The organism is Actinomadura livida (assembly GCF_014648675.1).
Classification (GTDB): Bacteria; Actinomycetota; Actinomycetes; order Streptosporangiales; family Streptosporangiaceae; genus Spirillospora; species Spirillospora livida.
Genome location: NZ_BMRO01000006.1, coordinates 310,439 through 364,614, shown reverse-complemented (window position 1 = coordinate 364,614; position 54,176 = coordinate 310,439). Strand labels below are relative to the sequence as shown.

General features: G+C 69.3%; 31 protein-coding genes and 1 tRNA gene (1 of these 32 cut by a window edge). 18 read left to right on the top strand and 14 right to left on the bottom strand.

From position 1 onward, the window contains the following. Positions 1-243, bottom strand: a 243-nt coding sequence (locus IEZ03_RS37970; RefSeq protein ID WP_229808336.1) for an SDR family NAD(P)-dependent oxidoreductase, incomplete at its 3' end; no start/stop codon positions are given. Positions 244-351: 108 nt separating this feature from the next. Here IEZ03_RS37970 and IEZ03_RS16760 point away from each other — a divergent pair. Both IEZ03_RS16760 and sthA read left to right on the top strand, forming a co-directional pair. Next, the gene (locus IEZ03_RS16760; RefSeq protein ID WP_132049570.1) at positions 352-945 is read left to right on the top strand and encodes a TetR/AcrR family transcriptional regulator; all 594 of its coding nucleotides are present in this window, start codon (positions 352-354) and stop codon (positions 943-945) included. A 64-nt stretch (positions 946-1,009) separates the two neighbouring features. After that, complete coding sequence (gene sthA, locus IEZ03_RS16755; protein ID WP_184883484.1) at positions 1,010-2,413, top strand: Si-specific NAD(P)(+) transhydrogenase; 1,404 nt, start codon at positions 1,010-1,012, stop codon at positions 2,411-2,413. A gap of 1 nt (position 2,414) precedes the next feature. On the opposite strand, the gene IEZ03_RS16750 is transcribed toward sthA, so the two are convergent. Continuing rightward, the gene (locus IEZ03_RS16750) at positions 2,415-2,828 is read right to left on the bottom strand and encodes an SsgA family sporulation/cell division regulator (protein WP_132049566.1); all 414 of its coding nucleotides are present in this window, start codon (positions 2,826-2,828) and stop codon (positions 2,415-2,417) included. A 276-nt stretch (positions 2,829-3,104) separates the two neighbouring features. Here IEZ03_RS16750 and IEZ03_RS16745 point away from each other — a divergent pair, with 276 nt between their 5' ends. Further along, positions 3,105-3,530 (top strand): TIGR02611 family protein, encoded by a 426-nt coding sequence (locus IEZ03_RS16745; protein WP_229808335.1) that lies wholly within the window; start codon positions 3,105-3,107, stop codon positions 3,528-3,530. Between the two features lie 68 nt (positions 3,531-3,598). Continuing rightward, positions 3,599-3,670 (top strand) — tRNA-Val (locus tag IEZ03_RS16740). Positions 3,671-3,857: 187 nt separating this feature from the next. On the opposite strand, the gene IEZ03_RS16735 is transcribed toward IEZ03_RS16740, so the two are convergent. From IEZ03_RS16735 to IEZ03_RS16720, 4 genes are all read right to left on the bottom strand, one after another. Beyond that, on the bottom strand, positions 3,858-5,279 hold the full coding sequence (locus IEZ03_RS16735; protein WP_184883486.1) for a tyrosine-type recombinase/integrase: 1,422 nt from the start codon (positions 5,277-5,279) through the stop codon (positions 3,858-3,860). 28 nt (positions 5,280-5,307) lie between these two features. Then, positions 5,308-5,559, bottom strand: a complete 252-nt coding sequence (locus IEZ03_RS16730; protein ID WP_184883488.1) for a helix-turn-helix domain-containing protein — start codon at positions 5,557-5,559, stop codon at positions 5,308-5,310. Positions 5,560-7,790: 2,231 nt separating this feature from the next. Then, on the bottom strand, positions 7,791-8,621 hold the full coding sequence (locus IEZ03_RS16725; RefSeq protein WP_131979178.1) for a hypothetical protein: 831 nt from the start codon (positions 8,619-8,621) through the stop codon (positions 7,791-7,793). Between the two features lie 99 nt (positions 8,622-8,720). Beyond that, positions 8,721-9,119, bottom strand: a complete 399-nt coding sequence (locus tag IEZ03_RS16720; protein ID WP_131979175.1) for a NucA/NucB deoxyribonuclease domain-containing protein — start codon at positions 9,117-9,119, stop codon at positions 8,721-8,723. 72 nt (positions 9,120-9,191) lie between these two features. Between IEZ03_RS16720 and IEZ03_RS16715 the strand changes: the two genes are divergently transcribed. From IEZ03_RS16715 to pglX, 3 genes are all read left to right on the top strand, one after another. Further along, positions 9,192-9,701: a hypothetical protein gene (locus IEZ03_RS16715; protein ID WP_189241209.1), complete on the top strand. Its 510-nt coding sequence runs from the start codon at positions 9,192-9,194 to the stop codon at positions 9,699-9,701. A gap of 170 nt (positions 9,702-9,871) precedes the next feature. Further along, positions 9,872-14,299, top strand: a complete 4,428-nt coding sequence (gene pglW, locus IEZ03_RS16710; RefSeq protein WP_184883491.1) for a BREX system serine/threonine kinase PglW — start codon at positions 9,872-9,874, stop codon at positions 14,297-14,299. 65 nt (positions 14,300-14,364) lie between these two features. Further along, positions 14,365-18,015, top strand: coding sequence for a BREX-2 system adenine-specific DNA-methyltransferase PglX (pglX, locus tag IEZ03_RS16705; RefSeq protein WP_229808334.1), 3,651 nt, complete (start codon positions 14,365-14,367; stop codon positions 18,013-18,015). 70 nt (positions 18,016-18,085) lie between these two features. On the opposite strand, the gene IEZ03_RS16700 is transcribed toward pglX, so the two are convergent. From IEZ03_RS16700 to IEZ03_RS16690, 3 genes are read right to left on the bottom strand one after another with little or no spacing between them, the layout of a single operon-like run. Then, positions 18,086-18,661, bottom strand: a complete 576-nt coding sequence (locus tag IEZ03_RS16700; protein WP_184883495.1) for a hypothetical protein — start codon at positions 18,659-18,661, stop codon at positions 18,086-18,088. Further along, positions 18,655-18,912, bottom strand: a complete 258-nt coding sequence (locus IEZ03_RS16695) for a hypothetical protein (protein WP_184883497.1) — start codon at positions 18,910-18,912, stop codon at positions 18,655-18,657. Before IEZ03_RS16695 ends, IEZ03_RS16700 begins: the two co-directional genes overlap by 7 nt. A 2-nt stretch (positions 18,913-18,914) precedes the next feature. Beyond that, complete coding sequence (locus IEZ03_RS16690) at positions 18,915-19,067, bottom strand: hypothetical protein (RefSeq protein ID WP_184883499.1); 153 nt, start codon at positions 19,065-19,067, stop codon at positions 18,915-18,917. Between IEZ03_RS16690 and IEZ03_RS16685 the strand changes: the two genes are divergently transcribed. From IEZ03_RS16685 to IEZ03_RS16675, 3 genes are read left to right on the top strand one after another with little or no spacing between them, the layout of a single operon-like run. Continuing rightward, the gene (locus IEZ03_RS16685) at positions 19,066-19,893 is read left to right on the top strand and encodes a helix-turn-helix domain-containing protein (protein ID WP_184883501.1); all 828 of its coding nucleotides are present in this window, start codon (positions 19,066-19,068) and stop codon (positions 19,891-19,893) included. The genes IEZ03_RS16690 and IEZ03_RS16685 overlap by 2 nt on opposite strands. Beyond that, positions 19,890-20,060, top strand: coding sequence for a DUF397 domain-containing protein (locus IEZ03_RS38850; protein WP_184883503.1), 171 nt, complete (start codon positions 19,890-19,892; stop codon positions 20,058-20,060). The genes IEZ03_RS16685 and IEZ03_RS38850 overlap by 4 nt, the downstream gene beginning before the upstream one ends. Continuing rightward, a complete protein-coding gene (locus IEZ03_RS16675) occupies positions 20,057-20,257 on the top strand; it encodes a DUF397 domain-containing protein (protein WP_184883505.1) in 201 nt (66 codons plus the stop codon). The genes IEZ03_RS38850 and IEZ03_RS16675 overlap by 4 nt, the downstream gene beginning before the upstream one ends. Positions 20,258-20,547: 290 nt before the next feature. Here the strand turns inward: IEZ03_RS16675 and IEZ03_RS16670 are convergent, their stop codons facing one another. Together IEZ03_RS16670 and IEZ03_RS16665 are read right to left on the bottom strand one after the other, a co-directional pair. Further along, positions 20,548-21,531, bottom strand: coding sequence for a phosphotransferase family protein (locus IEZ03_RS16670; RefSeq protein ID WP_184883507.1), 984 nt, complete (start codon positions 21,529-21,531; stop codon positions 20,548-20,550). Continuing rightward, positions 21,528-23,942, bottom strand: coding sequence for an aminoglycoside phosphotransferase family protein (locus IEZ03_RS16665; RefSeq protein ID WP_184883509.1), 2,415 nt, complete (start codon positions 23,940-23,942; stop codon positions 21,528-21,530). Before IEZ03_RS16665 ends, IEZ03_RS16670 begins: the two co-directional genes overlap by 4 nt. A gap of 621 nt (positions 23,943-24,563) precedes the next feature. Between IEZ03_RS16665 and IEZ03_RS16660 the strand changes: the two genes are divergently transcribed. Further along, positions 24,564-25,346: an FkbM family methyltransferase gene (locus tag IEZ03_RS16660; protein ID WP_184883512.1), complete on the top strand. Its 783-nt coding sequence runs from the start codon at positions 24,564-24,566 to the stop codon at positions 25,344-25,346. Here IEZ03_RS16660 and IEZ03_RS16655 read toward each other — a convergent pair. After that, a complete protein-coding gene (locus tag IEZ03_RS16655) occupies positions 25,294-28,740 on the bottom strand; it encodes a phosphotransferase (protein WP_184883514.1) in 3,447 nt (1,148 codons plus the stop codon). The two genes, IEZ03_RS16660 and IEZ03_RS16655, sit on opposite strands and share 53 nt — an antisense overlap. 289 nt (positions 28,741-29,029) lie before the next feature. Between IEZ03_RS16655 and IEZ03_RS16650 the strand changes: the two genes are divergently transcribed. Genes IEZ03_RS16650 through IEZ03_RS16635 form a run of 4 tightly spaced genes read left to right on the top strand, consistent with a single transcriptional unit; the run spans position 29,030 to position 39,115 of the window. Next, on the top strand, positions 29,030-32,878 hold the full coding sequence (locus tag IEZ03_RS16650) for a DUF6079 family protein (protein ID WP_184883516.1): 3,849 nt from the start codon (positions 29,030-29,032) through the stop codon (positions 32,876-32,878). Next, positions 32,875-35,673 (top strand): BREX-2 system phosphatase PglZ, encoded by a 2,799-nt coding sequence (pglZ, locus tag IEZ03_RS16645; protein WP_184883517.1) that lies wholly within the window; start codon positions 32,875-32,877, stop codon positions 35,671-35,673. Before IEZ03_RS16650 ends, pglZ begins: the two co-directional genes overlap by 4 nt. Beyond that, positions 35,670-37,031: a BREX system ATP-binding protein BrxD gene (brxD, locus tag IEZ03_RS16640; protein WP_184883519.1), complete on the top strand. Its 1,362-nt coding sequence runs from the start codon at positions 35,670-35,672 to the stop codon at positions 37,029-37,031. Before pglZ ends, brxD begins: the two co-directional genes overlap by 4 nt. Continuing rightward, on the top strand, positions 37,028-39,115 hold the full coding sequence (locus IEZ03_RS16635; RefSeq protein ID WP_184883521.1) for a DEAD/DEAH box helicase: 2,088 nt from the start codon (positions 37,028-37,030) through the stop codon (positions 39,113-39,115). Before brxD ends, IEZ03_RS16635 begins: the two co-directional genes overlap by 4 nt. Positions 39,116-39,236: 121 nt before the next feature. Here IEZ03_RS16635 and IEZ03_RS16630 read toward each other — a convergent pair whose 3' ends face one another. Continuing rightward, positions 39,237-39,860, bottom strand: coding sequence for a VOC family protein (locus IEZ03_RS16630; protein ID WP_131979481.1), 624 nt, complete (start codon positions 39,858-39,860; stop codon positions 39,237-39,239). Positions 39,861-39,897: 37 nt separating this feature from the next. Continuing rightward, complete coding sequence (locus tag IEZ03_RS16625; RefSeq protein WP_184883523.1) at positions 39,898-40,254, bottom strand: VOC family protein; 357 nt, start codon at positions 40,252-40,254, stop codon at positions 39,898-39,900. Positions 40,255-40,411: 157 nt separating this feature from the next. Between IEZ03_RS16625 and IEZ03_RS16620 the strand changes: the two genes are divergently transcribed. The 3 genes from IEZ03_RS16620 to IEZ03_RS38575 form a co-directional block, all read left to right on the top strand. Next, positions 40,412-43,201 (top strand): ATP-binding protein, encoded by a 2,790-nt coding sequence (locus IEZ03_RS16620; RefSeq protein WP_184883525.1) that lies wholly within the window; start codon positions 40,412-40,414, stop codon positions 43,199-43,201. Positions 43,202-45,197: 1,996 nt separating this feature from the next. Then, the gene (locus IEZ03_RS16615; RefSeq protein ID WP_184883527.1) at positions 45,198-48,710 is read left to right on the top strand and encodes a LamG domain-containing protein; all 3,513 of its coding nucleotides are present in this window, start codon (positions 45,198-45,200) and stop codon (positions 48,708-48,710) included. Between the two features lie 135 nt (positions 48,711-48,845). Continuing rightward, positions 48,846-54,176, top strand: partial view of a polymorphic toxin-type HINT domain-containing protein gene (locus IEZ03_RS38575; protein WP_184883529.1) — the 5' portion only. 1,578 nt of this gene lie beyond the right edge of the window; 5,331 of the gene's 6,909 nt are visible here — the first part of the coding sequence; the start codon lies at positions 48,846-48,848; the stop codon falls past the right edge of the window.

Here is a 54,176-nt window from a genome sequence, read left to right as displayed (position 1 = left end):
GGGGTCGGCGGCGTCCGCGGCGATCGCCAGACCGCGGCCGCCCGCCGCCTCGACGCCGCGGACGACCTCGGCGGCCCGGTCCGCGGCCCGCACGTAGGTGACGGCCACGTCGGCGCCGTCCCGGGCGAGCGTCAGCGCGATCTCCGCGCCGATGCCGCGCCCGCCGCCGGTGACCAGCGCGGCGCGGCCCGTGAGCGCGCCGCGGTCCGCGGCGGGCGCGCCCGCCGTCGATTGAAGCGTCATCCCGACTCCCAGTTAACCGGAGAATTTTCCACTTATGTCGGAGATTATCCGGAGAGTGCTCCGGATACAACTCCGATAGGCTGGGCTGCCGTGCCGAGAGGGGGCGGGATGCGGGAACTGCCGGTCGCGGGCCGTCCCCCGGCCGAGCGCGCCGACGCCGCGCACAACCGCCGCCGCATCCTGCGCGCCGCCGCCGAGATGATCGCCGCCCGCGGCCCCGAGGCCGTCACGATGGACGAGGTCGCCCGCGCCGCCGGCGTGGGCGTCGGCACCGTCTACCGGCGGTTCGGCGACCGGGCCCGGCTCGTCTACGCCGTGATCGACGACCGCGAGCGCGAGTTCCAGAGCGCCTTCATCAAGGGCCCGCCGCCGCTCGGCCCCGGCGCCGACCCCCGCGACCGCCTCCGCGCCTTCCTGCGCGCCCTCGCCGACCGCACCGAGGAGCAGGCGGACCTGCTGCTGATGGCCGAGTCCGACCCGCCCGAGGCCCGCTTCAGGGACGGCTCGTACCGGCTCTACCACCGGCACGTGGCGATGCTCCTCGGCCAGATCCGCCCGGACGCCGACACCGCCTACCTCGCCGACGCCCTCCTCGCGCCCCTCGCGGCGAACCTGTTCCTCCACCAGCGGCGCACGCGCGGCATGGGGCTCGACCGCGTCAAGGCCGGCCTGGAGACGCTCGCCGAGGGGCTGACCCGCTGATCAAACGGGGATTTATCCCTGCAAGGCCTTATCTGGACGGTGCCGGTCCCGTCAGACTGGGCTCGTGAACGACTTCGATCTCCTCGTCCTCGGCTCGGGCCCCGGCGGGCAGCGCGCGGCGATCGCCGCCGCCAAGCTGGGCCGCAAGGTCGCCATCGCCGACCGCCGCGACATGCTCGGCGGCGTCTGCATCAACACCGGGACGATCCCGTCCAAGACGCTCCGCGAGGCCGTCCTCTACCTGACCGGCCTGAACCAGCGCGAGCTGTACGGCCAGAGCTACCGGGTCAAGGACGACATCACGGTCGCCGACCTCGGCATGCGGACCCAGCACGTCATCGGCCGCGAGATCGACACCGTCCGCAGCCAGCTCGCCCGCAACCGCGTCACGGTGCTGCCCGGCCGCGGCCGGTTCCTGGAGCCGAACACCGTCGGGATCACCAGCGCCGGCGACCGCGAGCACAAGGTCACCGCGGAACGCGTCGTGATCGCCACCGGCACCCGGCCGGCCCGCCCCGACACCGTCGACTTCGACGACCGGACGATCATCGACTCCGACGGCATCATCAACATGGACCGCATCCCCGAGACGATGGTCGTCGTCGGCGCCGGCGTCATCGGCATCGAGTACGCCTCGATGTTCGCCGCCCTCGGCACCAAGGTCACCGTCGTGGAGCGCCGGGAGCGCATGCTCGACTTCTGCGACCTGGAGATCGTGGAGGCCCTGAAGTACCACCTGCGCGACCTGGCCGTCACGTTCCGGTTCCGGGAGAGCGTCGCGTCCGTCGAGCGGATGCCCAAGGGCACGATCACCGTCCTGGAGAGCGGCAAGCGCATCCCCGCCGACACCGTCATGTACTCCGCCGGCAGGCACGGCATGACCGACGACCTGTGCCTGGACGCCGCCGGCCTGTCCGCCGACCACCGCGGGCGCATCAAGGTGGACGCCGACTTCCGCACCGAGGTCCCGCACATCTACGCCGTCGGCGACGTGATCGGCTTCCCGTCCCTCGCCGCGACGTCCATGGAGCAGGGCCGCCTCGCCGCCCACCACGCCTGCGGCGAGCCCGTATCGGCGATGCACGAGACCCAGCCCATCGGCATCTACACGATCCCCGAGATCAGCTTCGTGGGCCTCACCGAGGACGCGCTCACCGAGGCCAAGATCCCCTTCGAGGTGGGCGTCTCCCGCTACCGCGAACTCGCCCGCGGCCAGATCATCGGCGACTCCTACGGGATGCTGAAACTCCTCGTCTCACCCGACGACCGCCGCCTCCTGGGCGTCCACGTCTTCGGCACGGGCGCCACGGAGCTCGTCCACATCGGGCAGACGGTCATGGGCTGCGGCGGCACCGTCGACTACCTGGTCAACGCGGTCTTCAACTACCCCACCCTGGCCGAGTCCTACAAGGTCGCCGCCCTGGACGCGACGAACAAGATGCGCCACATCGCGCGGCTGACCGAGTGACCTACGACGGCCAGAGCAGGTTCTCCAGCTCGGCGTCGATGTCGATGAACTCGGTCTCCTCACCCGCGGGCACCGCCTGGTAGGTCCGGTGCAGGAAGTCCGCGAGCGCCGGCAGCGGCACCTCGAACAACGCGTCCCCGAACGGGGACGAGAGCGCGATGTGGAGCGTGCCGTCGTCGGCGCCGGGCCAGACCTCCACGTCGCCCTCCCCGACCCTGCGCACGATGCCGACCGTCAGGAGCTCCCGAGCGAAGATCCACTCCACCGGCTCGTCATCGCCCACGTAGAACGCCATGCGGATCGCGTACGGGTCGTCGGCCGCGTACTCCAGCCCGGCGAGCAGGGGCACGGTCGTGCGGTCGGGGACGACGAGACGAAGGCCCAGCTCTGCTGAGACGGTGGTGCTGCTGTTCATGGCCATTCCCTCTAACGTCGGTCCCGCTGCCTCGCGGGGAGGCCGGTGGTGCTTCTCCCTGTACCCGGACATCCCCGCGATCTATGACGCCTAACTGCCTGATCTCGGCCGAACATTCCTGCGTCCCCGGCGAGTGTGATCCATCTCACCGTAGCAAAACGGCCGTCTGACCTGCGCAAAAGCGGATCTTTCCCGCACGGTGCCACCGTCACGTGGGAGGATCGGCACGGTAATCTAACGTCCCGGGCGGCCGATCCACTGGCTTGGGGTAAAACCGTGACGATCAAACAGGAAAAAGAAGCCCGTCCGGAGGCGCGGGGGCGTCACCACAGGTTCCGCGAGCGGATCCGGCGCAACCCCCTCCTGAACACCGCCTGGCGCGCGGGCGTCTTCACCATCGGCTCCGCCGTCCTCATCGGCGGCCTGATCATGATGGTCACCCCCGGCCCCGGCCTCGTCGGCATCGTCGTCGGCCTGGCGATCCTCTCCACCGAGTTCGCCTGGGCCCAGCGCGCCCTCCACCGCGCCAAGGCCGCCGCCGACCGCGCAAAGGAACAGGCCTTCGACCCCCGCCGGCGCCGCCGCAACCTCATCCTCGGCACGGTGACCACCATCCTCGTGGCCGCCGCCGCGACCGCCTACCTCGCCATCTACGGCCTCAAGGTCCCCTGGCACATAGAGGACCCAGCCTTCTGGACCTGACCGCGACGATGCACGCGCAACCCCCAACATGCGCTAGAGTTTCCGACGTCGGGCCCCCGGGCCCGCCCGGGCGATTAGCTCAGTGGGAGAGCGCTTCGTTCACACCGAAGAGGTCACTGGTTCGAACCCAGTATCGCCCACCCTTACTACACAGGCCCTCCCGCACATCGGCGGCTGGGCCTGAGTGATCAACTGGGAGGATTCTGGGAGATCATCTCCCTCCCACCCGAACGAGGTCACCGGAGGCCTCCCGGTCACTGTCACAGTCCGTAGTCGCGGAAACGGGGATGGACGGCGACCACCCACCCCCGTATCGATGCTTCCGTTCTAAGCGCTGGCGAGGTGCCCGCGGGCAGTGCCCTTCGCCTGGGCGGCCTCCAGCAGCCGGTTCAGTAATGGCACCGGCGAGGCGGCTCCGAAGCGGAGCCGCTGTGCCAGCGATTGCTCCCACCGCCGCTGGAGCTTGGCCTTGAGTTCGTCCCGCATACCGTCGGAGATGTGGGAGTACACGCCCCGGATGCCCGGGACCGTATGCCCGAGCCGCTCGGCTTGAAGCACTTCCGGAATGCCGTCTTCGAGCATCCAGGTCTTGTGGCTGTGCCGCAGCCCGTGCGGGGTGAGCCCTTCGACCAGCGGCAGCCAGACCGCGGGTGAGGCGTCCTCGTCCACAACGCGGATTCCCTTACCGCGAGGCGGGACGAATGGCTGCCCGGCCACGGCGTCGGGCCAGGGTGGGATCGGCACCCCAGGCCATCCGGTCGCTTCGACCAGGATGCGCTTGCCGGCCTGCCGGGTTCCGCCGGGGTAGCGTCCGTCGCCCGCCGGCTGGAAGATGCGGCGGGCGTAGTTGGACCGCCGATGGTGCCCGCCGTCGGGGCTGAGGAACAGGAACTGCCCGCGACCCCCGCACTCAGGCGTCCGCCCTTGGCAGGCGCAGCGGCCCCGTGTCCGCGTGCTCTGGTCGGACACCAGGGCCGCCAGGAAAGGCGGCAGGTCCACCGGCCGGTGCGAGTCGTCCTTGGGCGGCACCATCTCCAGCCGCCCGGCCAACTCACGCAACTGCCAGTCGATCTGGATGCGGTCCAGTCGGCACGCGGGCCGCTCCAGCCCGTGAACCTCGCCCCAACGCATGCCGGTGTAGGCGGCGAGGACGATCAGGACGAAGTCGTCATCGCGTCCCGATAGCAACGCGCACCGCTCGGCGAGCAGCAGTGCCTGCAGGGATGTAGCCCACACTTTCTCCGGCCCGCGCACCGCGATGGTCCGCCGGGTTCGCTTACGTCCGCGCCCCCGCCGCTTCACCGCGACGTTGGACGCGACCATGCCCCGTTCTTTGGCATCGCCCAGGATCGTGCCCAGCAGTGATCGGGCGTCGGCCGCCGTGCGGTGGGAGAACCCGTTGGTGCGGGTGCGCTTCTCCCAGGCGACGACCTCCTCGGGACTGGTGAAGGTGCTGACCGGCCGGTTCCCGAAGGCGGGGACGATGTGGTGGTCGATCAGGTACCGGTACTTGGCTTCGGTGGTGGCCTCCAGGTCCTGCCCGGCCCACCACAGCTCGACCCAGTCGGCCAATAACGCCGCTCCGTCACGGGGATCGTTCCACCTATGTCGCCGGATACCGGCTTCCTGTTCTTCTCCCCAGTGCAGGGCTGCCTGCTTGGTGTCGAAGCCCGACTGCGACGCGGTGCTCCCGTCCGGCCGCACGTACCGGACCCGCCACTTGTTGCCGCGCTTTTCGGCATACGCCATGACACACTCCTTCTCGGTAATCGGGGGCTCAGGCCTGGCCGCGCCGCCGCTGGACGATCGGCCGCTTGGCACCGGCCGCGATGATCGCGTCGATGTCCTGCTCGCTGAACCGCAGGTGCTTGCCGATGAACGTGCACGGGACGGCCCGCGCGCTGGCCTTCTTCCTCAGCCAGGATTCCCGGACCTGCAGCATGGCCGCCGCCTCGGCGGGCGTGTACAGCCGGACGTTTTCGGCTCTGCGCTCACTACGACGTGGGACCCGGTCGTTCCGCAAGGGCATACCTCGCCTCGTCAACGTGCCGCCGGACGCGCCGCCATGCAGGCTCGCCCGTGCAGCTCTCTTCGTGGGCCGGACAGCGCCCTTTCGCGAGAGTTTGACGACCTTGCCCAGGACTTTACACAGAGAGTAGTTGGAACGCTACTGTCGAGCGCGTGTCGGTTGATCAACGTCAGCCACGCGCCGACCGTTCAGCGTCGCCCTGTTCGGGCGCAGGTCCGCATGCTGATGAGATCCAATGCGAAACCGCCCCCATGCGATGGACGGACCGCCCAGGAGGCCGTCGCCGCCCGGCTTGCCGTGGGCTGAGGCGGCGCGGGGGGCAAGTAATGGCGTAAGTGACATTTACGGGTTTCGGACCGAGCGCGGTCCGAAGTTGCGTCCGCAGGTCCACTGGTCAGGCGATGAAAGATCAGGTGACGCTGAAGGGGCGTGAAGGCTCAGGTCTGGGGGCTCGTGGGCGGATCTCTTGGGGCAGGACGTCGAGGGCCAACGGGATCCGGGTGTCGCCGCCGAGATCATGGAGCGGTTTGGTCGGCTCCGGCTGCTGTCCGCGGGTGCGCTTGCTTCCGCTGGTTCGCCGTAGTGCCCCCGACGACCATAGCCACATCAGTGCCCTCCACCTTCACGACGAAGCCCGAAATGTTGCGAAGCAATGCCTCCGGTACATGTGCCGCCTTCCGCCTCAAGGATCGGTACGGCTACGGCGGACGGCCTCGGCGGACCGGACGGCGGCATGGCGAACCTGCTGCGCCGACATCCGAGAGGCCACATGCATCTGGCACCGACGTGGCCGGAAAGGCGGGACAACTCTGCGCTACGTCCGCTATCTGGACGGTCCGCGCCGGTGCGGACGGACGCGTGCAGTCATGTGGACGGCCGTCCGCCGAGCGGCGGACGGCGCCGTCCAACAAGGGTGCTCCCTGGGCGTACACGGCGACGAGGAACAAGGACTCTCCCGGGCACGAGACGAGGGCTGGGCTGCCCCTGGTGGAGGAGGTCGCCTACGGACCCGAGTCGCCTGCGGGGCGGATTGGAACCGCTCGTGGGCCGGAAGCCAGGCTGGGATCGCGACACTGCCCGCCAAAGGCAATCCTCGCCACCGGCTGCTGCATCGGGTACTACGACCCCCGGTTCTGGATCGCGGTCGATCCGGTCACTGACCGCGACCGCATCATTGCTGCGACGAAAATCCTTAGGTTTTCCATTTCTTGCTCTGCGCCAGCACGCAGAGCAAGCCGTATCTGGCTCTACAGCCCACCGCAGGCCAACTACGCGCTCCTCCAGGGGGCAGTGCGGGTGCACTCGGCGGATGGGCTGCGCCGTTGATGACGTCCGCCAGCACCAAGAACAACTTCGCCGGATCCCCCGCCGAACAACGACTTGAAAGCGTTCTACGCCGACACCCGGCTCGCCACCCCGATTGCCCTGTACGGCCCGCCGGGCACGGCTGATCGGCCGGCGCACTTCCTCACCAACACCACCGTTGGCAGCCCGGTCGAATCCGCGTTCGCCATCAAGGAGCTGCAGGACGGGCATTCGGCGCGTGTCGGCGCGCTCACGCTGACCAGCCGGGCGGTATCGCACGGCATGTCAGCCTTCGCATTGCGCGTTGAGGTCGGGGGCAGGTCCCTGGTGTACTCAGGGGAGACCGCCCCCGACCGGCGCTGGCGAGCCTGGCCGAGGGGTGCGACGTGCTGCTGGGCGAGGCAGACAGCGCCGAAATTCCGACTACGGGGAGCAGGTCCACCACACGCCGGAGAAAACCGGTGACACCCCGCGCGGCCCAGGCGAGCCGCTTGATCGTCACCCACATCGGACGCTCCCTCACCTCCTCGGCAGGCGATGACAACTGCCTCGATCCGCTTCGACGGTCCCACCGGCTACGCCGCTCCAGGCAAGACCTTCCGGGTCGGCTGAGCGATCACGGCGGGCGAGCGGGCGCAAATGATTTCCGCGCCGGTCATCGCGAGGCTCCGCAGCGTCATATGTCTGGACGAATTGCGGTGCATGGGCGGTCATAAAGCCTGTCGATAACCATGACCGGACAGTGATATGCCGGGCCCACGGTTGAATCCACACACTGATCCTGCCCATCGGGGACGGCATTCCAATTCAGCAGATGGGAGCTCCTAGTGCGAAGCGCATGGCGACGCTACCGTTGCCGTCATAATGATCGCGCTGTCCAGCCTTGCCGGCATACCCGGGCATGCCGATACTGCGGGAACCCGGGCCTAATGGCCCGGCTTGTGCACGGTGGGCGGCGCGGTGTGGTCCGGCCACATCTGCAGCAAATGGTCTTCTGCGGTGCGGCCGGAGGGTTTCAGGCTCAGCCGCATGCGATAGGTGACGTGCGGCCACACATCGGTCGTCAGGTCCCACAATACCGTCCCCTCCTGGCCCGGAACGGCCAGAACGAGTTCGGGGTAGAGAAGACTGGTCCAGTGATGGGTGATCTCGGCGATCGACTCCCATGCGGCACGGTCGAGGTCGGGTGCTACGGGTAGGACCTGGACTTCGAGGTTCACCTCGTCGGCACGCACTTGCACCATGACCCCTCTGCCGCGACCGAACGTGCTGATGCTCGGAGCAGCGGAGTCGTCGGGGGCTGGCGCGGAACCCGCCCAGCTGTAGCGGCCGCGACGCCCAGGCTGAAAGAGGAGATACGCGGGGATGTCCTCGAGAACGAGAGAAAGCCGCTTAGCGGCTTGTTGTCCGGAACGGCTGGGCAGGTACTCTTCAACCTGAGCAAGCACGGTGTCGCGGGTCTGGATGAAGGAGTCGGCAAGGTCGGTTTCATCGTTACGGAGACACTTGAGGATGGACTTGTCGAGGATCGCGATGGCGAGGTCCCACTGCTGAGCAGTTAAGGCGACCTCGAACTGGTCGCTCTCGTCAGAACGTTGTGATCTGATGGCCTGGCTGATCGCCATGCAATCGTCGGTGATGTTGCGAGGGTCTCCTGTTCTAGCCGCCAGTACGGCCTCTTCCGAACTCTCCATACCGATATTATCGGCCTGGGATATGGTCAGGATCGCAGTCCAAAGCTGTTCGGGGATAGGCATTCAAGAATCCTTCCTAAAACGCGCCAAGACGGTCAGGGAACCAAAGAGAACAAGTTCCCTGACCGTCGCACTTACCGCCAAAGGCGGGGGCGCAGCACATCAGTACGTGCTGCATTGTTTGACCGGCGGCGGATTCGTCGGCGCTCCCGTCACCCACACCCAGAAGGGGTCGCCATGGATGACAGGTGACCCATCGTCTTTGTCGGCCTGCAGGATGCGTTGAGGCATAAAGAACGTGGTGTTCATGTGGTTGCCTTGGTTGGTGTTCTGGTCTAGTGGGACGAATGCACAGGAGAACCGCGGATTGCTACTGCCGCCCTGCTCGGTGGAGGCGTAGGGGTACTCGTCACAAGACAACCCTAGCGCGGACGCCTTACTTCTGATCGTGCTGGTGCAGATAGAGGCGCGGTTCTCGCCGGCTAGGTAATTGGCCTCGCGGGTCAGTGGGTTGCCGTACTGGATGTTTCCGTAATGGTATACGGGATCTCCGACGGTCATTCCGTACAGCGCATTTCTGGCGACCTCGGCGTAGTCGCCATTGTAATCGATATTGTAGATCGGGATGGCGGAATGCCCCAGATAGTGGACGCAGCCGCCGCTGCCGGCGAGGTAGCTCTCACTGTCGCAGCGGGGCACTTCTGGTGTGAACTCCTCGCACAGACCGCCGATGCCCTGAGGGAGTACGGAGATCAGTACGACCGGGCACAGCAAGCGGTCGTAAGCGCGCTCACCGGCCTGGCCGAGAAGCGTCCGGACGGCTGGACCGTCCTGCTCCAGGAGGCTGACGTGATCAAACGGGCGGTAGAGCTGGTCTTCGAGTACCTGCCGTCCCTTGCAACCGGGGGTCTCCTCACCGCTGACGCGTCTTCCCTGGTCTGGCCTGTTCGCCTCCTGGCCGTGCTGATGTGCAGGGAACCGCGCCGTCACCCGGCCGTCCTCGAATACTGCGTCAAACCGATCACCGAGCACGGGCCGGCGGAGATCCGCGAGCACGTCAAGGACCGGCTCCGGGAGGCGTTCCCGCCTCACTGGCCCCCGCCGTCCACAGGGAGCGTGATGGCGGTGCCCTTCGCGGGCTGACGTGGCCCAGGGAGACGCATGGGGCCGCGTACCGGTTGACGGAGGGTCGGTGGCCGCTTCCTGACACGGATCTGGGTTGCAAAGCGACCCGGTGGAGGGGTGGGGCGTCGGTAGGATCTAGGCCCGTCTTGGGCGTGGCGGGCTTGGGCGATACGGGGAACGGAGAGGTGATGGCGGGGTCCTCCAGGCCGGTTCCGAGGCCGCCGAGGCCCGTCCAGCGGTGGTTCCAGGAGCGGCCCTCCGACTACGCCTGGGAGCAGGAGGGGCTCGACCACGTCAAGGCGCTGATGCCGAACGTGGAGCCGTACCGGGCGTGGGCGCTGTTCTCGTTCGTCGCCCCGTCGGGCCGGGTGCACGAGTGCGACCTGTTCGTGGCGGCGCCCGGCGGGCTGTACCTCGTCGAGCTGAAGGGCCATCCGGGACGTGTCGCCAACAACGGGGCGACGTGGAGGTTCCAGGGCCCCGACCGGCCGAGGACGCTCCGCAACCCGCTCCCGCTGACCGACTGGAAGTCCAAGGAACTGAAGGAGCGGCTGATCTGGGCCGCCAAGGACCTTGGGTTCTTCAGCGTCCGGGTCCCGCGGATCGAGCCCGCGGTGTTCCTGTCCGCCCCCGACCTCGTGTCGGAGCTGGACGAGGTCCAGCGGACGCGGGTGTACGGCCGCGACGACCGGGAGACGGGCCTCGCCCGCATCTGGACCGACCTGCTGGGTCGCCCGCCGGAACGGGAGCACCGGAGGGTCGCCGAGGACTTCTCCAAGCGGCTGCCGCAGATGCTGGACCGGATCGGCATCACCCACTCCACGGCGCATCTGCGGTTCGGGGACGAGTGGCGCATGCAGCCGAGCGTGCTGGAGGCCGGGCCGAGGTGGGAGGACCGGCTGGCCGAGCGGCACGACATGGTGCACGAGGAGGGCCGCGTCCGGATCTACCTGGTGAACCGGCAGGCGACCGACGAGGCGCGCCGGACGGTCGACCGGGCGGCGCGCCGCGAGTACCAGGTGCTGCAGGGCATCAACCATCCGGGCATCGCGCAGGCCGTGCAGATCCGCGAGCACCAGGGCGGCTCGGCGATCCTGTTCCGCCACGACCACCGCGACCTGCGCCTGGACTCCTATCTGGACGTGCACGGGGCGTCGCTGACGCCGGAGACGCGGCTGGCGCTGGTCCGGCAGCTCGCCGAGGCGGTTCGGTACGCGCACAACCGGTCGCTGTACCACCGGGCGCTGTCGGCGCGGTCGGTGTACGTGTCGGCGCGGGACGACGGGTCCCGCCCGGTGCTGCGCATCATCGACTGGCAGACGGCGGCGCGCGACTTCGACACCGCCACCCCGATGACGATCGGCCAGTCCACCCTGGACGCCGAGCTCGTCGACGAGGCGGCACTGGTCTACCTGGCGCCCGAGTTCGACCAGCCCTACCCCGACCCGGTGGACCTGGACGTATTCGGCGTCGGCGCCATCGCATACCTGATCCTCACTGGGCGGCCGCCTGCCCCCGACCGCGCCACCCTGATCGATTCGCTCCGCGACGCGGGCGGGCTGCATCCGTACGCGGTCGCGGACGGTCTCGGCGACCGGCTCGACCGCCTCGTCTTCGAGGCCACGCAGGGCGTCCCGGCGAACCGGCTGGAGTCGGCGGACCGGTTCCTGGAGGAGCTGGACGCCGCCGAGCAGGACGCCGCGGTCCCCGAGGACGCCCTTACCGGCGGCTGGGAGGGGACCGACCCGCTGACCGCGATGCCGGGCCAGATCGTGGACGGCGACCCCGAGGGGCTGTGGCGCGCCGAGCGGGTCCTCGGCTCCGGCGCGACGTCACGGGCGCTGCTGGTGCGCCGCGACACCGACGACGAGGACGGCGCCCAGAACGGTCACGGCCAGGCCCCGGAGCGGGTCCTCAAGGTGGCCCTGGACGAGGCGAAGGCGGGCCGGCTGGCAGCGGAGGCGGAGGCCCTCGCCAAGGTCGGCGGCGGCGCGATCGTCCGGCTGCTGGGCGGCCCCCGGCAGCTCGCCGGACGCACCGTCCTGGACCTGGAGTTCGCCGGTGACCGCACCCTCGCCGCCGTCCTGCACGACGACGGCAAGCTCACCTACCACCAGCTCGAACGCTTCGGCCGGGATCTGTTCCGCGCGCTGGACCAGCTCGTCGCCAAGGGGGTGCGGCACCGCGACCTGAAGCCGGAGAACTTCGGGGTGCTGCGGCGCGCGGACCGCACGTGGGAGCTGAAGCTGCTCGACTTCTCCCTCACCGACGTGTCGGACCGCGACCCGACGGCGGGCACCCGCGGCTACCTCGACCCGTTCCTCGGCACGCCGAGCCGCCCGGACTTCGACGACCACGCCGAGCGGTACGCGGCGGCGGTGACGCTGCACGAGATGGCGTCGGGGGAGCGGCCGAGGTGGGGCGACGAGCGCTCCGACCCCCGCACGGGCGACGACCCCTACCCGTACTTGTCGGCGGAGCTGTTCGAGCCCGCGTTGCGCGACGGGCTCACCGCGTTCTTCCGGCGCGCCCTGCACCGGGACGTGTCGGAGCGGTTCGACACGTTCGCGCAGATGGAGGCCGCCTGGCAGGACGTCTTCCGCAGGGCGGATGCGACGGCCCCGGCGACGACGCAGGAGACCCTCGCCGGCGGCGACGTCGAGCCGGGGCTCGGGCCGGAGGAGCTGAAGGCCGCCCGGGACATCGCGGCGGACGCGGCGACCACCGAGACCCCGCTGATCGCGGCGGGGCTGTCGCCGCGCGCGGTGGCGGTCGCGGCGGGCTTCAACGCCACGACGGTCGGGCAGCTCCTGGACGTCCCGCAGTACCAGATCGCCAAGGCGCGCGGCGCGGGCGCGATCGCGAAGAAGGAGCTGAACCGGCGGCACCGGCAATGGACCGCCGCGCTGCGCCCGCACTCCCGTCCGGGGCGGGAACCGGGGGACGAGGCGGTCGCCGGCCCGTCGGCCGCGGCACCGGCGGGGGAGCAGCGCGCCGGGACGCGCGTGGACGACCTCGCGGCGATGCTCGTCCCCGCCGACGAGCGCCGCGGCTCCCGCAAGGGGGAGACGTTGCGGCTGCTGCTCGGCCTCCCCGGCGCGGACGGTTCCGTCCCGGACGAGCCGTGGCCGACGCAGAGCACCGTCGCGAAGGCGGCGGGCATCACGCAGGCGACGGTGTCGCGGCACCACAAGGAGGCCATCGAGCGGTGGGCGGCGGCCGAGCGGCTGGCGCCCGTCCGCGACGAGGTGGTGAACCTGGTGCGCAACCTCGGCGGCATCGCGACTGCCGCCGAGCTGGCGGACCTGCTGCGCGTCCGGCACGGTGCGGCCGACGCGCCGCCGGAGGTGACCGCGGCCCGGTCGCTGGCCGTCGTCCGCGCCGCCGTGGAGGCGGAGGCGTTCACCGGCGGGGACGGCGACGACGGCCGCGAACCCCGCCTGGACCGGGTCCGGCGGGGGCGGCATGTCCTGGTCGCGCTGGAGTCGCTGCCGGGCACCGAGGACCCGACGCCCGCCGAGCTGTCCGACTACACCGCCGTGCTCGGCGCCCGCGCGGACGAGCTGGCGGGGCAGGACCCGCTGCCCGGCGGCGCCGAGGTGATCCGGGCCCTGCGCGACGTCGAGCCGCCGGACGGCATGGCGCCGCTGTCGGACACCCGCCTGGTCCGCCTCGCCTCCGGTGTCGCCGAGGACGCGCTGGCCTCCCCGACGCTCCAGCTCTACCCGCGCGGCCTGGACCTGGCGCGGGCGCTGCGGCTGTCGCAGGCCGGCGCGGGCGTCCGCCACCCGCAGGGCGTCGCGCTGCGCGACCTGATGACGAAGGTCAGCGCCCGGTTCCCCGACCTGGACGCCTACACGCCCCCGCCCACGTATGTGGACGTTGAGGACGCGCTGGCGGAGGCGGGGTTCCCGCTGGTGTACGACCAGACCGCCGAGCGGTTCTTCCCTCCGGCGCCGGTCAGGCCCCGGACACCGTCCAGCAGCACCACCGCGACCCGCCTCGGCGCCGGGCTCGGCGCCCCCGGCGAGGGTCCGGCCGACATCGCGGACGCCAGGCTCGCCGAGGCCGCCCGCCAGGGCGGGTTCCTCGCGCTGACGGTGCACCTGAAGCGGGCCGCGGGCGTCGCGGACGCGATCGCCGCCGCGTACCCGGTCGTGGCGGTGAACTTCGCGGACGTGTTCCTCGCCGAGTTCCGCGCGCTGGCCGAGGAGCACGGCGCCGACTGGGGGCAGGTGCTCCGCGCGGACGAGCGTTTCACCCGCACCGGACAGGTGCCGGGCGGGCTCCGCTCGTTCGTCGTCCGCGTCCTGGACCGCACCGGGCAGCGGCTCCTCGACCGCGCCGCCCCGCCCCGCACGGTGCTGTTCGTCCACAACGCGGGCCTGCTCGCCCGGTACTTCGACATCGGCGGGCACGACCTGCTGACGGGCCTGCAGAACGCGGCGCGCCGCGCGTCGGACGTCCCGCACGGCCTGTGGCTGCTGTGCCCGTCGGAGGCGCCGCGCACCACCCCGAACCTCGACGGCCGGACGGTCGAGGCGATCGGCACCAACGAATGGACCGTTCTGGACAAGGCTTTTGTCGCCCGCCTGCGCGGCGGCCAGGCCGCTTGACCGGCCGACAGCACGACCCGTACACAAGACCGCACGACCGAGCGAGGGGACTGTAACGAGTGAGCGTGGACAAGGCGGCCCTGCTGAAGGACCTCCGCAAGCAGGTCACCGCACTTGAGGACGACCTGCGCGCCTACACCGAGCCGGGGCAGCGGTTCCACGCCAAGCTCAAGGGCGAGTACGACCGTGCCCGTAACGCCCAGCGCACCGCGCTGGGGTTCGGTCAGTGGCGGGACGACCGCGTCACCCAGGCCGCCGTCGCCTGGATCCTCGCGACCGTGTTCGTGCGGTTCTGCGAGGACAACGACCTCATCGCCGAGCCGTGGATCGCCGGCCCCGGCGACCGCCTCGCCGAAGCCGACGAGCGTCACCAGCAGTTCTTCCGCGAACACCCGGACAAGAACGACCGGGACTGGCTCATCGCCGCCTTCGACCACCTCGCCGCCACGAACGAGACCGTCGCGGGCCTGTTCGACCGCGACCACAACCCGCTGTGGGAGATGGAGCCGTCCTACGAGCAGGCCGCCGAGCTGCTGAAGTTCTGGCGCCGCCTCGACCCGGACGGCCGGATTGTCCACGACTTCACGGATAAAGAGAACCTGGACACCCGCTTCCTCGGCGACCTCTACCAGGACCTCTCCGACCACGCGAAGAAGACGTACGCGCTCCTCCAGACCCCCGAGTTCGTTGAGGAGTTCATCCTCGACCTCACCCTCGAACCGGCCGTCGAGGAGTTCGGCCTCGAACCGCCCTGGAAGCACAAGCCCGCCGGATGGCCCGGCGACGAGCCCGTGGTTTATGGCCTCCGCACCATCGACCCGGCCTGCGGCTCCGGCCACTTCCTCCTCGGCATCTTCCGGCGACTCCTGGACAAGTGGGAGGCCCACGCCCCGGGCCTCGACCGCTGGATGCGCATCCGCCGCGTTCTGGAATCCGTGCACGGCTGCGACAAGAACCCCTTCGCCGCCGAGATCGCCCGCTTCCGGCTGCTCGTCGCCGCCCTCCACGCCGCAGGCGAAACCCGCCTCGACACTGCGCCCGCGTTCCCGATCAACGTGGCGGTAGGCGACTCCCTCCTCCACGGCCGAGGCGCAGTAGGTATCCAAACTGAATTGCAGGATGCGCTTTTCGAAAATGAGGGGAGTTTCTCCTATACTACCGAAGACGTAGCCGCCTTTTCTGGGCGCTGCGACTTGCTCGGAAGGCACACATACCATGTGGTTGTCGGGAATCCACCTTACATTAAAGTTAGGGATAAGCGCGAAAATGAAAACTATCGATCGGCATACAGTGCATGCATAAAGACCTACGCGCTCTCTGTACCTTTCGTTCAGCGTATTTTTGACTTGGCGATCTACGCCCACGACACCAGCGGGCCGGGTGGGTTTACCGGTCAGATCACATCAAACTCCTTCGCTAAGCGGGATTTTGGTGAAGCTCTGGTGGAAGGTTTCCTTCCTTCGGTGGATTTGACTCATGTGATCGACTCATCGAAGGCGCGCATTCCTGGGCACAATCAAGAGGGTACACCTACGATAATTCTGTGTGGACGCAGTCGCCCGTCCTCTCTAGGTCGCCGCGTCAGAGTGGCTCGTAGCATTCGGGGAGGTGACTCCTCGAATGGGGAAGTCTGGAGCGCAATCATTGCCCAGATTGATAGACCGGGAAGTGAGTCAAGTTGGATTAGTGTGGAAGACGTGCCACGAGACCATCTTGCACTACACCCGTGGTCGCTGAGCGGTGGTGCTGCGGAAAAACTTCTCGAACTTCTTAGCAGAGGGAACGAGACAGTCGGTGATGTGATACTTGACGTAGGGCGTACTACACATACTGGCTTGGATGACGCCTTTTACCTTCCACGCCAATCCGCGGGAACAAGGGAGTTGCTTGAGTGGTGCGCTCCCGTGGTCCAGGGAAGTCGCGTTAGAGACTACCAAATCAACGTTTCGACGGTGACCTTGTTCCCGTATGATGCATCGGGCGCACCTCGGGACCTTACCGTCAATGAAGAATATTTTCTGTGGCCCAATCGCACATCGCTCCGGGAGAGGGTGGACTTTGGAAACAAGCCGGAGGAAAGGGGGTTGCGATGGTTTGATCACAGTATGTTCTTTCCGCGGCGCTACCAGGCGAATCTCTCGATTGCGTTCGCCTTTAAAGCCTCTCACAATCATTTCGTGCTAGCACGGCAGGGTGTGCTCTTCAAACAGACCGCCCCAGCCATCATCATGGATTCTCGCTCGGGTGATGCGGATTGTCATTCCCTTCTCGGTCTTCTCAATTCTTCCACCGCATGCTTCTTGATGAAGTCGAGCGCGCAACACCAAGGCGGTGGTGCTTCGGCACATCCTTGGTCCTGGACCTTTGAGTTTCCGAGTGCACTCGTAAAAAGGATGCCACTCCGTCCCGGAGTTTCCCCAAGATTCGGGCTTGAACTGGATGGGCACAGCCAAAGGGCACTTGCCAGTTCTCTTGCACGCCTATTTGATTCAAGGTCCGCCTCGCAGGATGTACCCGGTCGCGAACTTCTCGCCAATCAAAAAGCTGCGTATAGCCGCCATCTAATGCAGATGATTTCACTGCAAGAGGAACTGGACTGGCATGTATATGGTGTCTATGGGCTTCTAGATCCAAATGAAAAGGAAGCCCTGACGCTAGGCGATTGTCTGACACCTCCGCCCATATGTGCCGGTGAGCGGGCATTTGAAATTGTTCTCGCCCGTCGACTTGCTAGAGGTGAAATTGAGACAGAATGGTTTCATCGGCATGACATTGAGCCGATAACTGAACTTCCTGGGCGTTGGTCGAAGGATTACAGGCGCGTAGTTCAGGCGAGAATCGATGCAATTGAGAGCAGGACCCGCGATATTGGGCTGATTGAGCAGCCCGAGTACAAGAGGCGGTGGGGCGGGGAGTCGTGGGAAAAGCAGGAAGAATCTGCTCTTCGGAAATGGATTCTACGTAGGTGTGAACACCGAGATCTTTGGTACGCGCTACGTGATGGTTTGCTGCAGCCGCGCACGCTGACGGTCAACCAGCTTGCGGACCAGTTCAAGGACGACGCGGACATGCAGAGTGTGGCCGCCCTGTATGCGTCCGACCACATGAAGAAGCGTGATCTTCCGTTGGCGAAGGTGCTGGCAGAGATCGTCGCAGACGAGCACGTGCCGTATCTCGCTGCGCTCCGCTACAAGGACACCGGGCTGCGGAAGCGCGAGGAGTGGGAGCAGGTCTGGGAACTCCAGCGCGAGGAGGACCGGACAGGGAGGCGGCTCGACATCGCGGTTCCGCCGAAGTACGCCCCGAAGGACTTCCAGAAGACGTCGTACTGGTCGCAGCGCGGGAAGCTCGACGTGCCGAAGGAGCGGTTCATCTCCTATCCCGGGGCGAGCCCGGAAGCGGATGACACCTTGCTTCTGGGGTGGGCCGGATGGGATCACAAGGATCAGGCGCAGGCCCTCGCCAACCTTGTTAACGACCGGGCCGAAGTCGGGGCCTGGGGTTCGGAGAAGCTCACGCCGTTGCTGGCCGGGCTGCTTGAGGTGCTGCCGTGGGTGAAGCAGTGGCACGGCGAGGAGGACCCCGAGTGGGGCGGCGTTCCGGCCGAGGAGTTCGAGGCGTTCCTCAACGAGCAGTTCGCTCGATACGAGCTGTCGGAGCAGGATCTCAAGAACTGGCGACCGGCCGCCAAGACGCGAGGACGCAAGAAGGCGTGAGACGGTCCTGACGGTTGGAAGCCGCGCGGCGGAGAGTCGGGGCGCTTCCCGGCCGCGCGGCGGCTTGTGGTCACCTGTTCGGATGGGCCTTGAGGACGGCCTGGACGAGGTTGTCAGGGTCGGCTGCGTTGACGATCTGCCATTGCGTCCCGCCGGGGATCAGTGCCCACCACTCCTTGGTGGAGAGACCCCACCAGCAGATGACGCCAGCGAAACGCTCTTGCAGCTTGGCGACGGTCACCGCCTGAGCCGGGTCCGGAGCGCTCGGGATGTCGGGGCATGTTGCGTCGATCGCCTTCGTCTGGTGAGTGCGGGCGGCGAGGATGGCCGTGACGAACGGGATGAGGATTCGGGTTATCCTCGCGGCGGCCATCCCCGGCCGGTGGTACGGGGCGAGGTTCTCGCCCGTGCTCGACTGGTACCACCACGTGTGAGACGCCGATTCATGGACGAGGCTGATGCTTTCCCCAAAATGGGGCACAGCGGGATCGAATACCCGAAGAAGCGGGTGCGGCCCGTCGTAGCAGCGGAGGGTTTGCCAGCCTTCGCGGATGACTTCCGTCGAGAGCCTGTCGAGATGGGTCGTTACAGAAGAAGTGGGGGACGACCCAGTACGGCTCTGCGATACGTTCCATCGCTTTACCATCGGTCCCACCTACTGCGCTGCCCCGTAGTGCGCTTGGTTACGCGATTGAGTTCGATGGTCAGCGCCTTGCGTAGTTCTTCTGCGCTGTTGCGTATAACGGTCGGCTCTACGCCGGCCCTGGGGTCGTGCAGAGTGGCGACCCAGTCGCCAAGCTTTCCGTCGTAGCGCGTCGCACGCCAGATGCGATGTCCCTGGAAGTCCTGGCGGAGTTGCGCCAACGCCTGGTCAGCGGGGTTGACGGGCGTGTCCATGATCAGTTTGTGCTTTCCAGTTGATTTCTCTCCGTTACCGCTTCCCAGCTTCCTGTAATCGCGTTATCTTCTGGAAGAGCAAGAAGCCCAAGGAAAGAAACTTCCCGGCGTGCGGTTAGAAAACCGTTCTGCTTTCGAATCTTGGAGGCTCCCATGCCCCGTCGTCCTCGCGACCCCGACGTGCCGTCCTCACCGGTCGAGTACTTCGGCGTCGAACTGCGCGCATATCGGGAAGCAGCCGGTATGTCCCGTCCCCAACTCGCCGAGAGGCTCGGGTACACACCTCAGTGGATCGGGCAGGTCGAGTCGGGCAAATACGGACCTTCAGAGGATTTCGCAAAAGACTGCGACACTTGCTTCAAGACGAACGGGACCTTCTACCGTCTCTGGGAGTGGATCCAGCGCTTCGGGCGCCTCGCGGTCCTACCCCCGGGCTTCCCGGACTTCATCGAGCGGGAACGTGAGGCGGCGGGGATGCACATCTTCGAGACGATGGTGATCACTGGCTTGTTCCAGACGCCCGAGTACGCCTATGAGGTGCTCAAGGAGGGAAGGGCGCGCGAGGAAGCCGAGCAACTCGTTCTTACCCGGATGGAGCGACAGGAGATCCTCACACGGAACGACCCGCCATACGTGGTGGCGATCTTCGATGAAGGGGCCATACGTCGTCCGGTTGGAGGAGCCGAGGTGATGAAGGGACAGATCAAACACCTCATAGACTTGGCGGAAGCGCATCACATTACGATGCAGTTCGTTCCGTCCACCAGAGGAACCTACGCGGGTCTTCCTGGCAACTTCACGATCATGAACTTCACCTCTGACTCGGACATCGTCCATGTCGGGGGATACCTGGGCGCGCAGCTTATCGATCACGTCGACGCTGTGCGTACGTATGGGATACAGTTCGATTTGATCAGAGGTGCGGCGATGTCCGCTGATGAGTCTCTGGAGTTGCTTCAAGCGAGCTTGGAGAGCCTATGAGGACGCCGCATGTTTCGGCGGTGCACTGGCGCAAGACTAGTCGCAGTGACTCCTCGGGAGGCGCCTGCGTCGAAGTTAGCTCCCTTGCCCGGTTGTGGGCTGCGCAGTGGCAGAAGAGCAGCTGCAGCGACTCACCAGTTGGTGATGTGTGGAGGTTGCTTCCGTGATTCCAGTTTCCGCGCAGTGGCGTAAGAGCAGCAAGAGTGACAACACCGGGGGACAGTGCGTCGAGGTGGCGGACTTGGTGGCGGCGGTGGCGGTGCGGGATTCGAAGGACCCGGACGGGCCGAAGCTGGTCTTCGGGCCCGGCGCGTGGCAGACGTTCGCGGGCCGCGTCAAGGGTGGACACCTCGACTTGAGCTGAGACCGAAGCAATCGAGAGTCCTCGGCCGTCCAGGTTGATGGCCGGGGCTCTCCGCGCTCGGGTCAGGCCGCGGAACCTGGAGCCGCCTGTGGCGCGCTGCTGACATGGTCTATCAGGGCCTGACGGGGAGCCTCGGCGGCCCGAGACGTCGAATGACGGCTACCCCTGGGCGAGTCACCGTCCGCCCATGACAAACCCGGGGCCTGTGCGGAGCGGTCCCCTCACCGTCAGCGGCCTGGGACGGAGACGCTGACCGGTGCGCGATTCCTTCTCGTAGTCCCGACCAACGTTCAGCGGGGGCGCAGGGCCTTTTCGACGGTGCGGTCGTCGATGGGTTCGGGGATGTGCCAGTAGGGGCGGGCCGCGTTCAGTTTGGCGGTCAGCGACTCGACGAGCTGGTGTTCCGGGTAGGGGTAGGGGCCGTTGCGGGCGAAGAGCTGGAAGTAGCGAACGGAGTCGACGATCGCCGACTTGATGCGTTCGTGGGTCAGGTAGGCGGCCAGGTCCCGCCGCCGCCCGGTGGTGTGGTCGGGCGGCATGGCCGCCTGCCAGCGGGTGATGAGTGCGTCCGTCTCCTCCGGCGGGTAGCCCATCTTGTGGATGTGGACGGCCAGGTCGTAGACGGGGTCGCCCCAGAGGGCGAGTTCCCAGTCGAGGAACGTGGTCGTGCCGTCGCCGACGATCATGTTGCGGCGGTGGACGTCGGCGTGGACACAGGTGAAGGGGCGCGGGGTGAGGCCACGCCACAGGTCGTCCACCGGTGCGAGCGGGTCGGTGGGGATCGCCAGGGCGGTGAACAGGTCGGCGTAGTCGGCGCTGAAGGTGTCGTAGACGCGCTGCGTGAGGTCGGACAGGCGTCGCGCGAAGGCGGTGGTGTCCTGGTCGGCCGGCCAGGAGGCGGGCATGTCCGGGAGCCGGGGAACGCGAGTGAGCTGGGTGAACAGCCCCACGACGTCGTCCAGGACGTGGGGTGGGACGGGGACGCCGCGCGGCGCCACGTCGTTGAGGACGTCACCCGCGATGAACTCGTGGACCTGGAAAGGCGGGTCGGCGGAGGTGTGGAGCAGCCGCGGGGCGGCCCGCACGTGCGGGGCGATGGCGGCGAGGACGCGGTCTTCGCGCCATGGCCGCAGGTCCATCGTGTCGGCGCCGTGGATCGGTATCCGGACGATGACCGGCCCCTCGGGGGTGTCGACCCGGATGTTGTCGTTGTAGTACCCGGCCGCGGAGTCGCCGTGCGCCCGAGCGCGCTCGTACAGGTCCCGCCAGTTCACCCGTCCTCCAGCATGGCCGTTACGAGCGCGTGCGCCTGCTCGTCCAGGTACCGCAGCAGGTTAGGCGGTCTGATCTGGGTGCAGGCCCGGTCGGTGACCGTCGCGGTGTGCTCGTCGGCCGCGCCGAGGACGTCCAGCAGGTGCCCGGCGACCATGAGCAGGGTGGGGTAGACCTCCGCGGCGACCAGCTCGGCGATGGCCCAGCGGGCGGACGCCACGGCGCTGGCGGTGTCACCTGTGCGCGCGTGGAGGAAGGCGCGGAACAGTTCCGCGCGGGCCCGGCCGGACCGGTAGTGCGCCCGTTCCAGGGCCTCGACGGCCGCCTGGAAGGACACGGCCGCCGGGACGTGCTGCCCGAGCCGGAATTGCGCAATGGCCAGAGCGGTGAACGCCTTGCCTATCTCGTGGTGGGCGCCGAGTTCGGTCTGCGCGTCGATGGCGTCGGCGGCGGCATCGAGAGCGCGGGACGGGTCGGTCCAGGCGAGCAGCTCGGCCCGGTTGGTCTTGACGTCGGCCTGGCCGATGATGGCGCCCGCCCGCGCGTAGAGCTCGGCGGCCACCTCCAAGGACCGGGCGGACGCGTCGAGGTCGAACCCGAACCGGTATCCGAGATGCTGGAGGCGGACCACGTCGCCGCGCAGCACCAGGTCGTCGTCCGGGGCGTCGGCGAGTATCTGCTGGGTGATGGACAGCGCGTCCCCGAACCGGCCCTGGCACATGTCGAGGTCCGCCATGCAGAAACCCGCCCGCAGGCGGACAGGACCGGAGTGGTGATCCCACACCTGACGGAAGAGGCGCTGCGCCTCACCGGTCGCACCGGCGATGCGGCGGCCGTGCGCGCCCGCCAGGGCGAGGCGCGCGCCCGGCGCGCAATCCAGCGGCCAGTCGATGGACGGGGTGAGCCGTATGGCGGCCTCTGCGTCCCCGAGAAGGACGGCCGACTCCGCCTCCAGGCAGAGTGCCGTCTGGGCGAGGTCCGGGTCGCCGGAACCCGCGTCCAGGAAGTCGCGCAGGTCCTGCGTTACGCCGTCGACGCCTTGCTTGCCGCCGTGTGACATGGCCTGGTCCGCATACGCGAGGATGCCCGCGCCGTCGAGGTCGCCCGCGTGCAGACCGCAGTAGGCGGCCTCGCGGACGGCCCGGGCGCGGGTGGCGACGCCGTCCTCGGCCGTGTGGTCGCCGTCGGCGCGGGAGTCCCAGACGTGCCGGAGCGAGGCATGGACGTCCCGGACGGTGTCCTGGGACAGCCTGGCGTGCAATGCGGCGCGCATGAGCTGGTGAAGGCGGCGGCCATGGGCGCCGGCCGGGTAGACGAACGAGTAGGCGGTCAGCGACTCCCAGGCCACCCGGTGCCGGGGCAGGTCGAAGGCGTCCGCGACGGCCTGGAAGATCTCATAGTCGAAGATCCGGGCGACGCTCAGCAGTTCGAGCGTGCGGATCTCATCGGGGGAGACGTGGGCCAGGAAGCGTTGCAGGATCTCCTCGGAGGAGACCGCCGCCGCCTGCCTGGCCGTCGTGCGGGTGTCCACGGCCAGGTGAAGGTAGAAGGGCAGGCCCTGGCTGGCGGTCGCGATCGCCTGGCGTGCGATGTGGTCGGTGATGCCGCCGTCCGCCAGCAGTTCCAGCCGGGCCGGCATCGGCAGGCCGTCCACGCGCTGGTGGTGGATCGCCTCGGTCCAGGCGGGGTCGTGTGCCGCCCAGGAGAGGGGTTCGCGGCTGGCCATGACGACCAAACCCCTATCGAGCTGGGCGATCAGGTCGCGGAGCCAGACGTCCTGGGTCAACGCGCGGCCCGACGGCGCCGGGGCGGGGACGAGCGCCTCATAGGCGTCCACGAAGATGATGTAGGGCCGGTCGGAGCCGTCCCGCAGATCCTCGGCGAAAAGGTAGGTGACGGCGTCGGCGAGTTCGGCGTTGGTGAGGTCGTCCAGCTGCCTGAGCGTGTCGTCGGACTTGATCCGCTGCCGCTGCCTCCTCCCGCTCGTGGCCTTGCCGAGCAGGCGCAGCAGACCCACGCCGGTGCCGAACACGGGGACGCCGGCCGCGCCGTCGAGGATCTGGGAAAGTGCTTCGCTCTCGTCCACGAACGGGAGTTCCTTGCTGGACAGCCGCAGGTGCGGATGGAGGCGCTGCCACAGGACGGCGTAGGCGATGTCGAAACGGTCGAAACGCACCCCCTGGCGGCCGAGTTCGACGCGCAGGACCGCCAGGGCGTCCTCCTGCTGCCGCATCGCGGGCACCTGTAGGTCGATCGTCGCGGTGCGGTGCGTCTCGGCGCTGCGCTGCTTGAGTTCCTGCAAGAGGCGGGACTTGCCGATGCCGCCGACCCCGACCACGTTGAACACGCACGGTGAGCCCAGCCGGGTTCCTAAGATCTCGGCGAACGCGGCCATCACCGCCTCCCTGTCCACGAACGGACGGTGCAGCGCGGCTACCCGCCGGAAACGAGGTTCGAGGGGCATGAACGTCTCTCCCGATGAGTACCGGTGGTTTCTTCCCACCCGCCGCGTTCTGGACGGCAACGAGTTCCGCACCGACCATAACGGGGCCCGGCGGACGGTGCATGGCGCGAGCGTGGTCGAGGCTCCGCCTGCCCCCCGCCCCGGTCGCGCCACCCCCACCGCCAGCCACGAACGCGCGTCGGGTCCTGTGTCCACTGGAGCCGCACGTGTCCGGCGATGAGGATCACGGGTGCGGGACGGGCCGGAGCGGGACGCGCGTCGGGCTCCCATCACGGGGCGGCCGGTGCCTGTGCGGGGGTGTTGAATCCACACGCGATGCCCGTCCACACGCGACGACTTCAGCGTGATGCTCGACGGGTTCCGCGCGATGGGCGGACGCCGGGTTCCGCCGGCCGGCGCCCGCTCGGAGGACCCGGTTCACCACCGTCCGATGAAAGTCGCACATCCGCGCGGTCGTGCGTCGTCCGTCAGGGCGGCTGACGAGCGGTCGGGGCGCCGCGCCGGGGCAGGATCCCGGGCGGGCCGGAGACGCGGTGTGCGGCGGCCGCTGCCGCTCGTATGTTGTCCGGTGTGCCCTACGACCTGATCGCCTACGGCGGCAACGCCGAGGACGTCGTGCTGATGCGCGCTTTCGCCGACCGCCGGGGCGGCTTCTTCGTGGACGTCGGTGCGGGGGAGCCCGTCAGCGGCTCGCTCACCAAGAACCTCGTCGACCGCCTCGGCTGGCACGGTGTGAACATCGAGCCGCTCCCGGAACGCCACGCCCGTCTTCTCGCGGCCCGCCCGCACAACACGACCCTGTGTCTCGCCGTGGGCGACGCCCCGGGCCGGGCGGCGTTCTTCCGGATCGTCCCCGGACCGGGCAAGACCGGCGGCGGCGGGCTGAGCACCCTGCGCAGGAACGTTCTGGACGCCCACCTCGCCGACGGGTGGCGCCACGAGGAACTCCAGGTCGAGGTCGTCGCGCTGGAGACGGTCCTGCGCTCGCACGCCGCGCCCGGCTTCGACCTGCTCAAGGTCGATGTGGAAGGCGCGGAGGCCGCCGTCCTCCGCTCGGCCGACCTGCGGGAATGGCGGCCGCGCGCGATCGTCGTCGAGGCGACGGTCCCGCTGACCCCGCGTCCCAGCCACCACGAATGGGAACCCGCCGTCCTCGCGTCCGGATACGGACTGGCCCTCTTCGACGGCCTCAACCGCTTCTACGTCCGCGACGACGAGCCCCGACTCCGCGAACGCCTCGCCGTCCCCGCCAACGTCCTGGACAACTACATCCCCTACGCCTGCGCGGTCCGGGCTGGTCTCACCGGGTCAGCGGGAGGAGACCGGGGTGGTGGTCGCGGAGCCATGCGATGATCCAGGCGCCGTCGCTCTCGTCGAGGCCGAGGGCCGGGACGTCGAAGAATCGGCGCAGGACCATCAGCGGCAGCAGGGCGTCGAGCGCCTCCCGGTCGACGGCCTCCGCGCCGTAGCCCTCGATCAGCGGCCCCGGCTCCGCGCCGCGGGGCATGTCGATGGCCAGCGCCCACGCCAGGTCGAGCATCGGCGGCCCGGCCTCGGTCGCCCCCGGATCGAGGACGCCGGTGAGGGCGTCCCCGTCGAACAGCGCGTTGTGCCCGACCGCCACGTCCCCATGGATCGCGGTCAGGGGCATCCCCTCGCACGCGGCGCCGAACAGCTCCGCGACGGCCTCGTAGGCGTGCGGGGCGACCCCGCGCGCCGACCCGAGCAGCACGCCCAGCCCGCCGGGCGCGTCCAGCCGGAGCCCGCCGCCCGGCGCCGCCGAATGCCACAGCCGCAGCTGCCGGCCCAGTTCCCGCTGCCGTCCGGGCGTCGGGCGGTCCGCCGCGCGGCCGGGAAGACGCTCCAGGACGGTCCACCAGGCGTCCCCGGCGGTTCCGAAGTCCAGCAGGCGAGGAGCCCGGACGCCCACCGCGGCCCGCAGCTCGTCGAAGTTCACGGCCGTCTCCAGCCGTTCGTGCAGCCGCCGCCGCACCTTCACGACCGTCCGGGGGCCGAAGACGACACCGTCGTCGAGGACGTGCCCGTCCCGGCCGTTGAAAGCGGGACTCGCCAGCCCGGCCCGGACCGCCAGGTCGACCTGCTCACCGGGCACCGGCCCCGTCTGGATCAGCGCCAGCCGGTCGCCGACGTCGAGCCGCCCGCACGCGGGCGCCCGCAACCGGCTGAGCTGTTCGCGCCACCGCCGGCGCGCGGTGTCCGGGTCGTCGAGCCACGGGATGCCGGTGAAATCGGACTCGAGCCCCGCCCACAGCCGGGTGATCGGAACCCAGACGGGCAGGCACCCCTCGCTCAGCTTCCCGGCGACGTCGGCGGCCTCCGCCGTCCGCCCGCCGGCCGCGAGCAGCAGGACCCGCAGCACCTCCACGGGCATCAGCTCCCGCGTCGCCCCGAGCTCCCCGAATCGCCGCTCGGCGGCCCGGAGCAGCTCGTCCGCCCGCCGCCGCTCGCCCCTGAACGCACGCGCGACGGCCTCGGCCATGTCGCACTGGGCGACCCCGATGAACTCGCCCACGGACGTGTTGAGGTCACGGGCCCGCGAGACCAGGGACAGGGTGCGCCGCGGGTCGCGCCACATCAGCGCGAGCAGCAGATGCCGCAGCGCCCGCGCCTCCCACAGCGGCGCATTAGTCTTCCGAGCCTCCTCCAGCGCCGACTCGAACAGCCCGGCCGCCTCGTCGAAGCGCGCGTTGTGCAGGGAGATGTGGCCGAGCATGTCGGCCACACGCGCCTTGTTCGGGCCCGAGCCGGACGCCCCCGTCATCAGCCGTGCGACCGCCTGGTAGTCGCTGCGGCGAATCGCGTTGTCGGCGAAGCCGAACCGCGCGCTCACACCGATCAGCGAGCCGTCGGGAGTGATCGCGGACACGTACTCGCCCGCTTCGGCCAGCCTGCCGATGAGGTGGGCGCCGGTGGCCAGCTCGTGCCGGTAGTAGTCGGCGAACGGGCCGGCCGGCTCGCCCACCAGGTCCCGCATCCGGTGGAAGCGGTCCTCGACGTTCATCTCCCCGCGCGCGGCCAGCCGCGCGACCGCCGTCAACTCGGCCAGCCGAGGGGAACCGGGCAGCTCGGGCAGCGACGCGAGGACCTGCCAGTGCCCGAGCACACTGAGGCTGTAGGCCATGTCGCCCAAGGCCGGGGGCAGCAGGCGGTGCTCGTGGGCGGCCCGCAGGACGAGCAGCAGCGCCGCCACGCACCGGCGGCTCCGCACCCCCAGCGGCAGCTCGTGGTCGTCGCCCTCGTCCCACACCTCCAGGGCGGCCCGCGTGAGGTGCCCGACCGCCAGTTCGGCGTTCTCCGTCCGCTCCGCGTCCGTCCAGCCGTCGACAGTGTGGGCATCGCACTCGGTCACGCTGCGCCGCAGGTTCTCGTGGAGCCGGAACGCGGGCCAGACCGTCTCGTCCCGCCGGACGAACGGGCGCTGCACGAACGCCTCGACCTGGCGGCGCCGGATGCCCGGCAGCACCGCGCGCAGAGTCTCCTCGTCGAACGCCTCCAGCAGCGCCGCCGCCCGCAGCAGGTCCCGGTCCTCGGCGGACAGGTCCCGCATGGTCCGCAGCACCAGTTCGGGGAATCCCAGGCCGAACACCTCGGCGGGCGGCGCCTGGCCCCGCGCGAGGTACTGCCCGAACAGCCCGGCGGACAGGTCGAGGTAGAGCGGCGACCCGCCGGAGCCCGCGACGATCCGCTCCCGGATCTCCGGCGTGATCGCCGGGCGTCCGTCCATCGTCAGCCGTCCGGTCAGATAGGACTCGGCCGAGGCGCGGTCGAACCCGTCGAGCCCGAGCTGATCCGCTCCGCTCAGCCCCGGCCAGCGCCGCTGCCCGCCGTACGTCAGCGAGGCGGCCCTGACCGGGTCGTGCCACCTGAGGGGCAGTCTGCTGGCCGCGACGAACACCACGTTCGGCATCAGGTACACCAGCCGCGACACCAGGTCCTCAAGCCCGCCGCGCTCGGCGGGCAGCGACTGGACGTTCTCCAGCGTGTCCAGCACGCACAGGGCCAGCGCCGGCCGTTTCCGCCGCGCCCGCTCCAGATCGGCGGCCAGCAGCACGGGCATGTAGCCGATCATCCGATCCGGGTCGTCCTCATCGAGGATCGGGTCGAGCGCGGGCAGTTCGCCGCGCAGCCGCTTCAGCCGCGCCTTCTGCGCGGTCGTCCTGCCCAGCAGGTTCAGCGCCCGGTACGCCACCGACACCGCGCCGAAACCGCCGAGGAGCTGATCGACCGTCCCGCTGACCTGATCGGCCATCCCCGATTGACCGGTCGCGCTGCCCCGCTTCAGGAACGCCGCCAAGTCCTCGCCCGGGTGCTTGCGCTCCCAGTAGACCGCCAGCGCCACGTCGAACGCGGGCCACGCCTTCGCCAGCGGCCCCAGCGCCGCCCGCACCCGCAGCAGCACGGCCTCGAAGCTCGAATTGGCCGCGTCGGCGAAGTCGAGTACCGTCCGCGCGCCGCGCTGCGGGAGGCCGGGCAGCTCGCCCGCCACCGCCAGGTCCGCGGCGTGCCGCGCCAGCGTCGACTTCCCGATGCCGCCCTCACCGACGACTGAGACGACGTTGGACGCCGGGCGCTGGAAGTCCAGCAGGTCCTCGACCGCGAGCGACCGCTCGCCGTGCTCGGCGAACCGCTGCCGCAACGCCTGTATCTGCTCTTCCCGGTCCGTGAAGACCTGCCGCGTCTCGAAGGGCGCACTCGGCCCGAAGTTGAAGAACTGGTCGACGTCCACCCCGATACCCGACCACAGCGCCGCAGGCGTTGACAACGAGAGGCGACCGGCGGGTGCAGGAACCCGGGGTCTTGTTCTCCTCGGTTCAGCCGGTGCCCGGGCACGCGTTGCGGCAGTCCGCGCGCGGGCCGCGCGGTCACGGATCATGTCCGGCTTCGGTCAGGCGTGGCCGGAGGCGCAGGGCGCGGCCCTCGAATGCGGTCGAGGCCGCGCCGACGAGCCCCGCGCGGCACTATCTTTGGGGCCGCGGCAGGGGTGTGCGCGCAGGTGTGGCGAGGGGAGTCGACGGGTGGCGGAGCGGGCGGCGGAACGGTACCTGCGGGACGTCCTGGACATCCCCGAAGAGGTCCTCGCCGGCGACTACAAGGTCGAGCTCACCGGCGGGTTCGACGAGGCCGAGCAGCGCATCGACGAGTACGTCGTCACCGAGCAGCTCCGGCAGGCGTTCCGCGAGTCGCTGAACCTGGTGAAGGCGTCGGTGCGGTCCGGCACGTCGAACGCCGCCTACCTGCACGGGTCGTTCGGCTCCGGTAAGAGCCACTTCATGACCGTGCTGCACGCGCTGCTGGAGAACCACCCGGCGGCGCGGCGCAAGGAGGAGTTCCAGGAGCTCGTCGCCGAGCACGACGACTGGCTGCGCGACCAGAAGTTCATGATGGTGCCGTTCCACCTGGTGGGCGTCACCGACCTGGACTCGGCGCTCCTCGGCGGCTACGCGGCTGAGGCGCGGCGGCTCGGCCTGCCCAGCCCGCCCGTCCACCGGTCCGACGCCATGCTGCGGGACGCGCGCAGACAGCGCGGCTTCCTCGCCGAGGACGCCAGGTTCGCCCAATGGCTCGGCGGCTCCGCGCCCGCCCCGGCGGACCCCGACGACGACCTGCCCAACCTCGACCTGGGCGGCGCGTCCGGTCCCTCATGGAGCAGCGGCGACCTCGACCGCGCGTTCGACGCGCCGCCCGGCGACCCGCTGCGCACCGCCCTGGAGTCGGCGCTGCTCGACGGCCCGTTCTCCACCTACGCCTACGGCGCGCGCGGTGCGGCCGAGACCTACCTGCCACTGGAGAACGGCCTGGCGGTGATGAGCCGGCACGCCCGCCAGCACGGCTACACCGGGCTGATCCTTTTCCTGGACGAGCTGATCCTGTGGCTCCAGGCGCACATGTCCAACCAGGAGAAGGTGAACAACGAGGTCAGCAAGCTGGTCAAGCTGATCGAGTCCGGGGACAGCGACCGCCCGGTGCCGATCGTGTCGTTCATCTCCCGGCAGCGGAACCTGTCCCAGCTCGTCGGCGAGGACGTCGTCGGCGCCGACGTCAAGAACCTCGAGGCGGCGGTGCAGTACCTCGCCGGGCGGTTCAAGGTCGTCAACCTGGAGGACCGCAACCTCCCCGAGATCATCAAGAAGCGGATCCTGCGCCCGAAGGCGGGCATGGAGACCGCCCTGGACGAGGCGTTCGCGAAGGTCGAGTCCTACAACGCGGCCGTCAAGGACGCGCTGCTGGACGCGCACGGCGCCACCCAGGCCGACTGGAACGACTTCCGTGACGTCTACCCGCTGTCGCCGGCGCTGCTGAACGTGCTCGTCGCCCTGTCGGGGGCGCTGCAGCGGGAACGCACCGGCCTGAAACTGCTCAACACGATGCTGTCGCGGCGGCGCGACGACCTGCGGCTCGGCGACCTCATCCCGCTCGGAGACCTGTGGGACGTCCTCGGTCACGACGTCGGCGAGGCGTTCACCGACCACCTCAAGCAGGAGGCCGACACCGCCCGGCACTTCCACGCCAAGGTCCGCGCGCACCTGCGGGAGAAGTACGGCTCCGAGGACCACAAGGACTTCCGCGCCGACGAAAGGATCGTCAAGACGCTGATCCTGTCCGCGCTGGCGCCCGACGTGTCCGCGCTCAGCCGGCTCACCGGCGCGCGGCTCGCCGCCCTCAACCAGGGCTCCATCCAGTCGCGGCTGAGCACGCCCGGCAGCGTCGTCGGCAACCGGCTGCGCGAGTTGATCGCCGCCGGGTTCGGCGAGATCCGCGCCGACGGCGACCGCGACCCGGTGTTCACCCTGCACCTGTCCGACCTGGACGTCGAGCCGCTGCTGGAGCAGGTCGGCGAGCAGGACAACCTGGGCGCCCGCCGCATCTGGGTGAAGAACCGGCTGTGGGAGCTGCTCGGCGTCGCCGACACCGGCGCGTTCGTCTCCGAACGCGACATCGTGTGGCGGGGCAGCAGGCGCACGGTCGAGTTCGTCTTCGAGAACGTCCGCGACCCCGCCGCCCTGCCCGACGACCAGTTCAGGCCGTCGGTGGAGGGGCGCATCCGGTTCGTCGTGGACTACCCCTTCGACGTGCAGGGCAAGTACCCGAACGACGACGTCGGGCGGGTCGACGAGCTGCGCCGCGGCGGCTTCGAGGCCGACACGCTCGTCTGGCTGCCCGACCACCTGTCCACGCAGAAGGCCGCCCAGCTCGGGCGGCTGCTGAAGATCCGGTACCTGCTGGAACGCGACCGGCTCGACGACTACGCCTCGCATCTGGCCTCCGACCAGCGCATCCGCGTCCGCCACCAGCTGCAGGCCCAGGCCGACAACCTCGCATCGCAGCTCACCGCCCTGCTGCAGCAGCTCTACGGCATCTCCAGCGGCGACGACGGCAACGTTTCCGCCGAGGTCCACGACGGGCAGCACATCCTGTCGCTGCGGCCCGGCCACGACCGGCCGCGGCTCCAGGGCGGCGCCGGGTTCGAGTACAACGTGCTGGCGCTGGCCGACGGCCTGTACTCCCGCATCTACCCCAAGCACCCCGACCTCGACCTGACGCACACGCGCAAGGCCGTCACCATCGGGGAGCTCAAGACCGTCCTCGCCTGGATCACCAAGGCGATGGAGGACCGCTCCGGCCGCACCGTCGTCGACCGCGACAAGCTCGGCCTGCTCAAGCGGATCGTGCACCCCCTGGAACTCGGCGAGGTCCACGACGGGCCGCTCAACGTGTCCCTCGAATGGCGGCGGCGGATCGACCAGCTCGCCGTCCGCAACGGCCGGGCCGGCGGCGACTACCCCGTCGAGGACATCCGCCAGTGGATCGCCGAGTACGGCTGGACCGGCCTCGACAAGCCCGTCTCCAGCCTCATCATCGCCGTCTACGCGCTCCTCGCCGACCGCGACTGGGTGCTCAACGGGGGCAGGCCCGAGCAGTTCCCCGGCCTGGAGGCGGTCGGGAGCGGCTGGGCCCTGCGGGACCAGCCGAAACCGTCCGAGCAGCAGTACGCCGCGGCGCGGTCGCGTGCCGCCGCCGTCTTCGGCGTCCACGTCCCCGAGACCCTGTCCGGGCGCAACGTCCGCAACCTGGCCGAGCAGATCCGGGAGCAGACGCGGGACCTGGAGGCGCCCGTCAACGACGTGCGCAGGGCCCTGGAGGCCCACGCCACGGTCCTCGGCATCGAGGACCCCGGCACGCCGCGGCGCCGCACCGCCCGGCACGCCGCCGACCTGCTGGCCCGGCTGTCGGCCGTCCGCGACCAGAACACCCCCCTCGTCCAGGCGCTCGCGGACGCCGACTACGACGTCACCGACCAGGTGCTCGGATCCGCGCTGGTCTCCGCCCCGGCCGTGCTCCGCGCCCTCGGCGCGGTCCAGTGGAACGTGCTGGAAGGCGTCGCCGGGTTCGCCGGAGGCGGCGACTCCATCAGCGGGCGGGCCGAACGGCTCGTCCGGGACCTCGCCGAGGCCGCGCGGGCCGACGAGTTCGTCCAGAGCCTTCCGCCCGTGCTGGAGGCGGCGAGCGAACAGGCCGTCGCACTGCTCACCGAGGCGACCCGCCGGCCGATCGTCGATCCCCAGCCACCCGGTCCGACGGGCGAGCCGGGTGCGGGCGCAGGCGAGGGCGCAGGCGCAGGCGGGGGTGCGGGCCAGGTCAGCCTGACCGACCACGGCGACCCGGCCGTCTCGTCCGGATCCGATGCCGGCGTCCGCGACCACGGGCGCCGCCGCATCGAACCGGCCCGGCTCGAACAGACCCTCGAACAGGCCGTCGCGGGCATCGCCGCTGAGATCCGGGCGTTCGCCGAGGCCAACCCGGGCGTGCCCGTCGACATCGCCTGGCGGCCCGCCGACGGCACCGGCGCGGGGACCGGCGAGTGAGCACGCCCCCCCTGATCGACCGGCGGGTGCTGGAGGCGCTGCTCGACATCGAACTGCCCAGGCGCGGCGCCGGAGACACCGCCCGGCTCGTCGTCGTCCACGGCCGGTACCGGGACGGCGCGCCCGCCGAGTTCGGCATCCGGTTCGGGGAGCGGCAGCGCCGCGTCCGGGTGAGCGACCAGACGTCCGTCCTCGGCATCGTCGACGCGTGGGAGCGCCACACGGCCGGGACGGGCGACGGCTCCGACGCCATCCTCGTCATCACCACCGGGGTCGACGACCACCAGCTCGGCGCCGACCTGCGGGCCCACGCACTCGGCCGCCGGGCGCTCAGCGTCGACCGCGCGGAGATCGTCAAGCAGCGGTTCGGCGCCGCCGACCTCGACCCGCGCATCCGCCAGGAACCCTGGCTGATCGACGCGCTGCTGGACGCCGAACCTGCCGACGGCTGGCGCGTCCACCCCGCGGGGGAGCCCTGGCGGCGCAGCGGGGGATCGGTGCTGACCCGGGACACCGCCGTCCGCGCACTGGTCGGGGCGCGGCTTGAGCCGTCCGGTGCACTGCCCGGCGGCGGGGACGCCTCCGGATACCGCGACCTGGACGTCGACTCGCTGCTCGCCTGGTCCCGCGTTCCGGGCGCGGCCCTGCGCTTCGCCGAACTGGCGGCCGACGAGCGGGCGGGCATCACCGCGTGGCTGCGGCGATACGTCGGGGACGCCGCCGCCGTCCTGCTCGCGCTCGTCGAGTCGGGCAGGGGCGAGGACGCGATGGCCCTCGGCGTCGTGGCCTCCGTCCTCACCGACGCGGCGCGGACGCCCGACGCGGCGCTCGCGATCGGCGGCCTCTTCGCCGGCGTCACCCACGACACCGCCGACCTGCGGGCGTTCGCGTCCGCCGTCCAGGGCACCCTCGCCCGCTGGATCGGCGAAGCCGGGTCCGAACGGCGCGGGCACGAGGCCGCGCGCGAGCGGGTCATGGCGGTGCTCGACCGCGCCGACGACCTCGCCCGCGCCGCGGGGCTCGGGCAGGCCGCGGCGGAGCATCCCTTCCTGCCGTCCGGACTGGACGGGCGGCTGCGCGCCTTCGCCTCCGCGCTCACCGAATCGCCGCGGGCCGCGGGCGAGGCGCTGAACGCCGTCCTGGACCACCGGCTGGCCGACCTGTTCGCCGACCGCTGCGGCGTCGCGGTGATGGCCGCCCGCCTGCGCCGGTGGCTCGACGCGCCCGGCCCCGCGGACGTCGGCTCCGTGGCCGCCGGTGTGGCCGGGCAGATGCGCGACGGGGGATGGGTCGACCGGGCGCTCACCGTGCTGTGGGGCGGCGACCCGGGCAACGATCCCGTACTCGGCCGCGCCTACCGGGACACCTACGAGAGCGCGGTGCGGCGCCGGGCGTCGCTCGACGAGGCGTTCGCCGCCCGGCTCAAAGACTGGGCCGCCGCCGCGGCCGCCGAAGCCCCCGGCGGAGCGCTCCTCGTGGAATCGGTGCTGGAGAAGATCGTGCTGCCGCTGGCCCGCGAGGCGGCGCCGCTCGTGCTCGTCCTCGACGGCATGAGCGCCTCCGTCGCCGCGCAACTCGGCGAGGAACTCGCCCGCGGCGGGCGATGGCTGGAGATCACCGCCGTGCCCGGAGCGCGGCGCGGCGCCGTCTCGATGATCCCGTCGGTGACGCGGGTGAGCCGCGCGTCCCTGCTCTGCGGGGCCGCGACGTCCGGTGGGCAGACCGCCGAGAGCGCGGGCTTCGCCGACTTCTGGAAACGCCGCCGCAGGGAGGCCGCGCTGTTCCACAAGGCCGCCATCGCGGGCGGCCCTGGACAGCGGCTCGCCCAGCCGCTGCTCGACGCGCTGGCGGGCGACGCCGTCGTCGGCGCCGTCCTCAACACCATCGACGACGCCCTCGACCACGACCGGGAAGGCGACCGGACGGGATGGCGGACGTCCGACATCACCTTCCTGACCGACCTGCTGAACGCCGCCCGCGACTACAAGCGTCCCGTCGTGCTCGTCTCCGACCATGGGCACGTCCTCGAACGCGGCGGAAGGGAACCGGCACCGGCGCCCGATGCCGGGTCGGCGCGCTGGCGGACCGGCGAGCCGGGCGACGGCGAGATCGAACTGGCCGGGCCCCGGGTGCTGGAGGGCGGCGGCCGGGTCGTCGTCCCCTGGCACGAGGACATCCGGTACACCCCGCGCAAGGCCGGCTACCACGGCGGCGCGAGCCTCGCCGAAATGACCGTTCCCGTGCTCGTCTTCGTCCCGTCCGCCGACCTGGTGCCCAAGGGCTGGTCGATCCTGCCGCCGGAGCAGACCGTCCCCCGGTGGTGGACGGGGCGGGACGAGCCCGAGACCGCGGCGCCCGAGCCTCCCGCGCGGGCCGCCCCGCGACCGGGGCCGCGCACCGCGCCGACGCAGAAGGAAGCGCTCTTCACTGTGGGGGAGTCCGCTCCCGCCCCGGCGGCCCCCGCCGTGCCCGACACCCTCGGAACCCGCGTCACCCGCTCGCCCGTGTACGCGGGCCAGCGCAAGTACCTGCGCAAGGCCCCCGACGGCCGGCAGGTCGCCGCGGTCATCGACGCCCTCGCCGACGCCGGGGGCCGCCTGTCGTCCGCCGCCGTCGGGGCCGCCGCGGCCGCGGCCGGGGGACGGGCCCCGCGCAACGCCGACCTGTTCATCACCGCCCTGCAACGCCTGCTCAACGTCGAGGGCTACCCCGTCCTCGGGCTGATCGACTCCGGCGCCACCGTCACACTGGAGACGGCACTGCTGCGCGAACAGTTCGGGGTGGACGACGAGTGACGGACGCACGGGCAACGGATGCACGGGCAGAGGACGCACGGGCCCCTGGAACCCGGGCACAGGTCAGCGCCGTCCGCCGCCGGGAGGTCATCGACGCGCTGCGGCGCGGCACCGTCCCGCGCGCCGGGCTCGACCTGTTCGCCGTCGGCCTGGACCGGTTCGCGGGCGCGCTGGACGAGGACATCGCCGCCGTCGGCAAGGGCGGCTCGGCGTTCCGCGCCATCCGCGGCGAGTACGGCTCCGGTAAGACGTTCTTCGCCCGCTGGCTGGGCGAGCGCGCCAAACGCGCGGGGCTGGCCGTCGCCGAGATCCAGATCTCCGAGACCGAGACGCCGCTGCACCGGCTCGAAACCGTCTACCGGCGCCTCACCGAGCGGCTCACTACAGCCAGCCACCCCGCCGGGGCGCTGCGTCCGGTCATCGACCTGTGGTTCTACACCCTTGAAGAGGAAGTTCTCGACGCCGGTCAGGCCGCCGAGGACGACGCCGAAGGGCTCGCCCGCGCCGTCGACGCCCTGATGGAGCAGCGCCTCGCCGCCGTCGCCCGCACCACACCCGCGTTCGCCGCCGCGCTGCGCGGCTACCGCAAGGCGTCCGAAAGCGGCGACACCGCCACCGCCGAGGCGCTGATCGCCTGGCTCGGCGGGCAGAAGTCGGTGGCCGCCGCGGCGGTGCGGCACGTCGCCGGCGTCCGCGGCGACCTCGACCACTACGGCGCGCTCGGCTTCCTCCAAGGGCTGCTCACCGTGCTGCGCGACTGCGGCCACCCCGGGCTCCTGGTCGTCCTCGACGAAATCGAGACGTTGCAGCGTGTGCGGAGCGACGTCCGCGAGAAAGGGCTGAACGCGCTGCGGCAACTGCTGGACGAGATCGACGGCGGCCGGTTCCCCGGACTGTTCCTTGTCATTACCGGCACCCCGGCGTTCTTCGACGGCCGCCAGGGCGTCCAGCGGCTCGCGCCGCTTGCGCAGCGTCTCGCGACCGACTTCACCACCGACGCCCGGTTCGACTCGCCGCGCGCCGTGCAGCTCCGCCTCACTGGCTTCGACCTGCCCAAACTGGAGGAACTGGGACGGGGCGTCCGCGACCTGTACGCCGCCGGGAGCACCGAGATCACCGCCCGCGTCGACGACGCCTACATCGCCGACCTCGCCGCCGCCGTCACCGGCGGCCTCGGCGGCAAGGTCGGCGTGGCGCCCCGCGTCTTCCTGCGCAAGCTCGTCGCCGACGTCCTCGACCGCGTCGCGGAGTTCCCCGACTTCGAACCGCGCCGCGACTACGCCCTCACCGTCTCTGCGACGGAACTGACCGAGACCGAACGCAATGCCGCCGGGGACGTGCCCCTGGACCTGCCGTGACCGCGCCCGCCGACCGGCTCTCACCGGCGCTGACGCACCACATCGTCAACACCCTCGGCTGGCGGTCGCTGCGGCCCCTGCAGGAACACGCCATCGGGCCGGTTCTCGACGGCGACGACGCCGTCCTGCTCGCCCCCACCGCGGGCGGCAAGACCGAGGCCGCGGCGTTCCCGCTGCTGTCGGCCATGGACGGCGGCGGCTGGTCCGGCCTTTCGGTGCTGTACGTGTGCCCGTTGAAGGCCCTCCTCAACAACCTGCTGCCGCGCCTGGAGACCTACGCGGGCTGGGTCGGCCGCCGTGCCGCCCTCTGGCATGGCGACGTCCCCGCGCCGGCCCGCCGCCGCATCCTCACCGACCCCCCGGACATCCTTCTCACCACCCCCGAATCGCTGGAGGCGATGCTGCTCAGCGTGAAGGTCGACCAGCACCGGCTCTTCGCCGACCTTCGCGCGATCGTCGTCGACGAGGTCCACGCCTTCGCCGGCGACGACCGCGGATGGCACCTCCTCGCCGTCCTGGAGCGCCTGACGCGCCTGGCGGGGCGTCCCATCCAGCGCATCGGGCTGTCGGCCACGGTCGGCAACCCGGCCGAACTCCTGGCATGGCTCCAGGGCACCAACCGCGGACCGGCACGAGTAGTCGCCCCAGAAACCGCGAGCGTCCAGGACAACGTCGTCGAACTTGACTACGTCGGCTCCGTCCCGAACGCCGCCACCGTCATCGCCGCCCTCCACCGAGGCGAGAAACGCCTCGTCTTCTGCGACTCCCGCCAGCTCGTCGAGGAACTCGGCGCCGCACTGCACGCCCGCGGCGTCACCACCTTCCTGTCGCACGCCTCCCTCTCACTCGACGAGCGGCGCCGCGCCGAGGAGGCGTTCGCCGACGCCCGCGACTGCGTCATCGTTTCGACCAGCACCCTCGAACTCGGCATCGACGTCGGCGACCTCGACCGCGTCATCCAGATCAACGCCCCGCCCACGGTTGCCGCGTTCCTGCAACGCCTCGGCCGCACCGGACGACGACCGGGCACCACGCGCAACTGCCTCTTCCTGGCCCTCAACCAGGACTCCCTACTCTCAGCGGCCGCCCTGACGCTGCTGTGGAGCCGCGGATACGTCGAACCGGTGCAGGCGCCCCCGGAACCGCGTCACATCGTCGCCCAGCAGTTCCTCGCCCTCTGCCTGCAAGAGCACAAGGTCGGGAACCGCCTGTGGGCCGAACACTGGAACGGCCTGGCGCCGTTCGACCGCAGCGCCGAGCCGATCGTCCGCCACCTCGTCCAACACGGATACGTCGAGCAGGACGGCGAGTACCTGTTCATCGGCCCCGCCGCCGAGGAGAAGTTCGGCCGCCGCCACTTCATGGACATGACCGCCGTCTTCACCGCGCCACCGGAGTTCACCGTCCTGTCCGGCCGCCAGGAGATCGGCCGGACCGACCCGATGCTCCTGACCGAACGCGTCGAAGGCCCCCGCGTCCTGCTCCTGGCGGGGCGCAGCTGGCAGGTCACCTGGGTCGACTGGAAACGCCGCCGCTGCTACGTCGAACCGTCCGACCGTCCCGGGAAGGCCCGCTGGTACGGAACTGCGTTCACCGGCTCCAGTTTCGCCCTCACCCGCGCCTGCCGGGACGTCCTCCTCGGCACCGACCCGCCCGTCGCCATGACCGAACGGGCCGCCCGCTACATCGCGAAGACCCGGGATGCCGCCACCTCCACCGTGCATCCCGGCGGCACCGTCATCACCCGCGACGGCGACGACGTCCGCTGGTGGAACTGGGCCGGCTACAAGGCCAACGCCGTCCTCACCGCAACCCTCTCCGGCCTGACCGACGAGAAGCAGCGGTTCGAGGACGAGTGGGTACGCCTACGCCCCGACCTCACCCGCGACCTGTGGAGGGCCGGAACCGCCGACGCCGCCGACCGGCTCTGCCTCCCCGACATTGACGAACGCGCCCTGCGCGGCCTCAAGTTCAACGAGGCCCTCCCCACCCGCCTCGCCACCGCCACCCTCGCCGCCCGCCTCGCCGACCTGGACGCCGCCCTGACCGCCCTCACCGACCCCGTCCGCTTCACAGCCATCTAAAGGGAGCTTCTGTCGTGCAATTGACTTCTTCGATCTTCGGCCCGGATCCCGATCCCGACAGACCACGGGCGGCGGGGGAGTGGCCGTGGGCCGCTCATGGTTCGTCGCCCGCTCGTCCTTCTCAGGGCCGGCTTCGGGCGGGCGTGGGTTCCCAGGCAAAACCGTCCGGGTCGGTGATGGGCTCGTTGCCGCCGACCAGCACGAGTCGGTGCGAGCCGGTGCCCTCCTGGTCGACGCCGGTGTCCTTGGCGAGGGCGCGGCGCGGGTAGAGCGCCAGTGTGACGGTGGACGATGGGGTGTCGAACTCGGCGTACTTGCCGCCGAAGCTCTTGGCGACGGCCAGGCCGCGGTCGACATAGAACCGCTTGCTCGCCTTGACGTCCGCTACGCCTAGCAGCAGCGTGATCTGGTCGAACTTGGGGGCGGCGGGCGCGGAGTCCTTCTTCTTTGAGGACGCGACCTTGCAGATCGTCCCGTCCGGGGTCTGGATGACGCCGCCGTAGCCCCAGAACGACTTCGTGGCGGGCTTCAGCGTCGTGGCGCCGGCGTCGAGCGCGGCGGCGATGAGGGCGTCGACGTTGCCGGGCTGGGACGCGACGAGCGACAGCGCGAAGCCGCGGAAGCCGGTGGTCGGCTCGTCCGAGGGGCGGACGTTCACATAGGGCGCGAGACCGAAGATGGCATAGAAGGTCTCCGCGGCCGTGGGGTTGGCGACTTCCAGGGTGATGGATTCGAACGAGGTCATGGTGATTCCTTCTGGTGAGGTGGTTCGGCGGTTGTGCTCAGCGGTCCTGGATCAGCCCGAGGACGTTGCCGTCCGGGTCGGTGACGGCGGCGACCAGCCGTCCGCCGCCGACGTCGTGCGCGGCCTCCTTGACGGTCGCGCCGGCGGCGGTCAGTTCGGCGACCTTCGCGTCGATGTCCGGCACGTGCCAGTAGGCCACCGGCGAGGTCATGTCCTGGGGGCCGCCGGCCGGGACCAGCCCGATGTGCTGGCCTCCGACCTCAAACCCGACGTAGTGGGACGAGTCGGTCTGCGGCGCCTCGCCGAGCAGGGCCGCGTACACCGCCTTGGCCTTCGCCAGGTCGCTCACCGGGTGCAGCACGGTTCTGATTCCCTGGACGGGAGATCCACTCATGGTCGCTCCTGGAGTCGGTGGGGGCCGCATCGGCCCGTCGTTCAACTGCTCATAGCCTCGCTCCAGGCTCACCCTGGCCACATCCGTAGCGACTACGGAAGCGGCTACGGAGCGCGGGCACGGACCGTGCACGGATGGCCTGCGACAGAATGGGACAGTGACCGCGAGTGTGGATGTCTCTCCCCGTGAAGCCGAGGTGTTGGAGCTGGTCGGGGAGCATCTCAGCAACGCCGAGATCGCGGCGCGGCTGTTCATCTCGGTCCGCACGGCCGAAAGCCATGTCTCCGCGCTGCTGCGGAAGCTGGACGTCCCAGACCGGCGGGCGCTCGCCGTGCGGGCCGCCGCGAGCCGCCGCGCCGTCGGTCCGTCGCACGCCGTGCCCGTCCTGCCGGCTCCGCTGACCTCGTTCGTCGGCCGGGCGAGCGAGCGGGCCGAGCTGACCGAGATGATCGGTAAGCACCGGCAGGTGTCCGCGGTGGGGCCCGGCGGCGTGGGCAAGACCCGGCTCGCGCTGGCGGTGGCGGCGGACGCGGCCGGCGTTTTCGCGGACGGGGTGTGGTTCGTCGATCTCGTGCCGGTCAACGATCCGGGGATGGTCGCGGACGCGGTCGCCGGCGCCCTCGGTCTCGGCGAGCAGCCCGGCCGTGGTATGACCGAGTCGGTGGCCGTGGCGCTGGCCGACCGGCATGCGCTGCTCGTGCTGGACAACTGCGAGCAGGTGCGGGACGGCGTGGCGCTGTTCGTCGAGCGGCTGCTCGCGGCGTGCCCCGGGGTGACGGTGCTGGTGACGAGCCGGGCCCGGCTGATGGTGCCGTTCGAGCGGGTGTACCAGGTCCCGCCGCTGTCGCTGTCCGACGACGGTGAGTCGGACGCGGTCGCGCTGTTCAAGGAACGGGCGACGGCGATCGGCTGGCCGTTGGATCCTCCCCTGCACGACCACATCCGCTCGATCTGCGAGCGGCTGGACGGCATGGCGCTGGCGATCGAGCTGGCCGCCGCCCGGTACCCGACGCTCGGGCTGGACGGCCTCACCGCGGCCCTGTCCCAACCGCTGCGGACGCTCACCGGCGGGTCCCGCGCCGACGACCGGCACCGTTCGGTGCGGGCGGCGGTGGACTGGAGCCACACACTGCTGGAGCCGGCCGACCGGAACCTCCTTCGGCGGGTGTCGGTGTTCGTCGCGCCGTTCACCGCCACGGCGGCGGCGGAGGTGGCCGGGGCCGAGGAGGGCGTCATCGCCGACGGGCTGGCCCGCCTGGCGGAACAGAGCCTGCTGGTCGTGCGGGCGTCGTCGAGCGCGACCGAGTACCGGGCGCTGGAGACCATCCGCCAGTACGGGGCCGAGCGGCTCACCGAGGCCGGTGAGCTGGCCGATGTCCGCACCCGGCACCTTCGCTGGTGCCTGGCCGCGGCCACCGGCCTCGCGGTCGCCGGAACGGACTGGCGGCCCCGGTTCGACGCCGTCGCCGACGACCTCCGCGCTGCCCTGGCGTGGGCGGCCGACGAGCCGGAACACCGCGCGGACGCGTTCGACCTCGCGCGGCACATGGCGGAGCTCGCCTTCACCCGCAATCTGGTCGGTGAGTCACAGCAGCGGTACGAGCAGGCCGCCGCGCTCGCCGGCGACGCGGCCGCCGCCGCGGCGATGCTCCGGAATGCCGCCGCCGTCGCCGGGTGCCGCATGCACGGCGACGACATGTACCGCCTGCACCGGGCCGCCGCGGCCCACGCCCGCCGGTGTGGCGCCGCCACTCGCGCCGCCGCCGACCTGGCGACCGCCGCGACCACCGTGTACCGGTTCTCGGGTACGTTCGTCCGGACGCCGTCCCCGGACCGGGCGCTCGCGCTCATCACTGAGGCGCGGGAGGACGCAGGCGACGACCCCGCCGCACTGGCGGCCGTCGCGCTGGCCGAGGTCGCGTCGGCCGCCGACGCGTTCGGCGCCGACCAGGACCCGTACGACGACGTCGTGACGGAGACGCTCGCGCGTGCCGAACGCGCGGTCGAACTCGCCCACCGCACCGGCGACCCACCCGCCGAGTCCGCCGCGCTCGACGCGCTCGCCGCCGTCCAGAGCTGGGCCGGCGACGCGTTCGCCACCGCGGCCACGGCCCGGCGCCGCGTCCACCTTCTGTCGTCCGCGCCGACCACGCCCGCTGTCACCCACGAGCTCGTCCAGGCGCTCGGCGAGGCGGCCCAGACCGGTATCGGCGTCGGAGACCTGCCCGGCGCCCGCCGTTGGGCGAGTCGGCTCGCCGACCACCCGTCGCTGGCCGAAGTGGGGCACCGCGCGACGAGCTGGCAGCTGGTCGCCGATGCGCTGGCGGGCGACGTCGGCGACGTGCTCACCGGCGCCGTCCGGTTCCTGGACTCGTGGCGGCGCAGCGGCAGCCCGGCCTGGCCGGACCTCGAACCGGCGGTGACCGCCGTCGCGATGGTCCACGGCCTCCGCGACGACCAGGACGCCCGGCACGAGTGGAACACGATTCTGGAGCAGTTCGGCGCGTCCCCGAACCGGGTCCACGGCTACGGCGCGGTCTTCGACGTGATGCCGCTGCTCCACAACGGACAGGTGTCCGAAGCGCTGGAGCGGATGGCGCCCGAATCCGGCGAGGTGTGGAGGTGGGTCACCTGGATCTGGCACCACTGGTACGTGGCGTTGCGCGCGGAGGCCGCCGTGCTCGCGGGAAGCCCCGACGCCCGCCACCGCCTGGCCGACGCCCGCGAGCTCACCACCGGCAATCCCGTCGCCGGCGCCATCGTTGAACGGGCCGAGGCACTACTGGAGGACGACCCGACGCGGCTGCTCGCCACGACGGACGCGTTCGACGCCGCCGGTTGCCGCTACCAGTCGGCCCGGACCAGGATCCTGGCGGGCGGCGAGCACGCCCTCCGCGGAGCGGCCGTACTCGCCGACCTCGGTCTCGCCCCCATGGCCGTCCGGTAGCCGGACGATCGCCGCTCGTAGCAAGTGGCCATCAAGGGAAACCTTGGAAAAATAGCCTTCTGGGGTCCGAATTATCGACTGGGCGCACGATATCTCCGAAGCGAAATTCGAGTCCCATACCTCCAGGCGGTGCTCGTTGATATCTCGAACCCGGCCCCGAGTTCGGGGAAGGTGTCTGCCCGATGCGCAGATCGAAGCAATGAGAGGCCGATTCGCTGCCTGAGAACGAGTGCTTTCACCGTAGGCAACGACGCAAATCGCTGCTTGCCGCGCCGGCTTGGCGTCGTATGCAGGCATTCATCTACCTGTGTGGACGGTATGTCACTCTTGCGCCTCGGATGCCTGGGATTGAGCATGTTGACGGGCCGACGGTAACCCACGGTAGCTGGTCGTCAAGAGCGAGGAGCGTGAATCGTGGGAGATCAGAAGTGACTTGATCTTCCTTGGACTGTTGCCACTGGAGCGGAAGGTGGGCTTCTGACCTGGGCTGATGTCTGGACGGCCTTCGCTGCCGGGCTGTCCAACCGTTTTCACACCGAAGAGGTCACTGGTTCGAACCCAGTATCGCCCACCCCAAGTTTCCACAGGTCAGAGCGTCATCCACGGCGCAACCTCGCGCGTTCCCGATGACCGCTTCGCAGCCTCGGGAGCCAGCAGGGGAGTCACCGCCCTCAGATTCGTACGCTTCGTGAATTTCCGAAGCGGTCACCCAGACGGTCGATCATCGTGACCGCGTCGTCCTGGCCGGCCGAGTTCGGTGACGGAAGCTGCACTGGCCGTCTTGAGAACCTCGTTGGCCCGCTCGGCGTCAGCGTTCTCGGTCGAGCGCAACCCGTTTCAGCTGCTTACGCTCGACCGAGAACCGTGATGACGGTCATGGGCTGCGTGGCCGTTGACATCGGCGCACGCGGTCTCGAGGTTCCCTGTCCGGGCCGACGACTGCGAACTCGGAGACTGTCAACGATGGGCGAATCCTGGCTCTGGCACATATTCCGTGAAGGGCTGGTCCGATAGGGCACGGTTCGGGGTTCGTGCCGGAAGCCGGTGCTACGAGCGGTGGCTTGCCGACACCCCGGTCGGCAGGAGGTGCTGATCCATCTGTCGGAGGCGGCCGAGGAGAACTGGCCAGAGTCACCATCCAGCAGTGCGTGGCGTCCGAACAGCGGGTTGCGGGTTCGCGAAACCGACTGGACGACCGCTATCCGACGATCACCCCGGCTGTAGCGGGACTCCCGGTCGACGTTCGTGTCGTTCCCGGCGTTTCATCGCAGATCCGTAAGGTCATCTACACCACCAACCGATCGCGAGCCTCAACGCCCGGCTCCGCCTGGTCGCCCGCCGACGTGGGCGTTTCCCCACCGAGCAGGGCGCGCTCCAGTGCTCTACCTGGGGCATCCGCACCCCCGCACAAAAAGCAGCCCAACGTGACCGGCAAACCCCGGATGGAGGCCTCGCTCAATGCGCTGTTGTTTGCAAGACGGTGACCGCTTCACCTGAACTGAAGGCTGATCACCGCATTTCCGAGACTTTCAGGCACTCCCGATACCGGCTCATGATGCCGCCGAGAGAAGTCGCTGTAACTGCCAAGCTTGGGCTGCATTTGCGCATGTTGCCGTGGGCGACGGTCGATCCCTCCAGATACTTACACCCGGTGACTACCAGGTGTAGTGGACCGACCTCTCCGCGCTTGGATGGCTGCCCTGTGCAAGCAAGGCATGGCTGATTGTCATGAACATCTGATCTCGGATCAGGCATGACGCTCATGAGGTGATGTCGGACTACAAGAAGTGGTAGTGATATGGATCACAAAACGAAGATCATCTGACATCTTTACGAAAGCTAACTAGCTGTTTACCTTAAGGGAGATTTATCCGCCCCTTATGCCCTTGGGGTTTTTATGGGCCGTCGTGCCGTCATTGCTGTGCGTCGTACACCCGGGTCTGGGTCGCTGCTATTGCGGCGTTCAGCCTGGTCGGCTGGCGCCTTTTCGGTCTTGATGGCCGCCGCATTGCTGCAGGTTCCGAGCCTGGCCGTGGCGCCGGTGGCGCGTGCTGATGAGCAGCTGCCCAAGGCGGCGGCGACCGAGGAGCAGGCGCTTAAGGCGGCTCGGCAGTCGGGTGAGCCGGTGGAGGTGTTGGCCGGGCGGGGTGAGAGCCGCACGGTGCGGGCGCTGCCGGATGGGCGGATGGAGGTGGAGCAGCGTATCCGGCCGATTCGCGCTCGCCAGGACGGGGGATGGGCCGAGATCGATACCGGGTTGCACCGCTCGGGCGCTGATGTCGTGCCGGCTGTGACCACGGTCGCCCTGAAGTTCTCTGGCGGGGGCAATGGCCCGATGGTGCAGATGACGCGGGCTGGGCGCAAGTTGGCGTTGACGTGGCCGCAGCCCCTTCCCGAGCCGACTCTCGACGGGGATACCGCCACCTACGAGGGTGTGCTGGGTGCGGACGTCGATTTGCAGTTGCGGGCCGAGGCGGACGGGTTTGCGCACACCGTGGTGGTCAAGACCGCCGAGGCGGCCAAGGATCCGCGGCTGGCTGAGTTGGCGTTGCCGTTGTCGGCCCCGGGGTTGTCGGTGACGCAGGAGCCGGACAGCGGGGTGCTGATCGCCAAGACGTCGGCGGGGATGGGGGTGTTCGATGCGCCGTCGCCGGTGATGTGGGATTCCACCAGGGCGCCGGCCGGCGCCCAGGGTTCTTCGACGGCGACCACTCCGCAGGCATCGGCGATGGACACCGGTCAGGGGCCTGCTGAGGGTGCCAAGACCGCGCCGGTCAATGTCGAGGTCTCCGGGGGGAAGCTCACCTTGACGCCCGATCAAGGTTTGCTGACGGCGGCGGACACCACGTTCCCGGTGTACATCGACCCGGTGTGGGGTGCGCATAAGGCTTCGGCGTGGGGGATGGTGTCGTCGGGATATCCGAGTGAGTCGTACTACAAGTTCAAGGGCAAGGCGACCGAGGGTGTCGGGCGTTGTGAGGTCGCCAAGGACGGCAACTGCGTCAAGAACCAGACCAAGCGGCTGTTCTACAAGGTGCCCCTGCCGTCGCTGAAGGGCCGCTACGTCCAGGCGGTGGAGTTCACCGCGTTTGAGACCGGCGCATTCAACTGCAATAGCCCGACGTCGATCCAGTTGTGGCGCACTTTGCAGCTGAAGTCGTATGCGACCTGGAACAACACCGCCGGGTCGTGGAGCAACGGCGGCGCTTGGGGCGAGCATCTGATCTCACGTGATGTGGCGTTCTGCTCGAGGACGCCGGTGGAGTTCGGCGGGTCGCTGCTGCGCTCTCATGTGCAGTCGGCCTTGAACAAGGGGTACAGCGACATCACGTTCGGGTTGAAAGCCTACAGCGAAGCGACGATGGACTGGTGGAAACGGTTCGCCGACGACGCCTACCTGACGATCCAGTACAACAATCCGCCTTACACCGTCAATTACAAGTCGATGGCCACCACGCCCGGCGGGTTGTGCGCACCACAGAACGACCCTGTCGTCATCAACAGAGTCCCCACCCTGTCCGGGTATTTCTGGGACCCCGACGACGAGGACGCCAACAAGGTGCAGCCGGAGTTCGCATCCCACTGGGACACCGGCGACGGCAGCGGCTTCGTCCAGCGCTGGTCGTCGGGACGGATCGCCCCGGCGGCCAGATCGGGGACGCAGCGCCGCACCACGATGCCGGATACGATCCCGCAGAAGACGCTGATCGGCTGGCACGCGCGAGCCTGGGACGGTGAGCAGTACGGCCCCTGGTCGTCGACCGGAGCGGCACCGGCCTGCTATTTCATCTACGACCCGTCCAAGCCGGCCCCGACCATCACCTCCACCGACTATCCCGACGATGATCAGTGGCACGGCGGTGTAGGCCAGGCGGGCTCCTTCACCATCACCGACCCCGAAGGGGTCGCCAACCGGTACGACATCAGACTCAACAACGTGCCGGTCATGTCGGTGGCCACCACCGACGGAGCCGCACGAACGATCACGCTGGCCCCGAATCAGTACGGCCCCAACTCCGTGACCGTGGTGGCGTTCGCCCCCTCCGGGCAGAACTCTGCAGCCGCGAGCATCAACTTCCTGGCCAATGAGGGAACCCCGGCCAAAGCCCGCTTCCCCCTCGATGAGGGCGCCGGTTCCACGACCGCGACCGCCCAGACCCGGGACGGTGACCCACCGATCACCGCGGACCTGCACGGCGGTACCAGTTTCGGTCAGCAGGGCCAGGTCGAAACGGCCCTGACCTTGGACGGTACCGGTCACGCAGGGACAGGGACACCCATCGTGGACACCAGTAAGCAATTCGCGGTGTCGGTGTGGGTGCGGCTCACCCAAGCCGGCGTCACCAGGACCGTCCTCAGCCAGGACGGCACGAGCAAGAGCGGCTTCTACCTCAAGTACGACGGCGCGCTGAACAAGTGGGTGCTGTCGATGGTGAAGTCCGACTCCGCCGAGACAGGCGCCTACCAGGCGGTGTCGAAGAACCCCGCGGAGTTGAACACCTGGACCCATCTGGTGGGGGTGTACGACCAGACCAACCGGCTGCAGATCTACGTCAATGGTGACCGCGGCGCTGAGAGCCCGGTGGTGCCCGCGGCCTGGAACGCCACCGGCGGATTTCAGATCGGGCGTAGCAAGTGGCTGGGCAACCCCGCCGACCACTGGCCCGGCATGGTCGACGACGTGCAGGTCTATGACCGGATCCTCTCCGGCCCCGAGATCACCAACCTGTACCAGCAGGCCCCGGTCCTGAAGGCCCGCTGGAAGTTGAACGCCGCCACCGACGGACTCAGCCCCGGCGAGGTCCACGACGGCGGGGCGGCCCCGCCGCTGAAGCTGCGCAACGCAGCGGCCATCTCGGCCGGTGCCGGGTTCAAGGGCCCCTTCATATCGCCTGCGGGACTGCAACTGGACGGGCTGGGCGCTTATGCCGAGGCCGACCCGGCCGATCCAGCGGCCGACTCGCCGCTGATCTCCACCGATGAGAGCTTCACCCTCACCGGGTGGGTGCAGAACATGCAGCGCCCCCAGACCACTGCCACGGTGTTTTCCCTCCCAGGTACCCAAACCAACGCGTTCGCTCTGCGGTATGTCCCGGACGCGACCGAGCCGGAATACCTGGGCACCTGGCAGTTGGAGATGAACAACGCCGACCTCCCCGCTACTGACCCGTCCAAGCCGCAGCGTCTGACCAGCAACTCCGCGTACACCGAAGACGACTGGGACCACATCACCATCGTCTACGACGCAACGAACCGGACGATGAGCCTCTACATCAACGGCTCCACCGTCAACGGCTCCGACGGGGACTCCGAAGAAGGAGACGTCCGCCCCTTCAAGGCCGCAGGCGGCTTGCAGGCCGGACGTAACGCCTTCGGCGGCAACGGCGCGGGCACCCACTTCTGGCCCGCGGCCCTGGACGACGTCTGGCTGTACCGGGGCGTCCTGAGCCGCACCCAAATCGTCCAGCTCGGACAAGCGATCGAGCTCGACACCGACGACGGACCCTAGACACCCCACCCATGGCGCGGCAGACGCTTCGGCCTCAATGCGTAAGTGTCTGCCGCCGATCCCAGCACATCGACGGATTGGTGCCCCGACGAAGGTCTCGGGGTCGGAGCAGGCGCGTGGGCGCAGGAGGATGCCGTGAGAACAGGCCGCAAGACACTGGTGCTGTCCCGCCCCCGGACGGCACGCGCGGTCGCCGCGGTCATGGCCGTGACACTTGCCGCGGAGCTGCTGTCAGCCACGCCGCCCGCGCTCGCGGATCCCGGCTCTCAGCGCCCGACTGTCAAAGATCACGAGGATCCGGTCAAAGGCCGTGATCTGAAGGTTCGGCCCCGCAAGAAGCCGACCTTGAAACCAGGACCGCCGGCCAAGGTCACCTGGCCCGACCCCGGCACCAGCGAGGTCTCACTGCCAGCCGAATCCAGGCCAGCGGTGCGCGCCGGTTCGCTGCCGCTGCGGGTGCTGCCCGCCAAGAAACCTGCGGCGCGTGGCGAGCTGGAGGCCGCGGGGAAGGTGCGGCTATCGATTCTGGACCGCGCGGCCGCCGCGAGAGCCGACTTGAACGGGCTGGCGTTCACCGTGGCCCGCACCGACAAGCCCAATGCCGGCCAAGTCGGGGTGGAACTGGACTACTCACAGTTTGCGCAAGCATTCGGCGGCGCCTACGGGTCACGGCTGCGCCTCTACCAGATGCCCGCCTGCGCGCTCAGCACTCCCAGCAAACCTGAGTGCCGTCTGGCCGCTCCGTTGAAGGCAGTCAACAACAGCGGCGAGCAGACTCTCACCGCCCAGGTGACCGCAGCGCCCGCTACCACCTCATCGGGTACCGCATCTGCGGCTGGGCAGTCAGTAGGAACCCTGTTGGTCGCGGCGGCCGGGGCGTCGGGGCCGCAGGGTGACTATAAGGCGACCTCGCTGGAGGCGTCGGCGACCTGGCAGGCCGGTGGGCACGGCGGTGACTTCACCTGGTCCTACCCGATGCGCGTTCCGCCAGTTCCCGGCGGTCTCACCCCCAGCGTGTCCATCAGCTATTCCTCCGGCAGCGTGGACGGCAAGACCTCCAACACCAACGGACAACCCTCCTGGGTCGGGGAGGGGTTCGATCTGTGGCCCGGCTACATCGAGCGGCGCTACAAATCGTGCGAGGACGACGGTGCCCCCAAGGACGAGTGGGGAAACTCGCCAGGCGACCTGTGCTGGGGCTACGACAACGCCACCGTCACCTGGAACGGCAAGGGCGGCGAACTGATCAAGGCCGCCGACGGCACCTGGCGAATGAAGGCCGACGACGGCACCAAGTTCGAAAAGCTCACCAACTCGTCCACCGGCAACGGCGACAACGACGGGGAGTACTGGAAGGTCACCACGACCGACGGCGTCCAGTACTACTTCGGCCTCAACCGCGTGCCCGGCTGGGAGTTGGATAAACCTGAGACCGATTCCACCTGGACCACCCCGGTCTACGGCGATGACGCTAATGGCTCGGGCGATGACGACGACGAACCCTGCCACAAACCCGCGTTCGCCGACTCTTGGTGCCAGCAGGCATACCGGTGGAACCTGGACTACGTCGTCGACCCCGCCGGCAACGCCATCGTCTACAGCTACGCCAAAGAGACCAACCACTACGGCCGCAACCTCAAGGCCGAAGACGAAACCCCCTACGTCCGCGGCGGATACCTGAAGACCATCTCCTACGGGATGCGCAAGGACAGCCTGTTCGCCAAGGCGCCCGCTCAGGTCAGCTTCGCTACCTCCGAACGCTGCATCCCTACTGCCACCTTCGACTGCGACCCGTCCAAGATCGGCAGCAACCCTGACAAGTGGTGGGACGTCCCCTGGGACCTGAACTGCAATTCCGGCCAAAAATGCGAGGACACCCACGGCACCCTCGCACCGACATTCTGGTCCCGCAAGCGCCTCACCCAGGTCACCACCCAGATCCTGAAGCCGGACGCGTCGGGATACCGGCCGGTGGACTCCTGGGCACTCACCCACGACTGGGGCCTGGCCGACATCGAACGCGACCTACTGCTGATCAACATCCAGCACACTGGCCACGCAGCCGACGGGACGAAGGTCACGTTGCCGAAGGTGACCTTCACCCCGGTGCAGCTGCCCAACCGGCTGGACAGGACCGGCGACGACATCCTGCGCTACGTCCGCTACCGGGTCGGCGCCATCCAGGACGAATCCGGCGGGCAGATCGACATCAGCTATACCGAACCCGAGGCCAGCTGCTCGCCGTCGGACCTTCCCACACCGGAGACCAACACCACCCGGTGTATGCCGGTGATCTGGACACCGCCCGGTCACGAAAATCCGATCACCGACTGGTTCCACAAATACGTGGTGACCAGCGTGATGCAGTCCGACCGCACCGGTGGTTCACCGGAAATGGTCACCAAATATCAATACCTGGGCGGTGCCGCCTGGCACTTCGACGATGATGACGGGCTGACCAAACAGAAGAACAAGACCTGGTCGCAATGGCGCGGGTACGGGCAAGTCCGCACCTTCACCGGCGACTACAACGACCCCGCCACCCAAACCGACACGTTCTACCTGCGCGGGAGGGACGGAGACCGCAAGACTAAGGACGGCGGCACCAAGTCGGTCACCGTCCCAGACGGAGAAGGCGGCACCCACACCGACCACGCCGCCTATGCAGGATTCACCCTCAAAACCGTCACCTACGAAAACCCCGGCGGCACCGTCCACTCCAAAACCGTCAACACCCCCTGGAAAATCCAGACCGCGTCACGGACACGATCGTGGGGCACCACCAACGCCAACATCACCGCCATCGACACCGCCCAGACCTGGACCGCCAAAGACGGCGGCGGCTGGACCCAGACCAAAACCGACAACACCTACCAGCCCTCAGGCCACGGCACTGGCCGAGTCACCATGGTGGACGACCTAGGTGACCTCACCACCAGCGCCGACGACAAATGCACCCGCACCTACTACGCCGACAACACCGCCGCCTGGATGGTGAACTACCCCTCCCGCGTCGAAACCGTCGCCGTCAACTGCGCCACCACACCCGACCGGACCACCCACGTCGTATCCGACACCCGCACCTACTACGACAACGGCGCCTTCGACGACGGACCGACCATCGGAAACGTAACCAAAACAGACAAGATCGCGTCCCACAACGGCACCACCCCCACCTACGCGACCCAGGCAGAAATCCGCTACGACACCCATGGGCGACCGACGCGAGCCACCAACGCCGCCGGCCACATCACCACCATCGCCTATACCGACACCCAAGGCCTCACCACGCAGGTAACCACCACCGGGCCACCCGCCAACCCGGCAGACACCTCCACCTCGCTGACCAGCACCAAGCACCTCGACCCGGCATGGGGCCTGCCGGTCACCGCACTGGACGTCTCCAACAACAACCTGCGCACCGACCTGACCTACGACCCCCTCGGACGCCTGCAGAAGGTATGGCTACCCGACCGCCGCAAAGCCATCCACGCCCCCAACTACGAATACTCCTACCAGGTCACCGACGGCCAGATCGTCGCGGTCACCACCCAGACCCTCGACGCCGACGGCAGCCAAAAACTCGCCCAAATCGAACTGCTCGACGGCCATCTGCGCACCCGGCAGATCCAGGTACCCGGACCGGACGGCAGGCTGATCTCCGACACCTTCTACGACAACCGCGGCCAGGTAACCACCACCTACGCTCCCTACACCGCCACCGGAGCCCCCGAAGCCACCCTGTTCGGCGTCTACAATCCCGGCCAAATCGAGACCCAGGCCCACACCGAGTACGACGGGTTGGGTCGTAAAACCGTCGAACGCCTGACCACCGAGAACGGCGAACAACCCGACAGCGAGCTGTGGCGCACCACCTACGACTACGGCGGCGGCAACCGCACCGCCACGATCCCACCCGCCGGCGGCATCGCCACCGCCGAGATCACCGACGCCCACGGCCAGATCATCCAACGCCGCCAGTACAAGGCCGCCACCCCCACCGGTGACTACGACGCCACCACTTACGCCTACACCCCGGCCGGGGAGATCGCCTCTGTAACAGACCCATCCGGCAACACTTTCACCAGCACTTACGACCTACGCGGCCGCAAGATCCAGACCACCGACCCTGACAAGGGCGCCACCACCTTCACCTACAACGAACTCGACCAGGTCACCTCCACAACCGACGCCCGCGACAAAAAAATCTTCACCGATTACGACGGGCAAGGCCGCAAAACCGCCACCCACGACGGCTCGGCAGACGGCCCGGTCCTGGCCTCCTGGACTTACGACACCAGCATCCGCGGCAAAGGCAAACTCGCCTCAGCAACCCGCCACACCCCCGACGGCGACTACACCAACGGCGTCTACAGATACGACACCCTTGGCCGCCCCGAAACCACAACCCTCACCATTCCCGGATCCCAAGGCCCACTCGCCGGAACCTATCCCTTCTCCGCCAGCTACAACGCCGACGGCACCATCAAGGGAAAGACCAGCCCCGCGGTCGGAGGACTCCCCGGCGAAAGCATCATCCACTCCTACGACACCTGGCAGCGCCCCACCGGACTGACCGGCAAGACCCCCTACATCAACACCGCCCAATACACTCCCACCGGCAAACCCACCCTCCTCGAATACGGGACAGACCCCAGCAAACAAGCCTGGCAGACCTTCACCTACGAGAAGGGCACCCAGCGGCTGGCCACCGCCCGCACCTACCGCGCGGCAATAGGCGGTGCCGACCGCCACGCCAGCTACCACTACACCGACGCCGGAACCATCACCTCCATCACCGACACCTCCCGCGACGGCGTCGACAACCAATGCTTCACCTACGACCACCTGCAACGCCTCACCCAAGCCTGGACTCAGAGCACCTCCGACCCCTGCACCACCGAACCCACCACCTCGATGATCGGCGGACCGGCACCGTACTGGCACACCTTCACCTACGACACCGCCGGCAACCGCAAAACCCAGACCCTGCACGGCATCGGCGGCGAAACCAACACCACACGCACCTACACCTACGCCGACCCCGGGGACGGCAACCGCCTCAACACCATGGTGCAGACCGGCGGCGACGGCGCCCGCACCGACACCTACGCCTACGACGCCACCGGCAACACCACCACCCGCACCATCGGCACCAGCCCGCCCGGCCAAGGTCAAACCCTCGACTGGGACACCGAAGGCGAACTCACCAAGGTCACCGAGAACGGCGCCACCACCAACTACATCTACGACGCCGACGGCAACCGCCTCATCCGCAAAGATCCCACCGGCACCACTCTCTACATGCCCGACGGCACCGAACTCCGCGCCATGTCCGGCGCCACCACCGCCACCGGCACCCGCTACTACACCTTCGCCGGCCAAACGGTGGCAATGCGCACCTCCGACGGCACCGTCACCTACCTGACCAGCGACCACCAAGGCACCGCCCAGGTCGCCATCAAC

Coding starts and splice junctions, on each gene's coding strand:
- IEZ03_RS16695 (WP_184883497.1), bottom strand. CDS start 18,912: ATGGACACGCCCGTCAACCCCGCTGACCAGGCGTTGGCGCAACTCCGC.
- IEZ03_RS16760 (WP_132049570.1), top strand. CDS start 352: ATGCGGGAACTGCCGGTCGCGGGCCGTCCCCCGGCCGAGCGCGCCGAC.
- IEZ03_RS16715 (WP_189241209.1), top strand. CDS start 9,192: ATGCCCCAGATAGTGGACGCAGCCGCCGCTGCCGGCGAGGTAGCTCTC.
- IEZ03_RS16685 (WP_184883501.1), top strand. CDS start 19,066: ATGCCCCGTCGTCCTCGCGACCCCGACGTGCCGTCCTCACCGGTCGAG.
- IEZ03_RS16630 (WP_131979481.1), bottom strand. CDS start 39,860: ATGACCTCGTTCGAATCCATCACCCTGGAAGTCGCCAACCCCACGGCC.
- IEZ03_RS16730 (WP_184883488.1), bottom strand. CDS start 5,559: ATGCCCTTGCGGAACGACCGGGTCCCACGTCGTAGTGAGCGCAGAGCC.
- IEZ03_RS16625 (WP_184883523.1), bottom strand. CDS start 40,254: ATGAGTGGATCTCCCGTCCAGGGAATCAGAACCGTGCTGCACCCGGTG.
- IEZ03_RS16700 (WP_184883495.1), bottom strand. CDS start 18,661: ATGGTAAAGCGATGGAACGTATCGCAGAGCCGTACTGGGTCGTCCCCC.
- IEZ03_RS16750 (WP_132049566.1), bottom strand. CDS start 2,828: ATGAACAGCAGCACCACCGTCTCAGCAGAGCTGGGCCTTCGTCTCGTC.
- pglW (WP_184883491.1), top strand. CDS start 9,872: ATGGCGGGGTCCTCCAGGCCGGTTCCGAGGCCGCCGAGGCCCGTCCAG.
- IEZ03_RS38850 (WP_184883503.1), top strand. CDS start 19,890: ATGAGGACGCCGCATGTTTCGGCGGTGCACTGGCGCAAGACTAGTCGC.
- IEZ03_RS16615 (WP_184883527.1), top strand. CDS start 45,198: ATGGCCGCCGCATTGCTGCAGGTTCCGAGCCTGGCCGTGGCGCCGGTG.
- IEZ03_RS16735 (WP_184883486.1), bottom strand. CDS start 5,279: ATGGCGTATGCCGAAAAGCGCGGCAACAAGTGGCGGGTCCGGTACGTG.
- IEZ03_RS16725 (WP_131979178.1), bottom strand. CDS start 8,621: ATGCCTATCCCCGAACAGCTTTGGACTGCGATCCTGACCATATCCCAG.
- IEZ03_RS16720 (WP_131979175.1), bottom strand. CDS start 9,119: ATGACCGTCGGAGATCCCGTATACCATTACGGAAACATCCAGTACGGC.
- IEZ03_RS16690 (WP_184883499.1), bottom strand. CDS start 19,067: ATGGGAGCCTCCAAGATTCGAAAGCAGAACGGTTTTCTAACCGCACGC.